Origin of the sequence: Rhodococcus sp. NPDC059968 (assembly GCF_042738615.1) — a bacterium.
Lineage (GTDB): Bacteria > Actinomycetota > Actinomycetes > Mycobacteriales > Mycobacteriaceae > Rhodococcus_F.
This window is the reverse complement of sequence record NZ_JBHWUE010000082.1, coordinates 1-40957: the sequence shown is the minus strand read 5'-3', so window position 1 is coordinate 40957 and position 40957 is coordinate 1. Positions and strand designations below refer to the sequence as shown.

The following is a 40957-nucleotide window of genomic DNA, read 5'->3' as shown; positions in this document are numbered from 1 at the left end:
GGCGCAGATCGGCAAGGGCATGTGGGCGATGACCGAGCTGATGGCCGAGATGCTCGAGCAGAAGATCGGCCACCCCAAGGCCGGCGCGAACACCGCCTGGGTGCCGTCCCCGACCGGGGCCACCCTGCACGCCACCCACTACCACCAGGTCGACGTGGTCGCCGTCCAACACCAGCTGACGGGACACCGGCGGGCCACCCTCGAGCAGATCCTCACCATCCCCCTCGCCCCCAGCACCGACTGGTCCGAGACCGAGAAGCAGGAAGAGCTCGACAACAACTGCCAGTCCATCCTCGGCTACGTGGTCCGGTGGATCGACGCCGGCGTCGGCTGCTCGAAGGTCCCCGACATCCACGACGTCGCCCTGATGGAGGACCGGGCCACCCTCCGCATCTCCAGCCAGTTGCTGGCCAACTGGATCCGGCACGGCGTCGTCACCGCCGAGCAGGTCGTGCAGTCGCTGCAGCGGATGGCCCCGGTGGTGGACCGGCAGAACCAGGGCGACCCCACCTACCGGCCGCTGGCCCCCGACTTCGACACCAACATCGCCTTCCAAGCCGCGAAGGAACTCATCCTCGACGGCACCCACCAACCCTCCGGCTACACCGAACCGATCCTGCACCGCCGCCGCCGCGAATACAAAGCAGCCAACGCCTGAGATTCGCACTCGAAAATCGGCCCCGTCACCAGCCCGGTGCCGGGGCCGATTCTCTCGGGGTGCTCCTGCGCATCACTACACTGCGAGGGTCAACGTCGAACTCGTCGGACAGGGGCTGGAAAGCACGTGGGGCAGCATCGCGGCGAATCGCGCGCCAGGGGTATCAGTAAGGGACCTTTGATCGTGCTCGGTCTCGTCGTCGTGATCGCGGCGGGTGTGGTGGGCTGGTTCCAGTTGCGTGACCGGATCAACGATCAGGGAGTGGCTGCCGCGGGCGCCTGCGTCGAAGGCGAATCCGTGCTCGCGGTCGCGGCGGATCCCGATATCGCACCCCAGCTCCAGACGCTCGCCGACCATTTCACGGAGACGGCGCCGGTGATCCGCGATCAGTGTGTGTCGGTGACAGTCACTGCCGTCGCGTCCGACACCGTGCGCGACGCCTTGTCCGCGGGGCCGGACGGCCCGTGGGACGCAGCGGCATTCGGCCCTCGGCCCGCGCTGTGGATTCCGTCCAGCTCACATTCCGTCAAGCAGGTGTCGGCAACCGGCGTCATCAGCGGCGAAGCACGCCCCGTGGCGACCAGTCCCGTGGTGCTCGCGGTCCGGACGGCGTTCGCGAACGCGCCGGGCACGCCGGCGATCGACTGGAAAGACTTGCCGTCGCTGCAGACCGGTCGCGACTCCCTCGCGACTCTCGGTCTGCCGGGCTGGGGCAGCCTGGGTATGGCGCTCCCCGTCGGCCCCGGCGCCGAGAGCACGGAGATGGCAGTCGAAGCGGTCGCGGCCGCGGTCACGGGAAGCAGCACGGGTCCGGTGACGGAGGAGCAGGCACGTTCCGCTCCCGTCACGTCGGCACTCACCGGTCTGGCGCTCGGCTACGAGGCGTCGTCGGGGACGAAACCCGCGACGACGCGGGAGGCACTCACCGCGCTGGCCGAGCAGGGCGATCCCGCCACCGCCGGCATCCACGCGGTCGCGGCCACCGAACAGCAGGTCTACCAGGCCCTGCGCGACGCACCCGGAGCCGACATCACCACATCGATGCCGAAAGGCCCGACACCTGTGGCAGATCATCCGGCGGCCATTCTGGCCGGCCCGTCCGTCGACGAGACGCAGAGCCGCGCCGCCGCACAATTCGCGGAGTTCGTCCGTCGACCCGAACAGGCGCAGGTCCTGGCCGATGCCGGGTTCCGGGTCGAGGGACTCGCCCGCCCCGACGACGCCACGCTGGCCTTTCCCGGTTTCGAATCCACCCTGGTTCCCGCAGATGCGGCGGCTGCGGCCGAGCTGATGCGGGTGATCCGGAATCCGATCACGCCCCGCACCTCCACCGTCCTGCTCGACGTTTCCAGCTCGATGGGTGAGCGCGAGGGGACGGCGACGCGCCTGGCGAACACGACGGCTGCGCTGGCAGCCCACGTCGACCGTTCTCCGGACTCGTCGAACCTCGGGCTGTGGGAGTACAGCACCACGCTCGACGGGTCGCGGCCGTACACGACCGTGGTCGCGACCGGTCCTCTCTCGGCGGGCGGTTTCACCGAGGGCACCCGCAGGCAGGCCCTCGACGCCCGGCTCGCCAAGGCGACACCCGCCACCGGGTCCTCGACCTACACGTCGCTCGAAGCGGCCTACAAGAGCGCGGTCGACGGATACACGCCGGGCCGTACCAACTCGGTGCTGCTCGTCACCGACGGCGCCAACGACGACTCCGTCGCGCGCGCGGATCTGCTGTCCGCCATCGCCGCGACCTCGAGTACGTCGAAGCCGGTGCGCATCGACGTACTGACGATCGGCGAGAATTCCGACCTCAACACGTTGCAGGCGTTGGCCGATCGCACGGGTGGGTCGCTGGAGAAGGTCGCGTCCTCGGACGGAGCGGCTTTGCCGACCGCGATCAGCAAGCTGCTGTCGTGACGAGGCTCCTGGTCTTCGCGGTCTTCCTCGCACTCGTCACCTGGTGGCTCCATCGGCGACTCGTCCGGGCCACCGGGCTGGGCCGTCCCTGGTCGGTCGTCGTCGACGTGACCCTCGTGGTCCTGTGGGTTCTCGCAGTCATCGGCGTCGGCAGCGGCGAAGCCTTCGACCCGGGATGGGCGCGCCCCCCGGGGTGGGTGGGCTGGGTGTGGCTCGGCGCGATGTTCTATCTGGTGCTCGGGCTTCTCCTGGTCGCGTCGGTGTCGCTGCTGACGCGGCTGTTCGGCCGGCTGCGCGGCACCGGGAACGACGAACAGGTCGATCTGTCGCGTCGCCGAAGCCTGCGCATCGCCACCGCCGTCGTCGTGGTGGGCGCCGTCGGCGCCGCCGGTTACGGGGTGTCGGAGGCCGCGCGGCCGCGGATCGTGCGGGTTCGGGTGCCGCTGAAACGTCTCCCCGCCGAGTTCGACGGTGTGCGTGTGGCGCTCGTGTCCGACCTCCACGTCGGCCCGGCGCGAGGAGTGGACTTCACCCGGCGCGTCGTCGACCTGGTGAACGCGGAGCAGCCCGATCTCGTCGCGATCGCGGGCGATCTGGTCGACGGGACCGTCGCGAAGGTATCACCCGATCTGCAACCGCTCGGCGACCTCGAGGCCCCGCTCGGGGTGTTCGGTGTCAGCGGCAACCACGAGTTCTATGCCGACGACGGCGGCCGGTGGCTGGACGTGTGGGACCGACTGGGCATCCGGACGCTGCGCAACGAACGCGCGACGATCACCCGGGGCGGCGCCACCATCGACATCGCGGGGATCCACGACTACTCCTCGCCGGCCCCGTACGAACCCGACCTTCCTGCCGCGCTCGCCGGACGCGATCCGTCGTCGTTCGTCGTGCTGCTCGCGCACGAACCGCGGCAGGCGCTGGAAGCGTCCGACCTCGGTGTCGACCTGCAACTGTCGGGGCACACGCACGGCGGGCAGATGTGGCCGCTGCGTTATCTGGTGCCGCTGCAGCAGCCGTCGGTGGCGGGACTGGACCGCATCGGGAACACCGTCCTCTACACCACCCGCGGTGTGGGCACGTGGGGTCCGCCGGTGCGTGTGGGCGCCCCGCCGGAGATCACGATCCTCGAGCTGGTGCGCGAGGACTGAACGAGCGATGCCCGCCCCGCGTGAGCGGGACGGGCATCGTCTGTGTCAGGCGCCTTCGAACGCGGAGATCGGCGGGCAGGAGCACACGAGGTTGCGGTCGCCGTGCGCACCGTCGATGCGCCGGACCGCCGGCCACACCTTCGGCCGGGCCTTGCCGCGGGGGAACACCGCCGTCTCACGGGTGTAGGGGTGGTTCCACTCCGCTGCCAGGCAACCGGCGGTGTGCGGGGCGCCGCGCAGCGGGTTGTCGTCCACCGGCCACTCCCCCGAGCCCACGCGGTCGATCTCGGCGCGGATCGCGATCATCGCCTCGCAGAAGGCGTCGATCTCTTCGAGGTTCTCGCTCTCGGTGGGCTCCACCATAAGGGTGCCCGCCACCGGGAAGCTCATCGTCGGTGCGTGGAATCCGTAGTCGGCGAGGCGCTTTGCGACGTCGTCCACGGTCACACCGGTGTCCTTGGTGATCGGCCGGAGGTCGAGGATGCACTCGTGGGCCACCATTCCACCCTCGCCGGTGTAGAGGACGGGGAAGTACTCGTCCAGTCGGCGCGCGATGTAGTTGGCCGAGGCGATGGCGGTCAGGCTTGCGCGACGCAGCCCGACGGCGCCCATCATCCGGATGTACGCCCACGTGATGGGGAGAATCGACGCACTGCCGTAGGGGGCCGCGGAAATCGGTCCGGCGGTGCCGAGTTCGGGTGCGAACGGATGTCCGGGCAGGAACGGCGTGAGATGGGACCGCACACCGATCGGTCCGACACCGGGACCGCCGCCACCGTGCGGAATGCAGAAGGTCTTGTGCAGGTTGAGGTGGCTCACGTCGCCACCGAACCGGCCGGGACGGGCCAGGCCGACCAGGGCGTTGAGGTTGGCGCCGTCGACGTACACCTGGCCGCCGGCGTCGTGGACGGCGGCGCAGATGTCGGCGATCTCGTGCTCGTACACACCGTGTGTGGACGGGTAGGTGATCATGATCGCCGCGAGGCGCTCGGCGTGGTCGGCGATCTTCGCCCGCAGGTCGTCCAGGTCCACGTCGCCGTTCGGGCGGCAGGCGACGACCTCGACGCGCATCCCGGCCATGACCGCGGATGCGGCGTTGGTGCCGTGGGCGCTCGACGGGATGAGGCAGGTGTCGCGGTGGTCGTCTCCGCGGCTGAGGTGGTAGTTGCGGATCGCGAGCAGCCCCGCGTACTCGCCCTGGCTACCGGCATTCGGCTGCAGGCTCACCGCGTCGTAGCCGGTGACGGCCACGAGCCAGTTTTCGAGGTCCTTGATGATGCGGAGAATTCCCGGTGTGTCCCCGGTCGGCGCGAACGGGTGCAGTCCGGCGAACGCAGGCCAGGTGATCGCTTCCATCTCGGCGGTGGCATTGAGCTTCATCGTGCAGGAACCGAGCGGGATCATGCTGCGGTCGAGTGCGATGTCCTTGTCGGACAACGCCCGCAGGTAGCGCAGCATCGCCGTCTCGGTGCGGTACCGGGTGAACGCCTCGTGCTGCAGATAGTCGGATCCGCGGAGCTGCGCGTCGGGGACGGACGTGCCCGCTTCCTCGGTGACGGTGCCTTCGCCGCCGAACGCCGCCAGCACGTGGGCGACGTCCTCGGCGGTGGTGGCCTCGTCGCACGCGATGGCGACATGATCGGCGTCGACGAGCCGCAGGTTGATGCCGGCGCCCTTCGCCTTCGCCACCACGTCCGCCGCCCGGCCGTCGACTCGCACGAGAATCGTGTCGAAGAAGTGCTCGTGGACGACGACGGCCCCGGTCTTGCGGAGTGCGGCCGCCAGGGAGTGCGCCGTGTTCGCCACGCGCAGGGCGATCGCCTTCAGGCCCTCGGCGCCGTGGTAGCTGGCGTACATGGCCGCGAGAATCGCCAGCAGCACCTGAGCGGTACAGATGTTCGACGTCGCCTTCTCACGGCGAATGTGCTGCTCACGGGTCTGCAGCGCCAGCCGGTACGCCTTGTCACCGTCGGCGTCGATGGAGACGCCCACCAGACGGCCGGGGAGTTGACGCGCGTGCTTGGTGTGCACGGCGAGGTAGCCGGCGTGCGGGCCACCGAAGCCCATGGGGACACCGAAGCGCTGGGTGGTGCCGAAGCAGGCGTCGGCCCCGATCTCGCCGGGCGGGGTGAGGAGGGTGAGCGCCAGCAGATCCGCCCCGACCGCGACCAGTGCGCCGCGCTCGTGGGCGGCGGCGATCACGGCGGTGTGGTCGACGATGCGACCCGACCCGCCGGGCATCTGTGCGAGGACGCCGAAGAAGTCACCGTCCGGCAGGCCGGCGGACAGGTCGGCCACCACGATCTCGATGCCGAGCGGCTCGGCCCGGGTCTCGACGACGGCCAGCGTCTGCGGGAACAGGTCGGCGTCGACAACGAACCGCGGGGACTTGCTCTTGCTCGCCCGGCGCAGCAGCGTCATCGCCTCGGCGGCGGCGGTGGCCTCGTCGAGCATCGACGAGTTGGCGACCTCCATGCCGGTCAGGTCGGCGACCATCGTCTGGAAGTTGAGGAGGGCTTCGAGGCGGCCCTGGCTGATCTCGGGCTGGTACGGCGTGTAGGCCGTGTACCAGGCCGGGTTCTCGATGATGTTCCGGATCAGGACCGGCGGGGTGAGGGTGTCGTAGTAGCCGAGACCGATCATGGACGTCGCCACGGTGTTCTGCGCGGCGAGTGCGGACAGTTCGGCGAGCGCTTCATGCTCGGACACCGGTGCGGGCAGTGCGTCGAGGCCGTCGGCGATGCCGCCCGTGACTCCGTCCAGGATGACCGCGGGGACGGCTTTCGACGCGAGGTCGTCGAGCGAATCGGCTCCGACCAGTTCGAGAATGTGCGCGAGTTCCGCAGCGTTCGGGCCGACATGACGATCGGCGAATGTACGGCTTCCAGCGTCGATCACGACAACTCCCAAGCAGTTCGGAGGATCAGGACACGCCCCGCGTAGCGGAACGCCCCTCCCCCTCTGTCGCCTGCTCGAGTCGAGCGCCTGAGAGATTCGGTACCGTCGTTCACGTGTGAAGACGGCCCTTTCCCCGTGGGCGGGTGGGTGCTCCCACCGCTTTCCAGAGACGTCGGAGCCCGCACGGTCCTGTCTGCCTGAGAGATTGACGGGGAGGTGTTGCTCCTTCGGCGCCCGAACTCCCGCACACACGATGTTTCTGTGCTTGCGGTGCCCGGAACTCTCCCGCACGGCGTCGACGCACCGCCAGTCTATGTCACGGCTGCAGATGGCGGCGCAGGCAGCGTCGCGCTCCGACGGATGCGGGCTAGCCCGTCTTGCGGCTCGCGCGGTTCTTGCGCCGCGACGCCAGTTCGTCCTCGGGGCTCTGCTCGCTCGCGCCGCCGTCGGCGCGCTCTGCCGGGAAATCGGCGATGGTGCCGGTCAGTTCGCGCATAGCACCGCTCACCGCGATACCGAACACGCCCTGCCCGCCCTGGAGCAGATCGACGACCTCCTCGGGGGACGTGCACTCGTAGACCGTGGTCCCGTCCGAGAAAAGTGTGATCTTGGCCAAGTCCCGCACTCCGCGCTTACGGAGGTGGTCGACGGCCACGCGGATGTTCTGCAACGATATTCCGGTGTCGAGCAGACGCTTGACGATCTTGAGGACGAGGATGTCTTTGAACGAGTACAGCCGTTGGCTGCCCGAACCTGCTGCGCCACGAATGGACGGCACGACGAGGGATGTGCGAGCCCAGTAATCGAGCTGGCGGTAGGTGATTCCCGCGATCTGGCAGGCGATGGGGACGCGGTATCCGACGAGGTCGTCGGGCACGGAATCGTCCGGGAAGAGGCCCGGCTGGATCTCCTCCGAGCTGAATTCGGACTCGGCAACGTTGTCGCCGGGCGCAAGATTCAGCGCATTCTCCTGCGGCCGATCTCCCACTGACTACTCCCTCTCGCATGTTGCACTGAACCCGACGATCAGTGCGCCTGTGACGCGCGTCGCCAGTGTCCGCGGCACAAGCCGCAGCACATCGAGCGGCGCAAGCGCCACCAGTGACATCGAGCAAGTCCGTACCCTGAACCTACTCAGCGTACGCCCGATACAATCTGCAGGGCAGAAAATCACTGCACCGAACGCTATGACTCCGAAGAGACGGGGTCAACGCAACGCGCCGGAAGAACCTCAACCGATACTCCGCGCCCGAGGCTTTCCGCAGGTGCAATCTAGCCGTCAGTGGCCTTGAAATCGTCCGGCGACACGGACTCGAGGAATTCTTTGAACTTCTCGACCTCGTCCTCGCGCTCGTCGGGCATGACCAGACCGGCCTCCGTGAGCACCGCTTCCTCGGCGAAGATCGGCACCCCGATCCGCAGTGCGATGGCGATGGAGTCGGACGGGCGGGCCGAGACGCGGGTGTTCTCGTCGAACACGAGATCGGCATAGAACGTGCCCTCGCGAAGGTCGACGATGCGAACTTCCTTCAGGGTACGACCGAAGGCTTCGATCAGGTTCTTGATCAGGTCGTGGGTCAGCGGACGCGCCGGCTCGACGCCCTGCTGTTCGAGTGCGATCGCGGTGGCCTCGGTCTGGCCGATCCAGATGGGCAGGTACCGCTCGCCGTCGGTTTCACGCAACAGCAGAACAGGTTGATTTTGGGGCTGCTCGACACGAACTCCGATCACGTGCATTTCGCTCATCGCGTCTGCCTCCACCCTGCAATGGTCCGTCCGCGGCACACAATGCCGTACCAGGATTCTATTCGATTCGTGTCTGCTCTTCGACCGTACAGCCGTTCGAGCGCAGCGTCGTTGGGAAGTTGGGACGGTCGGCGAGCTCACCTCACCGATCGAGCGCACCCCGGACTGCCGACTTCACCAGGCAGGTGTGCAACGTCAGAGACAACGCGGCCAGTTCGCGCACCATCTCCTCGGCGCGATCACGTGCGCCGGCGTCACGGCCCTTGGCGACGGGGCCCGCGATCTGCGCGACCAACCCGGCTTCGCGGTCGGCCGCCAGCTTGAACGCCCTGAGGTGCCGCACCTCGAGTCCGAACTCGGACATCGCCCTCGCGGTGCGCGCCAGCGTCACCGCGTCCTCGTCGAAGAACCCCGCCGGCCCGGGAACGACCAGGCCTCCGCGGGTCAGCTCGCCGAGGAACTTCTCGTCGATCCCTGCCCGCGCGATCAGATCGTCGCGGCTGATCCGCACCTCGCGGTCGGTGAGGAACTCCTCGGGGGACACCTCGCCCGGGGCCACGGTGAGCGCGCGCGGCCGGCGCGGCGAAGAATCGCCTGCGCCGACCGTGGCCACACCTCTGTCGATGGCCTCGAGCTGCTCCTTGATGACCTTCAGCGGCAGATACTGATCACGCTGCGCAGTGAGTACGTAGCGCAGTCGTTCACAGTCGGCGATCGAGAATCGCCGATACCCCGAGGGAGTGCGCTGGGGGCTGATGAGACCCTCGGCTTCGAGGAATCGGATCTTCGAGATCGTCACATCAGGAAAATCGGGGCGCAGTCGGTCCAGCACGGAGCCGATCGACATCCCCGATTGCGCCTGCTGCTGCCGCACCGCGGTCATTGGCTACCCGCACCAGCTGACGTCTCACCGATCTGCGAGCCACCTGCAGTGGTCCGGGGTCCGGTCAGGAAGACCAGTCGGAACTTGCCGATCTGGACCTCGTCACCGTTCGCCAGGACAGCCGAGTCGACCGGCTCACGGTTGACGTAGGTGCCGTTGAGGCTGCCGACGTCGACGACCTGGAACTCGTCGTCCTCCTGGCGGAACTCCGCATGACGACGGCTGACGGTCACGTCGTCGAGGAAGATGTCGCTGTCGGGATGCCGTCCCGCGGACGTCGTCGGCTGGTCGAGCAGGAAGCGCGACCCTGCGTTCGGTCCACGCTTGACGACGAGCAGAGCAGAGCCCGCGGGCAGTCCCTCCACACCCGACACCGGGGCTTCCGGAGCCTGGGTTGCCGAGGAGTTGTCGAGCTCATTGAGAAAGTCCGCGCGGAAGACCGACGTGGTTTCCGCCGGCGTCTCCCCATAGACCGCGTCGTTGCCGTTCTCGCTCACCGTTTCTCCTCCTAGTTCGATCATCCAGCAAGATTCGCTGGACTACGCAATGCCACTCGGTACTACATAATTCGGTTCCCGTGCACATTAACTTCTGTGCAAACTCCCACGATCACATTCAAACTACGGACCTGCGCCCCGACACGGCACATGCGTTCATCATCGACCGTACCCTGCGCACGCCGGTGCGTGTAGTGAGACAGGCCGCCAGCACATTACGAACCGGTATTCCGACAGCGGATTTCTCCGGCAACCCGGTTTTCCGGGCTGTCGGCACCTTCCGAAACTATCCGATTACCGCTCCGCGTGTTCTCGGGAAATTATCCTGCCGTGATGTCTGCATAGCCGGCGGCGTCCAGCATTTCGGCCAGTGCCGTGTCGAGGGTCGCCTCGTCGTCGACACCGAGGTCCACCAGCCACCCCTGCCCGTAGGGCGCGGAGTTCACCAGTTCCGGGCTGCCGTCCAGATCGGCATTGGCGGCAACGACTTTCGCCGTCAGCGGGGCGAAGATGTCGGAGACGCTCTTGGTGGATTCCACCTCGCCGAACGATTCGCCCGCCGTCACGTCCTCGTCGACCGCCGGAAGCTGGACGAACACGACGTCGCCGAGCTGGGACTGCGCGAAATCGGTGATGCCGACGCGTACCGTCGTGGGCCCCGTCCGCTCGACCCACTCGTGTTCGGCGGTGTACCGACGATCGGCGGGGATTTCGAGCTCACTCACAGTGGCTTCCTTTCGATGGCAATCCGCGGGCGGATGCGAAGATCAATTTCCGGGCTGAGCGTATTGGCGAGGTTTCGCCTCCCGCAAGGCAGAGATCGTGACCTGCTGCGATTGTTCGATGGTCAGCTGTCCGCCGCTGCGCGCGACCGTGTCGACCACCCCGCCGGGAATGTTCAGGGCCGCCGCCAGAGTCGGCGGATCACCGATCGCGACCACCCCGTAGGGGGCGTTCACCTTCCGGCCGTCCACCGACACGCTGCCGGCCGAACCGGACACCCAGGAGTCGACGCCGATCCGGATGGGCGGGCCGTCCGCACCCTGGATCTGGACGGCTTCGGCACCGGCGGCACGCAATTCCTGCACGAGGTCGAGCAGAACCTCGGAGCCGACCCCCCTGTTGGGGTCAGTGATGCGCAACGTCACCCCGGGGCCGGTGGCCGGTGCGCTGCCGACCTGGATCGACAGCGCCGTCAACCGGGCCCGCGCCTCGTCGAGCGCCGCCCCGGAACTGCCACTCTGTTGCAACGTTGCCAAGGTCTGTTCCAGCGATGCGATCTCCTGCCGCAGGGCCGCCTCCCGCTGGTTCAGCGTGTCCAGGACGACCAGCAGATCCGCGGGGCTCGCCGAGTCGAGGGTGTCGCCGGACCCGGTGTTCTTCACCTGCGTCACGATCGCGATTCCCAGCCCCCCGAGCAGAAGCGCGGCCAGCAGCGCGAAAACGACGTGTGAGCGCTGCGACGTCGCCGGTTCCTTCCCGTGCAGTTCGTGTCTGCCCTCGTGTCCGCTCACGCCGCGATCACGCCCCGAACAGACGTCGCCGGAGCGCGGCCGCGTTGCCGAAGATGCGGATGCCCAGCACGACGACGATCGCGGTGGACAACTGGGTTCCGACACCGAGTTGGTCACCGAGCCACACGATCAGGGCCGCCACGAGGACGTTGAACACGAACGAGACGACGAACACCTTCGAGTCGAAGATCTCGTCGAGGTACGCACGCAATCCGCCGAACACCGCGTCGAGCGCGGCGACGACGGCGATGGGCAGGTAGGGCTGCACGGCGTCCGGCACTTGCGGGCTGAACACCACGCCCAGCACGATGCCCACGATCAGGGCGAGCACCCCGTAGATCGCGGATCCGCCCTTCAGTGCTGCCTTCATTCGTGTGACGCCTCCATTCGACTCCGCCGTTGTCATCGTGTTCCCACTTCCCGGGCTGCCCGCACTTCCCGCGCCGGGGCGGCGGGCAAGTGGAGATCGTCGGCCTCCGCCACCGCGAAGCCGATGCCGTACAACTGCGCCACGCTGGACATCCGCAGATAGGCGTCACTCACCACGAATCCGGTCTGCATCGGCCCCTGCGGGCCGATCGCCGAGACCACGTACGGCGAGAACACCGGCTGATTGTCCACGAGCATCGCGCCACCCGCCTGCCGGATCGTCACCGACGGCCCGATCCGCACATCCCCGACCGCGATGGCCTCGGCGCCGCTCGCCCACAGCGAATTGACCACCGACTGCAGGTCGCGGTCGAGCACCACGGCCTTCCCCCCGACACTGCGCTGGGACGAGTCGGACAGGTTGGGCTTGGCCGCGGGGTCCGTCAGCGTCACGGTGAGCCCGGGACCGTGCACGGCCTCGACTCCGGCGTCCCCCTCGAGGCCGCGAAGCTCGTCGAGCAGTGCCGCACCCCGGGCGTCGCCGGCCAGCGCGGTGGCGCGCGCGTCGTCGGTCCGTGTCGACAGCGTGTCCCGGGTGGCGGCGAGGGCGCCCGCCCGATCTTCGGCGTCCTGCACCTTGCTCAGAAGTTCGGACCGCACCTGCTCGGTGCCGGGGATGCGTTCGGTGGCCTGCCGGTAGGCGACCGACAGCACCAGACCCACGAGCAGCGCACCGATCGCGATCCACACCTGCTGACCGACCCGCGTCTGCCGTGAATGTCCCTGCTCACGATCCTCGGCCGCACCCTCGTACCCGGGGTCCAGATGATCGTTCATCAGAGACTGCAGCAGGGACGGCACCGGATTCCTGCGGATGCCGGAATCTGACCGTTTCATCAATGGACCTCGCGTTCCTCGCCGCCCGGTCCTCGCACGGGAACGGTTCGCGCGACGGTCAGCGCGTTCACGGTGTAGAGCAGCCCGGTCCACACGTAGAGCACCGTGCCCCAGATCAGGAGCGCAGCGCCGAGCGGCTGCGCCACGGTCGCGATGCTCCAGTCACCGTGCGCCGCGAGGGTCATCGGCAGCGCGAACATCAACAGGAACGTGGCACCCTTGCCGAGGTACATCACGTCGGGGGGTGGGAGACCGCGCCGACGGTAGATGAACAGCGTGAGCGCGAGAACGGCGTCGCGGCCGATCAGGATCGCCGCCACCCACCACGGGATGAATCCGCGCAGGACGAACGTCACCAGCGTCGTGACGACGTAGAGGCGATCGACGAAGGGGTCGAGCAGCGCACCCAGCTTCGACGACTGGTCGAGGATCCGCGCCAGCTTGCCGTCGAGCCAGTCGGTGAAGCCGCTGATCATGAGGATCGCGAGCGCCCACCCGTCGGAGTGGGTGACGAGCAGCAGGTACACGAACAGCGGCACCCCGAGGAGTCGAACCACGCTCAGGAGGTTCGGGACGGTCACGATCCGGTCCGACCGCGCAGTGTCCCGGTCCACCGAATTCACCAAAATCTCCCCAGCGTCGAGTGCGGACCTGTCTTCGGGCGCTCGTCGCACCGCTCTCGCCACTCTTCCACAACCGGGAAGGGTGCAGTCGATCGTCCGGTACGTCCGGCCGTGTCACTCGCCCCGCGCGATGTCCGGTCGCGGCGGGGCCGGGACGCGCGCGACGGCGTCCGCGGTCAGACTTCCCAGGTACAGCCACCCGTCGTGCTCCCGCACCCCTGTGACGGGGGAATAGCTGCCCTTGCCTCCGCGCAGGCTGTGCACGATCTCGCCGCGGTGATCGAGGGCGATCACCCAGCCGGCGTGCTCCGGATTCGGTTGCACGACCTCCGGCAGGTTCGCTGCGACGATACGCAGCGTGGGGTACGGCGCGAGCAGGTCGAGCAACCGCATCCGCGGGCTGTAGAGCGCCACCCAGAACAGCCCGTCACGTGTCTGGGACGTCATGTTGTCCGGTATGCCGGGCAGATTCGCGGCCCACACCGACGCCGCACCCTGCGACGGGCCGGTCAGGTCGACGCGGGAGATCTGGTACGAGCCGGTCTCGGCGACGAGGACGAACGATTCGTCCGAGGCCAGTCCCACACCGTTGGCGAACTGCAGTCCCTCGGCCAGGAGGTCGGTCTCCCCCGTCCGCGGGTCCAGACGCAGCAGGCGGCCGGTCCCCCGATGCTCGAGAAGGTCGTAGCGGTGGTCGGCGATCGTGAAGTGCGCCGAGGAGTCGGTGAAGTACACGATGCCGTCTCGGCCGACCGCCTGTCCCTTGTCGTCGACTCGCAGCACACCGCGCTCGGCGTCGCAGATCAGGAATCGGCCGTCGTCGAGTATCTCGACGCCGAGGGGCCGACCGTGAGTATTCGCGAGTTCGGTGGCTTCTCCGTGGCTGTCGAACCGCCAGATCCGGCCGTCGTTGCCTCCGGTGACCACCCGGCCGTCGTGATCGACGGCAACGTCTTCCGGGCCTTCTCCGCTGGGGAGTGTCCAGCGGTGCGCGTCGTCGAGCACTCCGTTGGGAGCGAGCACTCCCGTGAGCGACGGCGGCGGCGGGGCGTGCCAGACGACGGGGTCGACACCGGTGCGGTCGAGCTTGCGGGCGAGAGACTCGAAGAGGGTCACGAACTGTGAGATTAGTCGCCTCACCCGCTCGACGTGTTCTCGTTAACGCCAGGCGAAGACCGGCTGGTCGAAACCGTCGATCCGGGTGTGCCTGCCGTGCAGAGCGACCTCCCGGAACTGGTACACGACCGCGCCTGTCGGGGCGTGCACGAGGTGACGCCGGAACGGCCACTGGATCACCGGTTTCGACGATTCGGGGATCTCGACGAACCGCGGCTCCGCGTCGATCTCGGGAACGCCCACCGAGAACACTTCCGCCACTTCCTCGCGATTGGGGACAAGGGATGTGATCGGCTGGTCCGACCACACGACGAAGGGGGTGATGACGTACCCGGAGCGCGTGACGTAGTCGTCGAGCCTGCCGAGCACCGCGGACGGCTCCACGTCCAGGCCGAGTTCCTCGTGCAGCTCGCGCCGGGCGGCGTCCTCGCCGGTCTCCCCCGGATCCACTCCGCCGCCGGGCAACGCGAACTGTCCCGGATGCGCGCGCATCTTGCTCGGGCGCATGGTCAGCGGAACGGCCTGACCGTCGGCGCCGTCGTTCATCACGGCGATCACGACCGCCGCGGACCGCCGATTCGTGGGGTCCACGATCCGTGGTTCGAAGCGTGCCAGCGCGTCGGCGAGCCGTTCCCTGCTCAGTACGTGCCCATTCACCATCACCCGACAGTATCGCCAGTCGCGGCGAAACCCACGCTTCGGTCCCCGCGTTTCGAACCCCGCGCCGGCCGTCAGCCGAGCAGCTGCTGCCTGATCTCGTTCTTGAGGACCTTCCCCAGTTTGGAACGAGGCAGGTCGGGCCAGACCAGGATTTCCTTCGGGGTCTTCACGCTCCCGATGCGCGCTTTCACGAACGCCGTGAGTGCGTCGGCCTCGATCGGTGTTCCGGCTCGGGACTGGACGACGGCGACGACACGTTCACCCCATTTGTCGTCGGGAAGCCCGATCACCCCGCAGTCCTGGATTCCGGGGTACGCCATGAGCGCCTGTTCCACTTCGACGGAATAGACGTTGAATCCGCCGGTGATGATCATGTCCTTGGCCCGGTCGACGATGAACAGAAAGTTGTCGTCGTCGAGGTACCCGATGTCGCCCGTGTGATGCCAGCCGTGGGCCGACGCGTCCTGCGTCGCAACGGGATTCTTGTAGTACCCCGTCATGACGAGCGAGCTGCGCACGACCACTTCGCCTCGCTCACCGGCAGGCAGCAGCGTCCCCTGCCCGTCCATGATCGCGACGGTGACCAGCGGGGAAGGTCTGCCCGCCGAGCTCAGCCGGGCGGTCGCGACCGAACCGTCCGGGTGGAAATGGTCTTTCGGCGCCATCGTCGCGATCATCATCGGCGCCTCGCTCTGCCCGAACAGCTGGGCCATCACCGGCCCGATCCGGGTCAGCGCTTCTTCGAGCCGCGTCGGGGAGATCGGCGCCGCGCCGTACCAGAAGCATTGCAGCGAACTCAGGTCCGTCGTCTCCAGGTCTGCGTGGTCCAACAGCATGTAGATCAGGGTCGGCGGAAGGAAGGTGTGGGTGACGCGGTCCCGGTCGATGTGCGCGAGGAACTGCCCCAGGTCGGGCGTGGGCATGATGACCACCTGCCCGCCGAGGGTGAGGATCGGAAAACACAGGACACCCGCCGCATGCGTCAACGGCGCGAGAGCGAGGTACACCGGTCTGCCGTCGAACGGGTAGCTCATCAGGGTCAGCGCGGACATCGTCTCGATGTTCCGGCCGGTGAGCATGACACCCTTCGGCCTCCCCGTCGTCCCTCCGGTGCCGACGATCAGCGCGAGGTCGTCGACGGGCTCGACGTCGAGACGTTCGGTACCGAGCCAGTCGTCGAACGGGTGGGCGTACTCCTCGTCGCCGTCGAGACACACGAGGGTCGTCAACAGCGGCAACTGCTGCCGGATCCGATCGACCAAGGGCGCGAACGCCTTCTGGAAGATCAGGCAGCGACAGTCGAAGAGCTCGAGAAGGTCCCGATTCTCCGCCGCCTCGTTCCGCGGGTTGATCGGGCACCACACCGCCCCCGCCCGGCTGATCCCGAACACGCAGGAGAACGCGGTCGGGTCGTTGCCGGACAGGACGGCCACCTTGTCGCCCGCGGCGATCCCCGACCGTGCCAGCGCGGCCGCGACGCGCCGGCTCAGGTCCTGGACATCGGCGTACGACAGCGTCCGGTCGCCCATCGTCAGGCACGGCGACGACGGTCCGAGCGAGGCACCCTTGTCGAGGTAGTCGGTCAAGCGCATTGTGCGGTCCTCCTCGAAGTCGCGGCCGGGACGATCAGCTCTGCACGGTGAGAACCGGCTCCATCACGAGGCCGAAGCTGCGCAGGATTCCCAGGAGTTCGCGATGACCGAACGCCTGGCACGCTGACGCGAGACCCGTCCGCTTCGGAGGCTGCTGCAACAGGGAGTACGCGGCGTACGCCTGCAGGAGACCCGTCTGCTTGTAGTTGCAGTTGCCGTGGATGACGCAATGCGCCCGACCCAGCGGCCCGGACGCGTACACGGAGTCGAGCGAGGTGTTGACGCGTGGGTTCTCCCTCGGCGGCATCCCCGCCTGCACGGAACCGGCGATCTCCGCGAGCGCTGCGTCCTGCTCGTCCGCGGGAAGGGTCTTGATCTGCTCCTCGACCATCTTCTGCGTCGCGACGACGCCCTCCATCACGGAACGGTCGAACACGCCGCCTGCCGCCTTCACGTTCGCCACCCGCGGATCGTCCTTGAACCAGACGGGATGGCACGTGCCGCCCCACGGCAGCGCGAGGGCCATCTGGTGCTGTCCCGGCACCACGACCTCGAATGTGGTACCAGGGTCCCACTTCTCGTACCGGTTCTGTTCCAGGTAGTACCAGTCGGCTTTGAGGATCGTGAAGATCGTCTGCGTGGACGCATAGGTGGGAAAACCCTTCCACAACACCAGGATGTCGAGAGTGTCCAATCCCGGCGTTTCCAGAGCGATGTTCGCGGCGATCTCACCGGTGGTGTACATCTGCGCGACGCCGGGAGACAGCAGCAGACCCTTCTCGGCGAACTTGTCGCCGAACTTCGCCTGCACGTCCAGAACCCAGTCCTGCTCACCGGTCGTGTCGGTGTAATGGCATCCCGCGGCGAGGGCCGCCTCGACGACGACGGCGCCGTGTTTGATGAACGGGCCGACCATGTTGCTGACAACCCGTGCGCCGCTGAACAGTTCGGTCAGCGCCGAGACGGTGTGCTCCACCTCGACCACCTCGTGGTCGACGGTGTCCAGCCCGGGAATGCGGTCGAGCACTTCCTGGATCCGCTTCTTGTCCCGGCCCGCGGCGATGAACGGAATGTTGAACTCGCGCAGGTATTCACACACGAGCCGCCCGGTGTATCCGGAGACTCCGTAGACGATGACGGGCTTCTTGTCGGTCATGAGATGCCTTTCAGAATGTGAGAAGAGTCCGGGGAGATCGGTTACATGCCCATGCCGCCGTCTACCGGCAGGCCGATTCCGGTGACGAAGCGAGCGGCGTCGGAGGCCAGGAAGACGACGGTGTCGGCGATGTCCGCGACCTCACCGAGTCGCCCGAGAGGCGTCAGACCGATCACGTCGGCGACCGCGGCGTCGGCGCTGGGCCACAGTCCGAGCCTCTCCATGTCGGCGGCCAGCCCGAGTCCCATCTCGGTGGCGACCAGCCCGGGGTACACGCAGTTCACGCGGACGCCGTACCCGAGTTTGCCGGCCTCCTGGGCCGCGACCCGGGTCAGCCGGTCGACGGCGGACTTGGTGGCGGAGTAGCCGGCGATGCCCGGGAACGGGATCGTCGCGGCCACCGAGGAGACATTGACGATCGCCCCGCCCGCTCCCGCCGGGCCTCCGGGACGCATGGCGCGCAGACCGTGCTTCAGACCGAGCGCGACACCGAGAATGTTGACCTCGCACATCCGGCGGATGTCGGCGGGGTCGATGTCGACCACGAGTGACGAGATCTCGATGCCCGCGTTGTTGACGAGGAGGTCGAGTCCGCCGAGTTGCTCCACGGTGGCAGCGACGGCGCGCTCCCAGTTGCCGTCGTCGGTGACGTCGAGTGTCACGAATCCGGTGTCGACGCCGGACTTCCCGATTGAATCGGCGGTCGCGCGCCCCTCCCCCTCGAGGACGTCGCCGATCACGACTGCCGCACCGGCCTCGGCGAGGGCGGCAGCCATACCGGCACCCAACCCCTTCGCACCACCAGTGACCAGCGCTTTCCGTCCTGCAAGATCACTCACGCTCATTCCGACCTGCCTTCGTACGAGACGATTCGCGGAACCACGTCACGAGACCGAGTCCGCAATGTGGTGTGGATCACAGAGTATTCGACTTTGGACGACTGTCAAGATTTCTCTTGACGACTGTCAAGTTTTTGTTACACAGTCGTCAAGGATGCGGGTTAGACTGATGCACACCGTGCTGGACCATGCGAGCCGAACAGGAAGAATGCCGTGACACCCGTCGCCGAGAAGAACGCCGATCGGGTCTCGCGCCGCCAGGTCGACAAATTCGCCGAGCGCCGGGATCAACTCGCCGAGTCGGCGTTGCAGACCCTCTCGGAACTCGGCTATGCCCGTACCAGTCTCCGGGAGATCGCCCAGAACTCCGAGTTCTCGCACGGCGTCCTGCACTACTACTTCAGCGACAAGGTCGATCTGATCACGCACTGCGTGCGGCACTACAAGTCCCGGTGTGTCACGCGATACGACGGCGTGGTCGCCACGGCCCAGACTGCCGAAGAGTTGAAGGCGGGATTCGGCCGGGTGCTGGTGGATTCGCTCCAGGACGAAGCCACCATGCATCGACTCTGGTACGACCTCCGCTCGCAGTCGCTGTTCGAGGAGTCGTTCCGCGCAGACGTCGCCGCGATCGACAAGAGCCTCGAAAACATGATCTGGCGCATCGTGTCCCGGTACGCGGAATTGGCGGGGCGCACGATCACCATCGCCCCGGCCACCATGTACGCGGTCTTCGACGGACTGTTCCAGCAGAGCCTCGCGAGGTATCTGGCGGGGGACGACTCTGCGGCGGACGGCCTCGCGGACAACGTCGATCAGATACTGGCGCTCGTCATTCCGGCACGGTAGAGCCGGTCACTTCTCCGCGGCGGCCTTGATCCGCTGCGCGAAATCGGGTGCGTCCTTCCGGGCCGCCCGCAGCGCGAGAGGTGCGATCAGCTTTCCGATTCCGTGACCCTCCAGCACGTTGAAGATCGTCACCTTGGTGCCTGCGCCCGAGGGTTCGAGGTCGTAACCACCCTCTTTCGCGGTCACGGAATTCTTCGAACGCTCCGCCCAGCGAATCTTCCGGGGCGCCTCGAATTCGGTGATCTCGAACTCCCGCTTCGTGGTCATCCCGGCGTCCTTGACCGTGCTGACGAAGATGGTGCCGACTCCCGGAGGACCGTCCGTCTTCTTCACGATCTCCTGCACCCGGGGACTGAACTCCCGGTCGTTGACCCCCGCGGCGAGGTAGTCGAACACTTCCTCGATGGGGCGATTGATCACAACAGTGCCTTCGAACCGTCCAGCCATGCCAGCCTCCCGTTTCCGTGACCTGCCGGGTTCCGACAGTACTCGCGACGTAGCCGCGGCGCGGTCACATCGCCGCCGGGCCGTCGGTCATAGAAGTGACGGCCGGCAACGCGGCGTCTCCTGCAAGGGACCCTGAACACAGGAAGGCTTCGACATGGACACCTCGGTCACCAACAGTTCCCGGGCCGGGCGATCGACCCCGGCACGCCCGTTTCTCTCCACCGCCAGAGGCACCCTCACGCTGACGCTGTTGTGCGCCGTGGCATTTCTCGACTTCGTCGACGCATCCATCGTCAACATCGCCCTGCCCGACATGCGCAGCGACCTGGATATCTCGGTTCAGGAACTGCAATGGGTACCGAGCGCGTACCTCCTCACCTACGGCGGATTCATGCTGCTCGGCGGCCGCCTGGCCGACCTGCTCGGGCGCCGCCGCGTGCTCGTCACCGGCACCGTCATGATCGGGCTGTCGTCGCTGATCGGCGGGTTCGCCGGAAACGCGGAGGTCCTGATCGGCACGCGCCTCGCGCAGGGTGTCGGTGCGGCACTGATGCTTCCGGCCGCGCTGTCGATTCTGACGACGACGTTCGAGGAGGGCCCCGAACGGCATACCGCACTCGGCGTCTGGGCCGGGGTGGGCGGTCTCGCATCGGCCGTCGGTGTCTTTCTCGGCGGCGTGCTCACCGAGGGGCCGGGCTGGCGATGGGTGCTGTTCGTGAACCCTCTGGCATGCGCGCTCGTACTGCCGGCGGTCTTCGCGCTCATTCCCGGCGACCGGCGCCGCGCCCGGTTCGCACACTTCGACGTCGCGGGCAGTGTGCTCGGCACCGGCGGGATGCTGTTGCTCGTCTACGCCCTGGTGAAGGCACCCGACCAGGGATGGGGCAGCGCCCGCACGATCGCCGAGTTCGCCGGTGCATTCGTGCTGATCGCGGCGTTCGTGATCAACGAGCAGCGCAACCCGCACCCCCTGCTGCCGCTGTCGATCTTCCGCATCAAGGGTTTGGCCGCCGCCAACGTCACGGGGCTGATCGCCTTCGCCGGTCTGATCGCGATGTTCTTCTTCCTGACTCTCTACATGCAGAACGTTCTCGGCTACTCCCCCATCCAAACCGGTACGGCCTACCTCCCGCTCTGCCTGGGTGTCGGTATCGCCGCCGGGATCTCCTCCCAGTTGCTCACCCGGACCGGAACCCGTCCCGTCATCGTCGCGGGAGCGCTGGTGGCCTCGGCCGGCCTCTACCTGCTGTCCCGGATCCCCGTCGACGGCACCTATCTCAGCGACCTGCTTCCCGGACTGATGGTCGTGTCGTTCGGTCTCGGCGCCGTCTTCGTCGGCGTCACGACCGCAGCCAACGCCGGTGTGCCTGCCGGCGAGGCAGGGCTCGCGGCAGCGTTGCTGAACGCCTCACAGCAAGTCGGCAGCGCACTCGGTCTCGCGATCTTCGCTGCGATCGCCACCTCACACTCCCAGCATCTGCTCGCAGCGAATTCGCCTGTGCCCGAGGCACTCACCTTCGGCTTCCAGCGAGCGCTGCTGGCCGGCAGCATCTTCCTCGTCGCCGCGGCAGTGATCGGCCTGCGCACCGACAACGCACACGGAGACGGCGAGCACCGCACGAGCTGACCCAGGCGGGCTCGTCAGTCGAGGTTCTCGACGACGAGCCCGGCGAGGCGCTCACGGTCGGCGAGGATGTCGATCTCGACGATCTTCCCCCGCCGGATCGTGACGCCCAGGACCGACAGCAGCTGTCCGTCGGAGATCGCGACCACTCCGGCGGCACCGTTGACGAGCGCCGGATGCGCGAACCGAGCCAGCCGAGCGAACCCGAGGACCCGGCCCGCGACGGTCTCCGCGCCGCGCACCATAGTGGACGCGCCTGCAGGCAACGCTCCGGTATCGGCGCGGAGCACGACATCCGGATCGAGCACCGCCACCAGCGCGTCGAAGTCGCCGTTTCTCGCTGCCCCCAGGAACGCGTCGACGATCGCCCGCTGACGGACCGGATCGGTGTCGGGAACGGGCGCTCCCTGCAGACGCCGGCGTGCGCGGCTGGCCAGTTGCCGGGCGGCCGCCGGGGTTCGCTCCACGATCGGGGCGATGTCCTCGAAGGGCACCGCGAACATATCGTGCAGCACGAACGCCAGTCGCTCCGCAGGAGCGAGCGTGCCGAGGACCACGAGCAGCGCGAGACCAACCGAATCGGCCAGCACCGCCTCGTGTTCGGGGTCGCTGCCCTCCGCCCGGGTCACGATCGGGTCGGGCACCCCCGCGTCCAGGGGAGCTTCCCGCCGTGACCTGCGTGACTGCAGCATGTTCAGGCACACCCGTGCCACCACGGTCGTCAGCCAGCCGCCCAGGTTCTCGACGGTGTCGGCGTCGGTGCGGCTCAGTCGCAGCCAGGATTCCTGCACGGCGTCCTCGGCCTCGCTGAGCGAGCCGAGCATCCGGTAGGCCACCGCGCGCAGGTGCGTGCGATGGGCCTCGAACTGCTGCGCCAGCACGTCGTTCTCGTTCATCGGTCACATCCCTTCGTCGCAGTCTGTCAACTGTGTGACCGGCGAAACTCGGCCGATGTGACAACGGCGCGTCGTCCGTGTCCCTCCGATGCGCGCAATGCGTCCAGTTTCCCTGGTTCCGCTGTCCGATATCGCCGTGGTTAACTGAAATGACGCTCACAGTCTCTGAAGGGCTGGACGGCATGTGGAAAGCGCAGCAGGTCGGACGTCTGTTCCTCGTCTCGGTACTCGCGGCACTGGCCGTGTGCGGGGTGAGCGCCACCGCGTCGGCGCATGTCCCGGCAGTCACCGGGAAGGTCGTCGCGCCGGCACTCTCCCCCGCCAGCGGGCAAGTCGTCGGCATCGCGCATCCTGTCGTCGTCCGGTTCGCGTCACCGGTGCCCGATCGCGCCCTCGCCGAGCGTGGTGTCCGGATCACCCCGTCGACGCCGGTGCCCGGACAGTTCTCCTGGATCGGCGACCGCACCGTGCAGTGGACCCCGGCGCACTTCTGGCCGGCCGACACACGGGTGACCGTCGAGGCGGCGGGCGCGAGGTCGCAGTTCCAGGTGGGTGACGCACTCGTCGCCGTCGCGAACACGACGACGCACCAGTTCACGGTCAGCATCAACGATCAGGTCGTGCAGACCATGCCGGCGTCCATGGGCAAACCCGGATACGAGACACCGCTCGGGACGTTCCCCGTCATCGAGCAGTTCCGCGACATGATCATGGACTCGTCGACGTACGGCGTCCCGATCGACGACGAGGAGGGCTACCGCCTCTACGTCGAGTACGCCACCCGCATCACGTGGGGCGGGATCTTCGTGCACGCCGCACCGTGGTCGGTGAACTCGCAGGGCTTCGAGAACGTCAGCCACGGCTGCATCAATCTCAGCACCGAGAACGCGCAGTGGTTCTACGACAACGCCAAGATCGGCGACCCGGTCATCGTCACGGATTGAGTCCCGGACCGGAGACACAGAAAAGGCGGCTTCCCGTCTCCGGGAAACCGCCTTCGCTGATCATCTGGTCGGGCTGACAGGATTTGAACCTGCGACCACTTGACCCCCAGTCAAGTGCGCTACCAAGCTGCGCCACAGCCCGTCCACACCCTCGTTCAGGTGCTCGATGAGATTACATCAGGGGCAGTCCGTAACGCTAATCGACTGGTCAGGGCACATTCCGTCAGATCAACGACCTCGCCGCTCACGCTTTTCGCGCACCCGCACCGAGATGCGGACGGGGCTGCCGTCGAAATTGAACTCCTCGCGCAGACGCCGCTCCAGGAACCGGCGGTAGCCCGCCTCCAGGAACCCGGTCGTGAACAGCACGAACGTCGGCGGGCGTGTTCCGGCCTGCGTGGCGAACATCACCCGAGGCAGCCGGCCACCGCGCATCGGCGGCGGAGTGGCGGCGACGACCTCCTTGAGCCAGGTGTTGAGCCGGCCCGTGGGAATGCGCTTGTCCCAGGACTCCAATGCGGTGTCCAGGGCGGGGACGAGCTTCTGCACCGCGCGCCCCGTCTGCGCCGAGATGTTGACGCGCTGCGCCCACGGCACCCGCACCAGGTCCCGATCGACTTCCCGATCGAGCTGGAGGCGCCGGTCCTCGTCGACGAGATCCCACTTGTTGAACGCGATGACGAGGGCCCGGCCGGCGTCGGCCACCATGCTCAGCACGCGCAGGTCCTGCTCCGAGACCGGCTCGGATGCGTCGATCAGCAGAATCGCGACCTCGGCGGCCTCGATGGCGCTCTTCGTCCGCAGCGACGCGTAGAACTCGGCGCCGCTGGCGTGGCTGACCCGCTTGCGCAGGCCGGCGGTGTCGACGAAACGCCACGGCCTGCCGCCGAGCTCCACGATCGAGTCGACCGGATCGACGGTGGTACCCGCGACGTTGTGGACCACCGAACGCTCGTCGCCCGACAGCTTGTTCAGCAGGCTCGACTTCCCGACGTTCGGCTTCCCGACCAGAGCCACGCGACGCGGCCCGCCGCCGGGGATGCCTTCACGCGGGGTCTCCGGGAGGGCGGCGAGCACCTCGTCGAGGAGATCGCCGGTCCCGCGGCCGTGCGTCGCGCTCACCGAGTGCGGTTGTCCGAGACCGAGCGACCACAGTGCGGCCACCTCGGATTCGGTGCGGCCGTCGTCCACCTTGTTGGCCACCAGCAGAACCGGGGTCTTGGACCGGCGCAGCACCTTGGCCACGGCCTCGTCCGTTGCGGTGGCGCCGACGACGGCGTCGACCACGAGGAGGATCGCATCCGCGGTCTGCATCGCCAGTTCCGCCTGCCGCGCCACCGACTGCTGCAGGCCCTTGGCGTCGGGTTCCCAGCCACCGGTGTCCTGCACCATGAAGCGGCGGCCACTCCAGTTCGCCTCGTAGGAGACGCGGTCCCGGGTGACACCGGGAATGTCCTCGACCACGGCTTCGCGTCGGCCGATGATCCGGTTGACGAGCGTCGACTTACCGACGTTCGGGCGCCCGACCACTGCGAGGGTGGGAACCGGGACGTGGGACTCTCCGTCGCCGCCGTCTTCGAGGTCCAGGACCTCCCAGTCGGATTCCTCACTCCAGGTGCCGTCGCCTGCGAACTCGGTGGTGAATTGTTCGGTCACTGCCCTGCTCCAATTCTTTCGCCTACCACCAGCAGCAACCTGCCGATCACGTCGTCGATTCCGAGTTCGCTGGTGTCGACCAGCACGGAATCGTCGGCCGGCCGCAGCGGCGACACGGCGCGCGTGGAGTCGAGGTGGTCACGACGCTGCACATCGGCCAGCACGGCCGCGTAGTCGTCGCCTCGTCCTTCCGCGAGATTCTGCGCATTCCTGCGCTGTGCCCGGGCTTCCGCCGAGGCGGTGAGGTAGATCTTCACGTCGGCGTCCGGGATCACGACGGTGCCGATGTCCCGGCCCTCGACGACGATCCGTTCGGCCTCGCCGGCGAGACGACGCTGCGCCGCGACGAGCAGTTCACGCACGGCCGGTACGGCGGAGACAGCCGAGACGGCCTTGGTCACCGCGTCGCCGCGAATCTCCTCCCCCACGTCCTCACCGTCGAGCAGGACCTGCTCGCCTGCCGGGTCGGTGCCGATCGACCACGGCAGACCGGCGGTCGCGTCGGCGATCGCCGCGGGATCGGTGAGGTCCACACCCTTACGCAGCGCATGCAGCGTCGCGATCCGGTACATGGCGCCGGTGTCGAGGTAACGGGCACCGAGCCGCTGGGCCAGCATCCGCGAGACGCTCGACTTCCCGGTTCCGGACGGGCCGTCCATCGCGACGACCAGCGACGAGGTACTCACAGGCCCACCGCCCCGTAGAGACCGCCGACCTCGCCTCGACCGAGTACGCGCAGCGTGCCGGGGCGCTGCTCGCCGAGGGCGACCGCGCCGATGTCCGTCCGGACCAGCCGGATGACGGGGTGTCCCACGGCCTCGAACAGGCGGCGCACGATGTGCTTGCGGCCTTCGTGCAGCGTGACGCGGACGAGCGATTTGCCCTCGTTGATGTCGAGGAGCGTGAACGTGTCGACCTTCGCCGGTCCGTCGTCGAGCTCGACACCCTCTTTGAGTTTCTTTCCGACGCCGCGTTCGAGGGCACCCGACACGGTCGCCAGGTACGTCTTCGACACCTCGAAGGACGGGTGCATCAGTCGATGCGCCAGGTCTCCGTCGTTGGTGAGCAGCAGCAGCCCCTCGGTGTCGGCGTCCAGTCGACCGACGTGGAACAATCGCTGACCTGCGGCGACCCGCTCGGAGACGATGTCGCCGACGCACGGGCGACCCAGGTCGTCCGACATCGTCGACTGCCAGCCGCGGGGCTTGTTCAGCGCGAGGTGGACCAGGTCCTTCTGCACGACTACGCGGACACCGTCCACGCGCACCACTGCGTTCTCGGGGTCGATGCGCAGTCCCTGTTCGATGACGATGCGGCCGTCGACCTCGACGCGACCCTGCGAGATCAGTTCCTCGGCCGCACGGCGCGACGCGACACCGGCCTGGGCGAGAACCTTCTGCAGTCGCATGCCGTCGCCCTGCGGCGGGCCGACGGGCCGATCGGCGGCGTCGGCGTACTGGTGCCGGGCCGGCTTGGCGTTGCTGACCTTGGGCGCCTGGGTCTGGGCGCGCTGCGGCTTGGCCGACTTGGGCTTGCCGCGTTTGTTCTTCGCGGCCGCGGCGTCGGGCCTGCCCGACTTCCCCTTGACGGCGTCCGACCTGGTCGGACGCCGATCGGTCTCGGAGCGGCTCGGTCGCCCTCCGGCTTCCGACCTGTCCGAGCGACCCCCGGTCTCCGACCTGGTGGGGCGCTGCTTCTTGTTGTTGTTGCGATCCGGTGTGCCATCTCGGCGAGCGGGTTTCTTCACTTTTGTACTATCCCTGTCAGTCTTCGGTGTCCAGCCCGGTGTCCAACTCTTCTGTGGAAGCCGTAGCTCTATTCATTCTCGCAAATCGTGGATCAGATTCCAGACTGTCACTGATGTCATCTATCAGATCCACGTCAGGTAACAGCGGAGCCAAGGCGGGAAGATCGGCGAGAGACGCCAAGCCGAGCCGTTCCAGGAAGAGCTCCGTCGTCGAATACTGCGTGGCGTTGGTATCGGGATCGACGCCGGCTTCGGCGATCAATCCGCGAGCGAGAAGTGTGCGCACCACACCATCCACGTTGACGCCGCGCACCGCACTGATCCGTGCGCGGGTCAACGGTTGACGGTATGCCACCACGGCCAGAGTTTCCAAAGCCGCCCTCGTCAGTTTGGACCGCGCGCCGTCGAGCAGGAGTCGTTCCACGTAGGGGGCGTACGCGGTGCGCGTGTAGAGACGCCAACCGTCACCGGCATATCGGAGGTCCATCCCGCTCCCACGGGCGGTGAGCTCGGTGGACATGCGGTTCAGCACGTCGGTGATGCGATTCACAGAAGCGCCGGTCGCGGAGGCGAGCAATTCGGCTCCGGCGGGAGAGTCGACGACCAGCAGCAGCGACTCGAGAACGGCTTCGAGTTCGGTGTCCGACAGCTCGGGTTCTGCGTCGACGGCGCCCAGGTCGTCCGACTCGTCGAACGGGGCCGAACTCATCCGTCATCCTCCTCGGTCACCGGGGCGTGTGTGCCCTCCCCGGTCCAGCTCACCAACAATTCCCCGAGCGGCTCGGGCTGTTCGAACAACACCGACCGCTCGCGATACAGCTCGAGCAGCGCCAGGAATCTCGCCACGATCAGGGCGGTCACCTCGCACTCCGAGACCAGGTCGCCGAAGGTCGCCCATTCCCCGGCTCCTCGTTCGCGGAGCAGTTCCAGCATCCGCGCCGCCTGTTCGGGCACCGACACCGCGTGCATGTCGTGCAGATGGTCGAGTCCCACGGTGGGCTTCGGGCGCGGCGTGAACACTGTCGCGGCGATCTCCGCGAACCGCTGCGGGTCGACACCGAGCAACACTTCCGGCAACAACCGGGTGAACTGGTCCTCCAGGGCCGCCGAACGCGGGTACCGGCGCAGCGCGGCCGCCTCGAGCTCACCGAACAGTTGCGCCACCTGCTTGTACGCGCGGTACTGCAGCAGCCGGGCGAACAGCAGGTCGCGCGCCTCGAGGAGCGCGAGGTCCTCGGCGTCCTCCACCTGCCCCGCCGGGAGCAGACGCGCCGCCTTCAGGTCGAGCAGCGTCGCGGCGACCACCAGGAATTCGGTGGTCTGATCGAGACCCATCTCCGAGCCGAGCGTGCGGGTGTAGGCGATGAAGTCGTCCGTCACCTGGTGCAGCGCGACTTCCGTCACGTCCAGCTGTCGCTGGTTGATCAGGGTGAGGAGCAGGTCGAACGGTCCCTCGAAATTCCGCAGCGTCACCCGGAAGCCGGGCTTGACCGCGGGCGCCTGCTGATCCTCGGCCTGCGATACCTGGGTCTGCGGGTCCTCGGTCTGCGGTGGAGCCGGAATGTCCTGCGTATTCACCACTTACCGGCCGGACCGGTGAATGACCTCGCGTGCCAGCGCACGGTAAGCCTCGGCGCCGGTCGATTTCGGCGCCCAGGTGGTGATCGGTTCCCCGGCGACCGAGGTCTCGGGGAAGCGCACGGTGCGGTTGATCACGGTGTCGTACACGAGATCCCCGAACACCTCCACCACGCGGGCCATCACCTCGCGGGCGTGCAGGGTCCGCGAGTCGAACATCGTCACCACGATGCCGGCGAGTTCCAGCCGCGGGTTGAGCCGGTCGTGGACCTTCTCGACCGTGTCGTTGAGCAGCGCCAGTCCGCGCAGGCTGAAGTACTCGCACTCCATCGGGATGATCACCGAGTCCGCGCAGGCCAGCGCGTTGACCGTGAGCAGACCGAGGGACGGCTGGCAGTCGATGAGGACGTAGTCGTACCGGTCGAGCACGGGATGCAGCACGCGCCCGAGCGTCTGTTCCCGCCCGACCTCGGTGACGAGCTGGATCTCTGCCGCCGACAGGTCGATGTTGCTCGGCAGAAGGTCGAGGCCCTCGACGCGCGTCCTCATCAGGACGTCGTCGATCGAGACGCGGGGTTCGACGAGGAGATTGTGGACGGTCAGTTCGAGGTCGTGGTGCGCGACTCCGAGGCCCGCGGACAGCGCCCCCTGGGGATCGAGGTCGACGAGCAGGACACGTCGGCCGAATTCGGCCAGCGACGCACCCAGGTTGATCGTCGACGTCGTCTTGCCGACGCCACCCTTCTGGTTGCACATCGCGATGATCTTGGCGGGGCCGTGCGAGGGCAACGGGGTGGGTTCCGGCACCTCACGCGTCGGCCGTCCCGTGGGGCCGAGCTCACCCCCCACGACCACGGCAGCGTCCTCGAACAAGGCTGCGGGTTCGGTTTGCCGCACGTCGAACATGTCGCCCTCCGGTTGCGAGTGCTCTGACTCCGCCGCTGGCGGCTGCGGTGTCACCACGGTCCGATGATCCCCTGTTCTCTCGATGATCGCTGCCGATCCCACATCGTTATACGAACGCTACCGCCTCGTACCGTAAATTTTCCCCTCGACACGCTTTCCGTCACCTCGCCCGGGGGTGCGCTCCGGCCCACACCTCGCGCAGCGCACCCACTGTCACCAGCGTATATATCTGGGTGGTCGTCACCGAGGCATGTCCCAGCAGTTCCTGGACGACGCGGACGTCGGCGCCGCCGTCGAGCAGGTGGGTCGCGAACGAGTGGCGGAGCGCGTGCGGCGACACCGCCGACGAGATGCCCGCCGCGTCCGCCGCGGTCTGCAGCACCTTCCACGCGCTCTGGCGGGCCGGCCTACCGGCACCACCCGCTGCTTGCCGCCCTTTCCCCGCAGCAGCACCGACCGGGTCTCGGTGTCGACATCGTCGACGTCCAGGCCGACGGCTTCGGAGATGCGGGCGCCCGTCGAATACAGCAACTCGAGCAGCGCGCGGTCGCGGACCGCCCGGGGTCCGTCGGCGGGTCCGCTGCCTCCGACCGCCTCCAGCAGCGCCAGTACCTCGTTGACCGGTAGAGACTTGGGGAGCCGTTTCGCCGGCGACGGCGGCCGCACGTCCCGGGCGACGTCCCCGGCAGTCATCCCCTCGGCCGCGGCAACCGGTGGAATCCGCGCACCGCGATCAGGGCGCGGGCCGCCGAGCTCGCGGCCAGCGGCGGCAGTTCGCGAGCCGGATCGCCGGTTCGCAGAGCGATCACGAAGTCACTGACATCCTGTTCGCGGATCCTGCCGATGTCGGTGACCTCCCGGTCGGCGAGGAACAGCGTGTACCGCTCGAGGTCGCGGCGGTACGAACCGAGGGTGTTGCGGGCAGCTCCGCGCTCGACGGCCAGGTGGTCGAGGTCCGAATCCACCTGCCGCGCTATCACCACGTCATGCCCGCGCGGCCTCGTCCCCGGCGGCACGCGAGCGTTTCCGCTCGCTGAACCTGTCGGGGCGATCGACCCAGGGCGCGGCCACTTCGCGGAGTTCGCCGAGACCGCCCGGCCGGGACCGAGCAGAGGCGAGGGCCATCACCCCGGCCACGGCCGTGGCGTTGACGATGCTCCCGTTCAGCACCATCGACACGACCTCGTCGAGCGGGATCCGCTCGATCTCGAGGTCGGCTTCCTCGTCCTCCGGGTCGGGCCGATCCACGTCGTACAGGTCCTCGGCGAGGAACACGCGCACCGACTCGTCCGTGAACCCGGGCGAGAGAACGACATCCACGAGAACCGCCCAGCGACGAGCCCCGAGCCCGGTCTCCTCCGCCAGCTCGCGCCCGGCGGCGTCGACGGGGTCCTCCCCAGGCTCGTCCAGTAGGCCCGCCGGGATTTCCCACAACCGGCGCCCCACCGGGTGCCGGTACTGGTGGATCAGGACGACCCGGTCCTCGTCGTCGAGCACCACGACGGCGACGGCGCCGTGGTGCTCGACGACCTCACGTTCGGCGGTCCGGCCGTCCGGCATCGCGACGTGATCCACCCGGAGGGCGAGGATCGCGCCGCTGTAGACGGCGCGCGAGTCGAGAGTCTCGAATTCGTGCCGGCCGGTCTCGGTCATGTTCGGTCTCGCCCTATCCCGCGCTGTCGACCGACGCGACCTCGTCGCGGTCGGCGGAGTCGGCGAGTTCGTCATCGGCGGCTACGGCCGCGGCCCGCTCCTCACCGTGCACGTCGACGGGGAGCCGCTCTTCGAGCTTGTGCCTCAGCGCCGCGTCGACGAACGCCGCGAACAGCGGGTGCGGACGCGTCGGACGGCTCTTCAGCTCGGGGTGCGCCTGCGTCGCGACGAAGAACGGGTGCTGGTCGGCCGGGTACTCGACGAACTCGACGAGGTGACCATCGGGCGAGGTTCCGCTGAACCGGAGTCCGCTCTTCGCGATCCGGTCGCGGTACGCGTTGTTGACCTCGTAGCGGTGACGGTGACGCTCCGACACCTCTTCGCTGCCGTACGCCCGGGCGACGACGGACCCCTTCGTCAGGACCGCGGGGTACGCACCGAGGCGCATCGTGCCGCCGAGATCCGCCTCGCCGGCGATGACGTCTTCCTGGTCGGCCATCGTGGAGATCACGGGGTGCGTGGTCTCGGGCTCGAACTCGGCAGAGTTGGCGTCGTCGAGACCCACGCTGCGCGCGGCCTCGATCACGACGCACTGCAGGCCGAGGCACAGTCCGAGCAGCGGGATCTTCCGGTGGCGGGCGTACCGGATGGCGCCGAGCTTGCCCTCGATACCTCGGATTCCGAAGCCGCCGGGAATCAGCACGCCGTCGACCTCGCCGAGTGCGGCCTGCGCGCCCGTCTCCGTCTCACACGCGTCGGACGGCACCCAGGAGATTTCCACCTTCGAGCGATTCGCGAACCCGCCGGCGCGCAGCGCCTCGGTGACGGACAGGTAGGCGTCCGGCAGGTCGACGTACTTTCCGACCAGCGCGATCCGCACGGTCTCGCGCGGCTGGTGGACGCGCTCGAGCAGGTTGCCCCACACGGTCCAGTCCACGTCGCGGAACGGCAGACCCAGCTGACGCACCACGTACGCGTCGAGGCCCTCGCTGTGCAGCACCTTCGGGATGTCGTAGATCGAGGGCGCGTCGGGGGTCGAGATGCACCCGTCGACGTCGACGTCGCACATGAGCGCGATCTTGTTCTTCAGCGCCGGGGGAACCTCCCGGTCGCAGCGCAGGATCAGCGCGTCGGGCTGGATACCGATGTTCCGCAGCGCCGCAACCGAGTGCTGGGTGGGCTTCGTCTTGAGCTCACCCGACGGCGCCAGGTACGGAACCAGGGAGACGTGGAGGAAGAAAACGTTGTCGCGACCGACGTCGTGGCGCACCTGACGGGCGGCCTCGAGGAACGGCTGCGACTCGATGTCGCCGACGGTGCCACCGATCTCCGTGATGACGACGTCGGGCTGGTGTCCCTGGAGGTCCGGTCCGCTCATGGCGAGGATCCGGCTCTTGATCTCGTCCGTGATGTGCGGGATGACCTGGACGGTGTCGCCCAGGTATTCGCCGCGCCGCTCCTTGGCGATGACCGTCGAATACACCTGGCCGGTGGTCACATTCGCCTGACCGGACAGGTCGCGGTCGAGGAAGCGCTCGTAGTGGCCGACGTCGAGGTCGGTCTCGGCGCCATCCTCGGTGACGAACACCTCACCGTGCTGGAAGGGGTTCATCGTGCCCGGATCGACGTTGAGATACGGATCCAGTTTCTGCATGGTCACGCGCATTCCTCGCGCGGTCAGCAATTGCCCGAGGCTCGAGGCTGTGAGGCCCTTGCCGAGTGAGGAGGCGACGCCGCCGCTCACGAAGATGTGCTTGGTAGCGGTACGCGAATGAGTGCGTGACTGTGGCAAAGGGGCTCCCGTGACGACTGTGCAGGGCTTGGTCTGTTCGAGCAATGCTGGGGCCTGCCGACCCACGGGACTTCACGGTAACACCTTGTCGTACGTCCCGGAAACAACGCGCCGCGATTGCCCGCCCCGATGTGACGCGCGCTACGCCGGGGTGGCCCCCACGGTGACTCCGGTGGTGCCGGGCCCGGTGCCGTACCGGCCGGCGCCGCCGTTCAGTTGCTCCTGCAGCGCGAGCGGGACGGTGATCTTGCCCGCTTCCCGGTCGATGTTGTCGATCGTGGTCAGCGCCGCGGAGAGGGCCGCGTCGGCCCGCGCCACGGCGACCGCACCGTTGCCCTGCGCCGACGCCGGACGTCCGGCGAGAACCGCCCCGGCACCGCGCGAATCCAGCGCGCCCGCGAACCGGGCCACCACCGCACCGCGATTGCCGCTGACGCCGTCCTCCACGTCGCGATCTCCGGTCAGCACCACAGCGACCTGTGCCGGTTGGACTGCACCGTCGTCGTAGCTGACGAATCCCGCACCGCGGAGGGTCTCCAGGGCCAGCGCCATCTCCTGCGCGGAACTCTGTGGCTGGCCCGTCTCCTTGCCGAGCATGAGGACCGAGCCCAGCAGGTCGCCCGCGAGACTGCCCTGGTCGACGGCCCCGGTCTTCAGCGTGACACCCGCAGGGATCACGTTGTTGACGACCGTCCGCAGCCGGTCACCGCCCGTGGCGTCCACGAACGAATCGGTCAACGAGACCCGGCCGGTCACCGACCCACCGGCCTGCGCGATCATGCGGTTGACCCCGTCGAGGTCGGCGGGGTCGGCATCCGGGGTCGTCACGACCATCACGGTGCGTTGTGCGAGCGAGTCGGCCACCACGCGGCCACCCACCGCGGAATCGAAGCCGTCCGCCGAGTTCAACTGCTCGGTCAGCTGGTTGTTGCGTTCGTTCGCCTTCTCCACGTCGGTCTGCAGGTCGGCCTTGTCGTCGCGCAGTCCCGACACGAGACCGCTCGACAACAGGCCGGAGCCCATCACCACGCCGATTGCCAGAGCCAGGAAGATCGCCGCTATGGAAATGGCATGTTGACGCAGAGAAATCACTTGAAGAACCCTTGGACCCACAACGCGAAGCTGTTCCACGTCGCGACGGCCCAGTCCAGTGCCTCACCACCGATGTTCGACACCACCAGGGCCACGATCACCGCCACGAGAGCGGCCAGCACGAGCAGCGCGATCGCCCCGCCCGACACCCGGCTCCGGTACAGGGTCGCCACGGCCTTCGCGTCCACCAGTTTCGGCCCGACCTTCAGGCGGGTCATGAACGCCGACGGGTTGCTGTCGCGGCGCCCGCGGTCGAAGAATTCGTCGAGGGAGACGGTGCTCCCGACCGTGACGATCAGCGACGCGCCGTGATGATCGGCCAGCAGCAGCGCCAGGTCGGACGGGGACCCCGACGCGGGGAACGTCATCGCTCCGATGCCGAGGTCCTGGATCCGTGACAGACCGGGTGCGTGACCGTCCTGGTCGGCGGGAAGAACCACCTCGGCGCCCGACTTCAACGTGGCACTCGTGATGTCCTCGGGGTCGCCGACGATGAGATCCGGGCGATAGCCCGCCGACTTCAGGACGTCGGCGCCTGCCCCGACGCCGATGAGGATCGGCGAGTACTCCTTGATGAACGGCTTGAGGTTCTTCAGGTCGGACGCGTGATCCGGGCCGTCGGACACGATCACGACGTGCCGTTCCTTCATGTCGACGTCGACGTCGGGGACTCCGACACCGTCGATCAACAGCGGACTCTCGGTGCGGATGAACTCGATGGTGTTGCCGGAGAACGCCTCGAGGTGGTCGACCAGACCGGTCTTCGCCTCGATCATCCGGTCGGAGATCTCCGCCTCGGTCTGTTCGTCGCCCTTGGCGATGCGCCGCTCCCCGGAGTAGACACCTCCCCCGTTCACCCGGACCTTGCTGCCGTCCTTGATGCTCTTGAAGATCTCGGCGCCGGCCGAATCCACCAGGAGGATGCCGTTGGCGACGATCACCTCCGGACCGAGGTTGGGATAACGCCCCGAGATCGAGGGCGACGCGTTGATCACTGCGAGAACGCCGGCCTTCACCAGGGCGTCCGCGGTCCCGCGATCGAGGTCGAGCTCGTCGAGAACGACGATGTCACCGGGTCCGACGCGTCGCAGCAACTTGGCCGTGTTGCGATCCACCCTGGCGATGCCGCTGACCCCAGGCAAAGTTTCGGTGTTACGTGACAGCAGTGCCGGCATCTTCATGAGTTCGATGATGGACCGGAAGCAGGACCGACCTGTGGAGGCGCGCCGAACCGTTTACCACATCAGTCACACCATTACCACGGGTGCAGCCGACGGTCCGCCGGACCGGTTCAGACGGAACGCTCGGCGTTGGCGGTGGCCAACAGTTCCTCCGCGTGGGCGCGCCCGGTCTCCGTGTCGTCGAGTCCGGCGAGCATCCGGGCCAGTTCCACCACCCGCTCGTCATCGGTGAGTGTGTGCACACCGCTGCTGACGACGCCGTCCGCGTCGTCGACCTTGTCGACCACCAGGTGAGTGTCCGCGAACGCCGCGACCTGCGGCAGGTGCGTCACGACGATGACCTGGTGCGTCCGGGCGAGCCGGGCCAGTCGCCGGCCGATCTCGACCGCGGCCCGGCCGCCGACGCCGGCGTCGACCTCGTCGAACACCATCGTCGCGCCCGAATCGGACCCGGCGAGCACTACCTCGAGGGCCAGCATCACGCGCGAGAGTTCACCGCCGGACGCGCTCTTGCTGATGGGTAGCGACTGTGCACCGCTGTGCGCCGACAGCCGGAATTCCACTTCGTCGACGCCGGACGATCCCGCGTGCAGTTCCGTGCCGTCGACGGTGAGCGGTGCCGTGTCCTGCGGTCCGGCGATCCGGGGCCGGACCGACACCTCGAGAGCGGCCCGGCCCATCGCCAGACCTGCAAGTTCGGAACTGACCGCCTTGGCGAGCTTGACCGCAGCCTTGACGCGGGCCGCGGTCAGCTTCGACGCGGCCTCGGCGGTGGACGCCGCCGACTCCTCGACCTGCTTCGTCAACGCCGCCAATGCATCGGAGGACACGTCGATCTTCTCGAGCCTCGCACGGGCGTTGCCTGCCCATTCCAGTACGCCGTCGACGTCGGCGGCGTACTTGCGGGTGAGGTTCTTCAGTTCCGCCTGCCGCGACAGCAGGGAGTCCAGCGCCCCCGGATCCGCCGGAAGCCCGGCGAGATACGTGGTCAGATCCGCGGAGACGTCGGTGACCACCGCGATCGCATCGGCGAGCCGCGGTCCGAGCCCGTCGAGTTCGGGGTCGGTGGCCGATTCGATCCGGGCCCGCGCCTCGGACAACAGATCCAGCGCGGGTGCGCCGACGCCGTCGCCGTCCATGTCGTCGCCGCCGGCGAGCGCGGCGTGCGCTTCCTCGGCCGCCGAGCGCAGCGAGTCGAGTTCACTGAGCCTGCGCACCTCCGACACGATCGACTCGTCCTCGCCCGGGGTGGGGGCGACGCCGTCGATCTCGTTCAGGGCGAACGTCAGCTGGTCGGCTTCCTGCGCGAGTTCCCGGGTACGCCCGGTGCGTTCGATCAGCTCGGATCGCGCGGTCACCCATTCGTCGCGGTGCTTACGGTACCGCGCCAGCAGCGGGCCGACCGTCTTGTCCGCGAACCTGTCCAGGGCGGCGCACTGCTGGTCCGGGCGGAGCAGCCGCAGCTGATCGTTCTGCCCGTGCACGGTGAGCAGCGGATCGGTGAACTCGGACAGCACGCCCGCCGGAACACTGCGCCCACCCAGGTGGGCGCGGGACCGTCCGTCGCTGCCGACGGTCCGCACCGCGATGATGGTGCCGTCCTCGTCGCGCTCGGCGCCGGTCGATTCGAGCAGCCGGGAGACGGCACGTTCGACGTGCTCCGAACCCTCGTCCGTCATGAACCGGCCCTCGACCACGGCACGGGGAGCGCCGAGACGCACCCGGCCCGCGTCCGCTCGCGCGCCGCTGAGCAGGTGCAGGCTCGTCACCACCATCGTCTTGCCCGCACCGGTCTCACCGGTGAGCACCGTCAAACCTTCGTGGAATTGCGCCGACGCCTCGGAGATCACACCGAGGTTGTCGATCCTGATCTCTGCCAGCACGTCTAGGGCTTCCTTCCTCGCCACCCGGTGACGGGCAGCTCGAACTTTCGCACCATCCGGTCCGCGAACGGCGCCGAATCCAGTCGTATCCAACGAACGGGTTCCTTGCCACGCACCACCTCGACGCGAGCGCCCGCGGGCAGCTCGAGGGTCCGGCGACCGTCGCAGAACACCAGACCGTCGTGGCTGCCTGCCACCGTCTCCACCGCGATCAGCGAATTCGGGCTCGTCACGAGAGGGCGCGCGAACAGCGCGTGCGCGTTGCTCGGGACCACCAGCAGGGCCTCCAACTCCGGCCACACCACGGGGCCGCCGGCCGAGAACGCGTATGCCGTCGACCCGGTCGGGGTGGAGATGAGGACACCGTCGCAGCCGAACGCCGACACGGGGCGGCCGTCCACCTCGAGCACCACCTCGAGGACACCGAGCCGGGACCGGTTCTCGATGCTCGCCTCGTTGAGTGCCCAGCCGCGTTCGATGATCTCGTCGTCCACCCGGACCAGCACGTCCAGCGTCATGCGGTGTTCGATGCGGTATTCACGACGCACCACCTGGGCGAGCGCCTCGTCGAGGTGCTCGGCCTCCGTTTCCGCGAGGAACCCGATCCGGCCGAGGTTGATGCCCAGAACCGGAATGGACGCGGCCTGGGCGAGTTCCGCTGCCCGGAGGAATGTTCCGTCCCCGCCGAGGACGAGCACCATCTCGCAACCGAGGGCGGCGTCGGGGCCGGCCTGCACGATGGTGACTTCCAGCCCGGGAACCAGGAATTCGTCGGCCGCCATGCCGTCCATCGGTTCGATGCGGGTGCTGTCGACCTCGTCGACGAGGACGCGCAGTCCGATCCCGGCCCGCTCGAAGATCTTGCCGACACGTCGCGCGGTCTCCGTGATCTCGGCGCGGCCCGGGTGCGCCACGAGCAGGATCTCCCGCTCGCGTTGCCGGGCGCCGCTGCTTCCCCCGCTCACTGTGGTCCCTCCTGCACCGCGGTGCGGATCAACTCTTCTACCGACTCGACCGGTCCATCATCCGTCCCGGGTGTGACATCCGCGCGGAGCCACAGGAAGTACTCGACGTTCCCCGACGGTCCCGGCAGCGGACTGGCCACTGCACCGACGGTACGCAGTCCCAGCGACGCTGCCGTATTCGCGACATCCAGCACCGCGGTGACGCGCAGCTCCGGGTCCCGCACCACGCCACCGGAGCCCACGTGGTCCTTGCCGACCTCGAACTGCGGCTTCACCATCGGAATCAGATCTGCGCCCTCGGCCGCGCAGGCGACGAACGCCGGGAGGACGAGCTTCAGGGAGATGAACGAGAGGTCCGCGACCACCAGATCGACCGGGCCGCCGATCTGCTCGGCGTCGATGGATCGCACGTTGGTCCGGTCCACGACATGGACGCGTTCGTCGGACTGCAGCCGCCACACCAGCTGGCCGTAGCCGACGTCCACCGCCACGACCTCCCGCGCGCCGCGGTGAAGCAGCACATCGGTGAAGCCGCCGGTGGACGCGCCGGCGTCGAGGCAACGCCTGGCCTCGACCTCGAGTCCGCGGGGCCCGAAGGCCTCGAGCGCACCGAGAAGTTTGTGCGCCCCGCGCGATGCCCAGGACACTTCGTTGTCGACCTCGACCACCCGCAACGGAGTTCCCGCTGCGATTGCGGTGGCCGGTTTGGTGGCCGCCGCACCCGAGATCAGGACTCGGCCGGAGGAGATGAGTTCTTGCGCGTGCTCACGGGACCGGGCCAGTCCCCGCCGAACGAGTTCGGCATCCACCCGTGCTCGACGGGCCACGTCAGATCTTGTCCACGGTGGCCAGCGCCTCCACCAGCACGTCGTGCGCCTTCTCGAGCAGATGGGCTTTGCGTGGGATGACTCCGACGCCGTGCTCGTCGTCAGGATCCGGTTCGACGGCTCCGAGACGCGACAACAATCCGTCGACCTCCGTGTGGATCTTCTCGGGGTCGACACTCTGAGGAGGCCCAGGTAAATGGGCTCCCGGGCGCGGTATTGGCGTGCTCATCGGGCACAACGCTAGTCCATCGCGTTCCGATACGCATACAGCGAATCGCGTGACGAACAACGCGGGTCTGCCGGGTTTCAGGCACCCCAGCCGGAGACGACCGCAGTCACCGCGGGCGTCGTCGACGTGATCCGCGCGAAGTCGGGGAACTTCCAGGCGCCGACGGTCGCGGCCCGCAGCAGCGCCGCCGATTCCACCGGCTCGGCGGAATCGGTGGTCGGTTCGATCACCAGGTCGGTGCCGTCGAACTCGACGGACCACCGGCTGTCCTCACCGATGAGGGATTCCTCGGCGGGCCGGTTGAGCGCGTCCAGTTCGGACGCCAGATAGGTGGGCCGTTGCTCCGGGGCGGCGCGCAGCACGTCGACCGCGGTGCTCACGCCGGTGAGCACCAGCAGCGAGTCGAGACCGACGTTGTTGGCGCCTTCGATGTCGGTGTCCAGCCTGTCGCCCACGACGAGCGGGCGCACACAACTGCTGCGGCGCATCGCATCCTCCATGAGCGGCGCGGCCGGTTTACCCGCCACGAGCGGTTCGCGCGACGTCGCCGTGCGTAGCGCTGCGACCATCGATCCGTTGCCGAGGACGAGTCCGCGTTCGGTGGGGAGGGTCGAGTCCAGGTTCGCCGCCACCCAGACCGCACCGGCCCGGATCGCGAGCGTCGCCTCGGCGAGTATCGCCCAGTCCGTCGTCGGCGAATGTCCTTGGACGACAGCTGCGGGCGCGTCCTCGAACGACCGCACCGGGCGCAGCCCGACGTTCCGGACTTCGTCGGCGAGCGCTTCGGTTCCCACGATGAGCACCGGTGAATCGGGTGCGACGTTCTCCGCGAGCAGCCTGGCGGCGGACTGCGAACTCGTCACCACCGTCGACTCGTCGGCGTCGAAGCCGAGTTCGGTCAGGTGTTCAGCGACCTCGCCCGGTCTGCGACTGGCGTTGTTGGTCACGTAGTAGCACGACTGCTCCCCGGCCGCCAAAGCCTCTCGCGCACCGGGGATTTCCTGCGGACCCTGGTACAGGGTGCCGTCGAGGTCGAGCAGGAGGGCGTCGTAACCGTCGCGCAGGGCCGTCACTGATCGTCTCCGGTCAGCTCGGCCACACGCTCCTCCGCGTCGGTGTCACCCTCGAGATCCGCCGCGGCGGAATTGAGGAACCACTTGAGTCCGTCCTCGATGCGACCTGCCGCCACCAGGGCATCCGCGTACGCGTAGAACAGACGAGCGGGACCGGGACCGGTCCGCGAGGCGTCGAGATCGGGGGTCTGCAGCGTGACCACGGCCTGGTCGAACTGACCGAGGTCCATGCGCGCTCCGGCGACCACAATGCGCAGCTCGGCTGCCTCGTCACCGGACAGTGCAGCAGCTTCCTCGCTCCGCCCGAGTTCGATCGCACGCTCCGGGCGGCCCAGTCCACGTTCGCAGTCCGCCATCACCGCGAGCAGTCCGGGACCACCGGCCATGCGGCGAGCGGCGCGCAACTCCGACAGCGCCTCCGCCCATTCGCCGGCGTGATACGCGGTGATACCGGCGGCCTCACGCACGATGGCGATACGGCCCGCGCGTTGGCGCGCGGCGCGGGCATGCGCGAGCGCAAGTCTCGGATCGTCGTCGACGAGCTTGCCGGCCATCACCAGGTGACGCGCAACCGTGTTCGCGTTCGTCTTGTCCAGGCTCAGGAGGTCGCGTCGTACAGCGGGATCGAGCTCGCCGGCCTCGACGTTCTCGGGCAGATCCGGTTCGTCCGGGCGCGCCTGCTGCCGCTGCGGACGGTCGCCTTCACGTCCGCGAGGGGCGAAGCCGCCCTCGCCGCCACGACGGGGTCCGCCACCGCGGCGATCGCCCCCGGCGCCGCCACGGTTGTCGCGCGGATCACGACGGGGACCACCGGAGGAGCCACCACGACCCGAACCGCCGGCGCCGCCACGATCGCTACCGGACGCACCGCCACGATTGCTGTTGGAGGCACCGCCTCGATTATTGGAGGCACCGCCTCCACGGAAGGACCGACGTCCGTCGTCACTCTCCGACACAGTCATTCCTTTCATACAAACCACGAAAGGGGACCCAATATATTGGGTCCCCTTTCGGTAACGGATGTTCGGCGGTGTCCTACTCTCCCACACCCTGTCGGGTGCAGTACCATCGGCGCTGGAGGGCTTAGCTTCCGGGTTCGGAA

General features: G+C 68.0%; 38 protein-coding genes, 1 tRNA gene, 2 pseudogenes and 1 riboswitch. Of the genes and pseudogenes, 6 read left to right on the top strand and 35 right to left on the bottom strand.

The window, feature by feature from the left end:
- From ACFWAY_RS40715 to ACFWAY_RS40705, 3 genes and pseudogenes are all read left to right on the top strand, one after another.
- A pseudogene (locus ACFWAY_RS40715) lies at positions 1-658 on the top strand (malate synthase G); the annotation flags it as partial.
- A gap of 183 nt (positions 659-841) precedes the next feature.
- Complete coding sequence (locus ACFWAY_RS40710) at positions 842-2572, top strand: substrate-binding domain-containing protein (RefSeq protein ID WP_378514526.1); 1731 nt, start codon at positions 842-844, stop codon at positions 2570-2572.
- A complete protein-coding gene (locus ACFWAY_RS40705; RefSeq protein WP_378514525.1) occupies positions 2569-3723 on the top strand; it encodes a metallophosphoesterase in 1155 nt (384 codons plus the stop codon). Before ACFWAY_RS40710 ends, ACFWAY_RS40705 begins: the two co-directional genes overlap by 4 nt.
- 45 nt (positions 3724-3768) lie before the next feature.
- On the opposite strand, the gene gcvP is transcribed toward ACFWAY_RS40705, so the two are convergent.
- The 15 genes from gcvP to ACFWAY_RS40630 form a co-directional block, all read right to left on the bottom strand.
- Positions 3769-6621, bottom strand: a complete 2853-nt coding sequence (gcvP, locus tag ACFWAY_RS40700; protein WP_378514524.1) for an aminomethyl-transferring glycine dehydrogenase — start codon at positions 6619-6621, stop codon at positions 3769-3771.
- Positions 6622-6795: 174 nt separating this feature from the next.
- Positions 6796-6919, bottom strand: a riboswitch (glycine riboswitch).
- A 69-nt stretch (positions 6920-6988) separates the two neighbouring features.
- Positions 6989-7609, bottom strand: coding sequence for a MerR family transcriptional regulator (locus ACFWAY_RS40695; RefSeq protein ID WP_005243116.1), 621 nt, complete (start codon positions 7607-7609; stop codon positions 6989-6991).
- Positions 7610-7893: 284 nt separating this feature from the next.
- Positions 7894-8367: a bifunctional nuclease family protein gene (locus ACFWAY_RS40690; protein ID WP_378454729.1), complete on the bottom strand. Its 474-nt coding sequence runs from the start codon at positions 8365-8367 to the stop codon at positions 7894-7896.
- Between the two features lie 142 nt (positions 8368-8509).
- The gene (locus ACFWAY_RS40685) at positions 8510-9250 is read right to left on the bottom strand and encodes a MerR family transcriptional regulator (RefSeq protein ID WP_105422644.1); all 741 of its coding nucleotides are present in this window, start codon (positions 9248-9250) and stop codon (positions 8510-8512) included.
- Complete coding sequence (locus tag ACFWAY_RS40680; RefSeq protein WP_370183841.1) at positions 9247-9771, bottom strand: FHA domain-containing protein; 525 nt, start codon at positions 9769-9771, stop codon at positions 9247-9249. The genes ACFWAY_RS40685 and ACFWAY_RS40680 overlap by 4 nt, the downstream gene beginning before the upstream one ends.
- A 296-nt stretch (positions 9772-10067) precedes the next feature.
- The gene (gcvH, locus tag ACFWAY_RS40675; RefSeq protein ID WP_378454730.1) at positions 10068-10472 is read right to left on the bottom strand and encodes a glycine cleavage system protein GcvH; all 405 of its coding nucleotides are present in this window, start codon (positions 10470-10472) and stop codon (positions 10068-10070) included.
- Between the two features lie 42 nt (positions 10473-10514).
- Positions 10515-11261: a DUF881 domain-containing protein gene (locus ACFWAY_RS40670; protein ID WP_378454731.1), complete on the bottom strand. Its 747-nt coding sequence runs from the start codon at positions 11259-11261 to the stop codon at positions 10515-10517.
- 7 nt (positions 11262-11268) lie between these two features.
- Positions 11269-11631, bottom strand: coding sequence for a small basic family protein (locus tag ACFWAY_RS40665; RefSeq protein ID WP_005264197.1), 363 nt, complete (start codon positions 11629-11631; stop codon positions 11269-11271).
- A gap of 32 nt (positions 11632-11663) precedes the next feature.
- A complete protein-coding gene (locus ACFWAY_RS40660; RefSeq protein ID WP_378454732.1) occupies positions 11664-12527 on the bottom strand; it encodes a DUF881 domain-containing protein in 864 nt (287 codons plus the stop codon).
- On the bottom strand, positions 12527-13150 hold the full coding sequence (locus ACFWAY_RS40655) for a CDP-alcohol phosphatidyltransferase family protein (protein WP_378454733.1): 624 nt from the start codon (positions 13148-13150) through the stop codon (positions 12527-12529). The genes ACFWAY_RS40660 and ACFWAY_RS40655 overlap by 1 nt, the downstream gene beginning before the upstream one ends.
- 114 nt (positions 13151-13264) lie before the next feature.
- Entirely contained in the window at positions 13265-14266 is a 1002-nt protein-coding gene (locus tag ACFWAY_RS40650) for an SMP-30/gluconolactonase/LRE family protein (RefSeq protein WP_378514523.1), read from the bottom strand.
- A 42-nt stretch (positions 14267-14308) separates the two neighbouring features.
- Positions 14309-14926 carry an NUDIX hydrolase gene (locus ACFWAY_RS40645; RefSeq protein ID WP_378454735.1) on the bottom strand — a complete coding sequence of 206 codons (618 nt, stop codon included), beginning with the start codon at positions 14924-14926 and terminating at the stop codon, positions 14309-14311.
- A gap of 71 nt (positions 14927-14997) precedes the next feature.
- A complete protein-coding gene (locus ACFWAY_RS40640; RefSeq protein ID WP_378454736.1) occupies positions 14998-16518 on the bottom strand; it encodes a long-chain fatty acid--CoA ligase in 1521 nt (506 codons plus the stop codon).
- 34 nt (positions 16519-16552) lie between these two features.
- Complete coding sequence (locus tag ACFWAY_RS40635) at positions 16553-17674, bottom strand: DUF5938 domain-containing protein (protein WP_378454737.1); 1122 nt, start codon at positions 17672-17674, stop codon at positions 16553-16555.
- Between the two features lie 41 nt (positions 17675-17715).
- On the bottom strand, positions 17716-18519 hold the full coding sequence (locus ACFWAY_RS40630) for an SDR family NAD(P)-dependent oxidoreductase (protein WP_378454738.1): 804 nt from the start codon (positions 18517-18519) through the stop codon (positions 17716-17718).
- 207 nt (positions 18520-18726) lie between these two features.
- On the opposite strand from ACFWAY_RS40630, the gene ACFWAY_RS40625 reads away from it, so the two are divergent.
- The gene (locus ACFWAY_RS40625) at positions 18727-19362 is read left to right on the top strand and encodes a TetR/AcrR family transcriptional regulator (RefSeq protein WP_378514522.1); all 636 of its coding nucleotides are present in this window, start codon (positions 18727-18729) and stop codon (positions 19360-19362) included.
- A gap of 6 nt (positions 19363-19368) precedes the next feature.
- On the opposite strand, the gene ACFWAY_RS40620 is transcribed toward ACFWAY_RS40625, so the two are convergent.
- On the bottom strand, positions 19369-19809 hold the full coding sequence (locus ACFWAY_RS40620) for an SRPBCC family protein (RefSeq protein WP_378514521.1): 441 nt from the start codon (positions 19807-19809) through the stop codon (positions 19369-19371).
- A gap of 154 nt (positions 19810-19963) precedes the next feature.
- On the opposite strand from ACFWAY_RS40620, the gene ACFWAY_RS40615 reads away from it, so the two are divergent.
- Complete coding sequence (locus tag ACFWAY_RS40615) at positions 19964-21436, top strand: MFS transporter (protein ID WP_378514520.1); 1473 nt, start codon at positions 19964-19966, stop codon at positions 21434-21436.
- Between the two features lie 14 nt (positions 21437-21450).
- Here the strand turns inward: ACFWAY_RS40615 and ACFWAY_RS40610 are convergent, their stop codons facing one another.
- Positions 21451-22329: a sigma-70 family RNA polymerase sigma factor gene (locus tag ACFWAY_RS40610; protein WP_378454742.1), complete on the bottom strand. Its 879-nt coding sequence runs from the start codon at positions 22327-22329 to the stop codon at positions 21451-21453.
- Positions 22330-22511: 182 nt separating this feature from the next.
- Between ACFWAY_RS40610 and ACFWAY_RS40605 the strand changes: the two genes are divergently transcribed.
- Positions 22512-23273, top strand: coding sequence for a L,D-transpeptidase family protein (locus ACFWAY_RS40605; protein ID WP_378454759.1), 762 nt, complete (start codon positions 22512-22514; stop codon positions 23271-23273).
- A 65-nt stretch (positions 23274-23338) separates the two neighbouring features.
- On the opposite strand, the gene ACFWAY_RS40600 is transcribed toward ACFWAY_RS40605, so the two are convergent.
- The 18 genes and pseudogenes from ACFWAY_RS40600 to ACFWAY_RS40515 all read right to left on the bottom strand — a co-directional run bounded on the left by ACFWAY_RS40600 (position 23339) and on the right by ACFWAY_RS40515 (position 40817).
- Positions 23339-23415, bottom strand: a tRNA-Pro gene (locus ACFWAY_RS40600).
- An 86-nt stretch (positions 23416-23501) separates the two neighbouring features.
- Entirely contained in the window at positions 23502-24929 is a 1428-nt protein-coding gene (gene der, locus ACFWAY_RS40595; RefSeq protein WP_378454743.1) for a ribosome biogenesis GTPase Der, read from the bottom strand.
- On the bottom strand, positions 24926-25615 hold the full coding sequence (cmk, locus tag ACFWAY_RS40590) for a (d)CMP kinase (RefSeq protein WP_378514519.1): 690 nt from the start codon (positions 25613-25615) through the stop codon (positions 24926-24928). The genes der and cmk overlap by 4 nt, the downstream gene beginning before the upstream one ends.
- The gene (locus ACFWAY_RS40585) at positions 25612-26676 is read right to left on the bottom strand and encodes a pseudouridine synthase (protein ID WP_378454745.1); all 1065 of its coding nucleotides are present in this window, start codon (positions 26674-26676) and stop codon (positions 25612-25614) included. Before ACFWAY_RS40585 ends, cmk begins: the two co-directional genes overlap by 4 nt.
- Positions 26677-26692: 16 nt before the next feature.
- Positions 26693-27385: an SMC-Scp complex subunit ScpB gene (scpB, locus tag ACFWAY_RS40580; protein ID WP_378454746.1), complete on the bottom strand. Its 693-nt coding sequence runs from the start codon at positions 27383-27385 to the stop codon at positions 26693-26695.
- On the bottom strand, positions 27382-28257 hold the full coding sequence (locus ACFWAY_RS40575; protein WP_378454747.1) for a segregation and condensation protein A: 876 nt from the start codon (positions 28255-28257) through the stop codon (positions 27382-27384). Before ACFWAY_RS40575 ends, scpB begins: the two co-directional genes overlap by 4 nt.
- Positions 28258-29262 (bottom strand): ParA family protein, encoded by a 1005-nt coding sequence (locus ACFWAY_RS40570; protein ID WP_378454748.1) that lies wholly within the window; start codon positions 29260-29262, stop codon positions 28258-28260. It abuts the gene before it with no gap.
- Positions 29263-29320: 58 nt separating this feature from the next.
- Positions 29321-30143: pseudogene (locus ACFWAY_RS40565) on the bottom strand (tyrosine-type recombinase/integrase).
- Position 30144: 1 nt separating this feature from the next.
- Positions 30145-30813, bottom strand: coding sequence for an NUDIX domain-containing protein (locus ACFWAY_RS40560; RefSeq protein ID WP_378454749.1), 669 nt, complete (start codon positions 30811-30813; stop codon positions 30145-30147).
- Positions 30814-30826: 13 nt separating this feature from the next.
- A complete protein-coding gene (locus ACFWAY_RS40555; protein ID WP_378454750.1) occupies positions 30827-32605 on the bottom strand; it encodes a CTP synthase in 1779 nt (592 codons plus the stop codon).
- Between the two features lie 141 nt (positions 32606-32746).
- Entirely contained in the window at positions 32747-33697 is a 951-nt protein-coding gene (locus ACFWAY_RS40550) for a copper transporter (RefSeq protein WP_378454751.1), read from the bottom strand.
- The gene (gene steA / locus ACFWAY_RS40545; protein WP_005243185.1) at positions 33694-34878 is read right to left on the bottom strand and encodes a putative cytokinetic ring protein SteA; all 1185 of its coding nucleotides are present in this window, start codon (positions 34876-34878) and stop codon (positions 33694-33696) included. Before steA ends, ACFWAY_RS40550 begins: the two co-directional genes overlap by 4 nt.
- Before the next feature lie 110 nt (positions 34879-34988).
- Entirely contained in the window at positions 34989-36761 is a 1773-nt protein-coding gene (gene recN, locus ACFWAY_RS40540; protein ID WP_378514518.1) for a DNA repair protein RecN, read from the bottom strand.
- Between the two features lie 2 nt (positions 36762-36763).
- The gene (locus tag ACFWAY_RS40535) at positions 36764-37726 is read right to left on the bottom strand and encodes an NAD kinase (RefSeq protein WP_378514517.1); all 963 of its coding nucleotides are present in this window, start codon (positions 37724-37726) and stop codon (positions 36764-36766) included.
- A complete protein-coding gene (locus tag ACFWAY_RS40530) occupies positions 37723-38553 on the bottom strand; it encodes a TlyA family RNA methyltransferase (protein WP_378514516.1) in 831 nt (276 codons plus the stop codon). The genes ACFWAY_RS40535 and ACFWAY_RS40530 overlap by 4 nt, the downstream gene beginning before the upstream one ends.
- A gap of 1 nt (position 38554) precedes the next feature.
- On the bottom strand, positions 38555-38782 hold the full coding sequence (locus ACFWAY_RS40525; protein WP_043943807.1) for a hypothetical protein: 228 nt from the start codon (positions 38780-38782) through the stop codon (positions 38555-38557).
- A gap of 77 nt (positions 38783-38859) precedes the next feature.
- A complete protein-coding gene (locus ACFWAY_RS40520; RefSeq protein WP_378514515.1) occupies positions 38860-39855 on the bottom strand; it encodes an HAD-IIA family hydrolase in 996 nt (331 codons plus the stop codon).
- Complete coding sequence (locus ACFWAY_RS40515) at positions 39852-40817, bottom strand: tetratricopeptide repeat protein (RefSeq protein ID WP_378514514.1); 966 nt, start codon at positions 40815-40817, stop codon at positions 39852-39854. The genes ACFWAY_RS40520 and ACFWAY_RS40515 overlap by 4 nt, the downstream gene beginning before the upstream one ends.
- Positions 40818-40957: the final 140 nt, after the last annotated feature.

What these genes read in the sequence shown, in the direction of transcription:
- ACFWAY_RS40690 (WP_378454729.1), bottom strand. Translation starts at nt 8,367, where the DNA reads ATGAGCGAAATGCACGTGATCGGAGTTCGTGTCGAGCAGCCCCAAAAT.
- ACFWAY_RS40685 (WP_105422644.1), bottom strand. Translation starts at nt 9,250, where the DNA reads ATGACCGCGGTGCGGCAGCAGCAGGCGCAATCGGGGATGTCGATCGGC.
- ACFWAY_RS40680 (WP_370183841.1), bottom strand. Translation starts at nt 9,771, where the DNA reads ATGATCGAACTAGGAGGAGAAACGGTGAGCGAGAACGGCAACGACGCG.
- ACFWAY_RS40665 (WP_005264197.1), bottom strand. Translation starts at nt 11,631, where the DNA reads ATGAAGGCAGCACTGAAGGGCGGATCCGCGATCTACGGGGTGCTCGCC.
- ACFWAY_RS40660 (WP_378454732.1), bottom strand. Translation starts at nt 12,527, where the DNA reads ATGAAACGGTCAGATTCCGGCATCCGCAGGAATCCGGTGCCGTCCCTG.
- ACFWAY_RS40645 (WP_378454735.1), bottom strand. Translation starts at nt 14,926, where the DNA reads ATGGTGAATGGGCACGTACTGAGCAGGGAACGGCTCGCCGACGCGCTG.
- ACFWAY_RS40640 (WP_378454736.1), bottom strand. Translation starts at nt 16,518, where the DNA reads ATGCGCTTGACCGACTACCTCGACAAGGGTGCCTCGCTCGGACCGTCG.
- ACFWAY_RS40635 (WP_378454737.1), bottom strand. Translation starts at nt 17,674, where the DNA reads ATGACCGACAAGAAGCCCGTCATCGTCTACGGAGTCTCCGGATACACC.
- ACFWAY_RS40630 (WP_378454738.1), bottom strand. Translation starts at nt 18,519, where the DNA reads ATGAGCGTGAGTGATCTTGCAGGACGGAAAGCGCTGGTCACTGGTGGT.
- ACFWAY_RS40620 (WP_378514521.1), bottom strand. Translation starts at nt 19,809, where the DNA reads ATGGCTGGACGGTTCGAAGGCACTGTTGTGATCAATCGCCCCATCGAG.
- ACFWAY_RS40615 (WP_378514520.1), top strand. Translation starts at nt 19,964, where the DNA reads ATGGACACCTCGGTCACCAACAGTTCCCGGGCCGGGCGATCGACCCCG.
- ACFWAY_RS40610 (WP_378454742.1), bottom strand. Translation starts at nt 22,329, where the DNA reads ATGAACGAGAACGACGTGCTGGCGCAGCAGTTCGAGGCCCATCGCACG.
- ACFWAY_RS40605 (WP_378454759.1), top strand. Translation starts at nt 22,512, where the DNA reads ATGTGGAAAGCGCAGCAGGTCGGACGTCTGTTCCTCGTCTCGGTACTC.
- scpB (WP_378454746.1), bottom strand. Translation starts at nt 27,385, where the DNA reads ATGAGTTCGGCCCCGTTCGACGAGTCGGACGACCTGGGCGCCGTCGAC.
- ACFWAY_RS40560 (WP_378454749.1), bottom strand. Translation starts at nt 30,813, where the DNA reads ATGACCGAGACCGGCCGGCACGAATTCGAGACTCTCGACTCGCGCGCC.
- steA (WP_005243185.1), bottom strand. Translation starts at nt 34,878, where the DNA reads ATGAAGATGCCGGCACTGCTGTCACGTAACACCGAAACTTTGCCTGGG.
- ACFWAY_RS40525 (WP_043943807.1), bottom strand. Translation starts at nt 38,782, where the DNA reads ATGAGCACGCCAATACCGCGCCCGGGAGCCCATTTACCTGGGCCTCCT.
- ACFWAY_RS40515 (WP_378514514.1), bottom strand. Translation starts at nt 40,817, where the DNA reads ATGACTGTGTCGGAGAGTGACGACGGACGTCGGTCCTTCCGTGGAGGC.